General features: G+C 44.9%; 59 protein-coding genes and 4 tRNA genes (2 of these 63 cut by a window edge). 11 read left to right on the top strand and 52 right to left on the bottom strand.

Annotated features, from left to right (window positions below; all coding sequences use genetic code 11):
- The 4 genes from ACLIN2_RS14080 to ACLIN2_RS14065 form a co-directional block, all read right to left on the bottom strand.
- On the bottom strand, positions 1–792 hold the 5' portion of the coding sequence (locus tag ACLIN2_RS14080) for a helix-turn-helix transcriptional regulator (protein ID WP_328211310.1). The gene continues 3 nt to the left of window position 1, outside the view; only the first 792 of its 795 coding nucleotides appear in the window; its start codon is at positions 790–792; its stop codon lies beyond the left edge, outside the window.
- A 264-nt stretch (positions 793–1,056) separates the two neighbouring features.
- Positions 1,057–2,019: an L-threonine 3-dehydrogenase gene (locus tag ACLIN2_RS14075; protein WP_411504330.1), complete on the bottom strand. Its 963-nt coding sequence runs from the start codon at positions 2,017–2,019 to the stop codon at positions 1,057–1,059.
- Positions 2,016–3,209 (bottom strand): glycine C-acetyltransferase, encoded by a 1,194-nt coding sequence (locus tag ACLIN2_RS14070; RefSeq protein WP_411504329.1) that lies wholly within the window; start codon positions 3,207–3,209, stop codon positions 2,016–2,018. The genes ACLIN2_RS14075 and ACLIN2_RS14070 overlap by 4 nt, the downstream gene beginning before the upstream one ends.
- 302 nt (positions 3,210–3,511) lie before the next feature.
- A complete protein-coding gene (locus ACLIN2_RS14065; RefSeq protein ID WP_411504328.1) occupies positions 3,512–3,886 on the bottom strand; it encodes a (2Fe-2S) ferredoxin domain-containing protein in 375 nt (124 codons plus the stop codon).
- Between the two features lie 173 nt (positions 3,887–4,059).
- Between ACLIN2_RS14065 and xerS the strand changes: the two genes are divergently transcribed.
- Positions 4,060–5,172: a tyrosine recombinase XerS gene (gene xerS / locus ACLIN2_RS14060; protein WP_411504327.1), complete on the top strand. Its 1,113-nt coding sequence runs from the start codon at positions 4,060–4,062 to the stop codon at positions 5,170–5,172.
- 144 nt (positions 5,173–5,316) lie between these two features.
- On the opposite strand, the gene ACLIN2_RS14055 is transcribed toward xerS, so the two are convergent.
- The 6 genes from ACLIN2_RS14055 to ACLIN2_RS14030 form a co-directional block, all read right to left on the bottom strand.
- Positions 5,317–6,120, bottom strand: a complete 804-nt coding sequence (locus tag ACLIN2_RS14055) for a transglycosylase domain-containing protein (RefSeq protein ID WP_411504326.1) — start codon at positions 6,118–6,120, stop codon at positions 5,317–5,319.
- 112 nt (positions 6,121–6,232) lie between these two features.
- A complete protein-coding gene (locus ACLIN2_RS14050; protein ID WP_373863383.1) occupies positions 6,233–7,798 on the bottom strand; it encodes an acyl-CoA synthetase in 1,566 nt (521 codons plus the stop codon).
- A gap of 278 nt (positions 7,799–8,076) precedes the next feature.
- The gene (locus ACLIN2_RS14045) at positions 8,077–8,988 is read right to left on the bottom strand and encodes a C40 family peptidase (RefSeq protein ID WP_411504325.1); all 912 of its coding nucleotides are present in this window, start codon (positions 8,986–8,988) and stop codon (positions 8,077–8,079) included.
- A gap of 284 nt (positions 8,989–9,272) precedes the next feature.
- Positions 9,273–9,899 carry a fumarylacetoacetate hydrolase family protein gene (locus ACLIN2_RS14040; RefSeq protein WP_411504324.1) on the bottom strand — a complete coding sequence of 209 codons (627 nt, stop codon included), beginning with the start codon at positions 9,897–9,899 and terminating at the stop codon, positions 9,273–9,275.
- 87 nt (positions 9,900–9,986) lie between these two features.
- Positions 9,987–10,511: a hypothetical protein gene (locus ACLIN2_RS14035; RefSeq protein ID WP_411504323.1), complete on the bottom strand. Its 525-nt coding sequence runs from the start codon at positions 10,509–10,511 to the stop codon at positions 9,987–9,989.
- 179 nt (positions 10,512–10,690) lie between these two features.
- Positions 10,691–11,314 (bottom strand): VanW family protein, encoded by a 624-nt coding sequence (locus tag ACLIN2_RS14030; protein WP_411504322.1) that lies wholly within the window; start codon positions 11,312–11,314, stop codon positions 10,691–10,693.
- Positions 11,315–11,500: 186 nt separating this feature from the next.
- On the opposite strand from ACLIN2_RS14030, the gene ACLIN2_RS14025 reads away from it, so the two are divergent.
- Positions 11,501–12,858, top strand: a protein-coding gene (locus ACLIN2_RS14025) for an IS3 family transposase (protein ID WP_411504321.1) whose coding sequence is annotated in 2 segments (ribosomal slippage) — positions 11,501–11,954 and positions 11,954–12,858 — 1,359 coding nt in all. Because the reading frame shifts where the segments join, the coding sequence is not laid out codon by codon here.
- A gap of 56 nt (positions 12,859–12,914) precedes the next feature.
- On the opposite strand, the gene ACLIN2_RS14020 is transcribed toward ACLIN2_RS14025, so the two are convergent.
- From ACLIN2_RS14020 to ACLIN2_RS14000, 5 genes are all read right to left on the bottom strand, one after another.
- Positions 12,915–14,900, bottom strand: a complete 1,986-nt coding sequence (locus tag ACLIN2_RS14020) for a phosphoadenosine phosphosulfate reductase family protein (protein WP_411504320.1) — start codon at positions 14,898–14,900, stop codon at positions 12,915–12,917.
- 9 nt (positions 14,901–14,909) lie between these two features.
- Positions 14,910–15,521, bottom strand: a complete 612-nt coding sequence (locus ACLIN2_RS14015; RefSeq protein WP_411504319.1) for a hypothetical protein — start codon at positions 15,519–15,521, stop codon at positions 14,910–14,912.
- 508 nt (positions 15,522–16,029) lie between these two features.
- Positions 16,030–17,031: a TIR domain-containing protein gene (locus tag ACLIN2_RS14010; protein WP_411504318.1), complete on the bottom strand. Its 1,002-nt coding sequence runs from the start codon at positions 17,029–17,031 to the stop codon at positions 16,030–16,032.
- Positions 17,032–17,095: 64 nt separating this feature from the next.
- Entirely contained in the window at positions 17,096–17,962 is an 867-nt protein-coding gene (locus ACLIN2_RS14005) for a ThiF family adenylyltransferase (RefSeq protein ID WP_411504317.1), read from the bottom strand.
- A gap of 64 nt (positions 17,963–18,026) precedes the next feature.
- The gene (locus ACLIN2_RS14000) at positions 18,027–19,583 is read right to left on the bottom strand and encodes a helix-turn-helix domain-containing protein (RefSeq protein ID WP_411504316.1); all 1,557 of its coding nucleotides are present in this window, start codon (positions 19,581–19,583) and stop codon (positions 18,027–18,029) included.
- A gap of 145 nt (positions 19,584–19,728) precedes the next feature.
- On the opposite strand from ACLIN2_RS14000, the gene istA (ACLIN2_RS13995) reads away from it, so the two are divergent.
- Together istA (ACLIN2_RS13995) and istB (ACLIN2_RS13990) are read left to right on the top strand one after the other, a co-directional pair.
- Positions 19,729–21,237, top strand: a complete 1,509-nt coding sequence (istA, locus tag ACLIN2_RS13995; RefSeq protein WP_411502739.1) for an IS21 family transposase — start codon at positions 19,729–19,731, stop codon at positions 21,235–21,237.
- Positions 21,234–21,977, top strand: a complete 744-nt coding sequence (gene istB, locus ACLIN2_RS13990) for an IS21-like element helper ATPase IstB (protein WP_411502740.1) — start codon at positions 21,234–21,236, stop codon at positions 21,975–21,977. The genes istA (ACLIN2_RS13995) and istB (ACLIN2_RS13990) overlap by 4 nt, the downstream gene beginning before the upstream one ends.
- A gap of 151 nt (positions 21,978–22,128) precedes the next feature.
- Here istB (ACLIN2_RS13990) and ACLIN2_RS13985 read toward each other — a convergent pair whose 3' ends face one another.
- Genes ACLIN2_RS13985 through ACLIN2_RS13975 form a run of 3 tightly spaced genes read right to left on the bottom strand, consistent with a single transcriptional unit; the run spans position 22,129 to position 24,253 of the window.
- Positions 22,129–23,367 (bottom strand): hypothetical protein, encoded by a 1,239-nt coding sequence (locus ACLIN2_RS13985; protein ID WP_411504315.1) that lies wholly within the window; start codon positions 23,365–23,367, stop codon positions 22,129–22,131.
- Positions 23,351–23,899 (bottom strand): hypothetical protein, encoded by a 549-nt coding sequence (locus tag ACLIN2_RS13980; RefSeq protein WP_411504314.1) that lies wholly within the window; start codon positions 23,897–23,899, stop codon positions 23,351–23,353. The genes ACLIN2_RS13985 and ACLIN2_RS13980 overlap by 17 nt, the downstream gene beginning before the upstream one ends.
- Before the next feature lie 15 nt (positions 23,900–23,914).
- On the bottom strand, positions 23,915–24,253 hold the full coding sequence (locus tag ACLIN2_RS13975; RefSeq protein WP_411504313.1) for a hypothetical protein: 339 nt from the start codon (positions 24,251–24,253) through the stop codon (positions 23,915–23,917).
- Positions 24,254–24,772: 519 nt separating this feature from the next.
- Between ACLIN2_RS13975 and ACLIN2_RS13970 the strand changes: the two genes are divergently transcribed.
- Positions 24,773–25,990, top strand: a complete 1,218-nt coding sequence (locus tag ACLIN2_RS13970; protein ID WP_411502676.1) for an IS256 family transposase — start codon at positions 24,773–24,775, stop codon at positions 25,988–25,990.
- Positions 25,991–26,334: 344 nt separating this feature from the next.
- Here the strand turns inward: ACLIN2_RS13970 and ACLIN2_RS13965 are convergent, their stop codons facing one another.
- From ACLIN2_RS13965 to ACLIN2_RS13910, 12 genes are all read right to left on the bottom strand, one after another.
- Positions 26,335–26,793 carry a hypothetical protein gene (locus ACLIN2_RS13965; protein ID WP_411504312.1) on the bottom strand — a complete coding sequence of 153 codons (459 nt, stop codon included), beginning with the start codon at positions 26,791–26,793 and terminating at the stop codon, positions 26,335–26,337.
- A gap of 152 nt (positions 26,794–26,945) precedes the next feature.
- The gene (locus ACLIN2_RS13960; protein ID WP_411504311.1) at positions 26,946–27,686 is read right to left on the bottom strand and encodes a hypothetical protein; all 741 of its coding nucleotides are present in this window, start codon (positions 27,684–27,686) and stop codon (positions 26,946–26,948) included.
- A 36-nt stretch (positions 27,687–27,722) separates the two neighbouring features.
- Entirely contained in the window at positions 27,723–28,484 is a 762-nt protein-coding gene (locus tag ACLIN2_RS13955) for a hypothetical protein (protein ID WP_411504310.1), read from the bottom strand.
- A 361-nt stretch (positions 28,485–28,845) separates the two neighbouring features.
- Positions 28,846–29,451 (bottom strand): stalk domain-containing protein, encoded by a 606-nt coding sequence (locus ACLIN2_RS13950; protein ID WP_411504309.1) that lies wholly within the window; start codon positions 29,449–29,451, stop codon positions 28,846–28,848.
- 40 nt (positions 29,452–29,491) lie between these two features.
- Positions 29,492–30,109 carry a hypothetical protein gene (locus ACLIN2_RS13945; protein WP_411504308.1) on the bottom strand — a complete coding sequence of 206 codons (618 nt, stop codon included), beginning with the start codon at positions 30,107–30,109 and terminating at the stop codon, positions 29,492–29,494.
- A gap of 20 nt (positions 30,110–30,129) precedes the next feature.
- Positions 30,130–30,735: a hypothetical protein gene (locus tag ACLIN2_RS13940; RefSeq protein WP_411504307.1), complete on the bottom strand. Its 606-nt coding sequence runs from the start codon at positions 30,733–30,735 to the stop codon at positions 30,130–30,132.
- A gap of 77 nt (positions 30,736–30,812) precedes the next feature.
- The gene (locus ACLIN2_RS13935) at positions 30,813–31,343 is read right to left on the bottom strand and encodes a hypothetical protein (protein WP_411504306.1); all 531 of its coding nucleotides are present in this window, start codon (positions 31,341–31,343) and stop codon (positions 30,813–30,815) included.
- Between the two features lie 248 nt (positions 31,344–31,591).
- Positions 31,592–31,852, bottom strand: a complete 261-nt coding sequence (locus tag ACLIN2_RS13930) for an LPD28 domain-containing protein (RefSeq protein ID WP_411504305.1) — start codon at positions 31,850–31,852, stop codon at positions 31,592–31,594.
- Between the two features lie 408 nt (positions 31,853–32,260).
- Positions 32,261–32,440 (bottom strand): hypothetical protein, encoded by a 180-nt coding sequence (locus ACLIN2_RS13925; RefSeq protein ID WP_411504304.1) that lies wholly within the window; start codon positions 32,438–32,440, stop codon positions 32,261–32,263.
- A gap of 1 nt (position 32,441) precedes the next feature.
- A complete protein-coding gene (locus tag ACLIN2_RS13920; RefSeq protein ID WP_411504303.1) occupies positions 32,442–33,461 on the bottom strand; it encodes a GAF domain-containing protein in 1,020 nt (339 codons plus the stop codon).
- A gap of 138 nt (positions 33,462–33,599) precedes the next feature.
- Positions 33,600–33,959, bottom strand: a complete 360-nt coding sequence (locus ACLIN2_RS13915) for a hypothetical protein (protein ID WP_411504302.1) — start codon at positions 33,957–33,959, stop codon at positions 33,600–33,602.
- A gap of 44 nt (positions 33,960–34,003) precedes the next feature.
- Positions 34,004–34,330, bottom strand: coding sequence for a hypothetical protein (locus ACLIN2_RS13910; RefSeq protein WP_327992892.1), 327 nt, complete (start codon positions 34,328–34,330; stop codon positions 34,004–34,006).
- Between the two features lie 711 nt (positions 34,331–35,041).
- Here ACLIN2_RS13910 and istA (ACLIN2_RS13905) point away from each other — a divergent pair.
- Positions 35,042–36,550 (top strand): IS21 family transposase, encoded by a 1,509-nt coding sequence (istA, locus tag ACLIN2_RS13905; RefSeq protein ID WP_411502516.1) that lies wholly within the window; start codon positions 35,042–35,044, stop codon positions 36,548–36,550.
- Positions 36,550–37,272, top strand: coding sequence for an IS21-like element helper ATPase IstB (gene istB / locus ACLIN2_RS13900; RefSeq protein WP_411502515.1), 723 nt, complete (start codon positions 36,550–36,552; stop codon positions 37,270–37,272). The genes istA (ACLIN2_RS13905) and istB (ACLIN2_RS13900) overlap by 1 nt, the downstream gene beginning before the upstream one ends.
- A 26-nt stretch (positions 37,273–37,298) precedes the next feature.
- Here istB (ACLIN2_RS13900) and ACLIN2_RS13895 read toward each other — a convergent pair whose 3' ends face one another.
- Positions 37,299–37,445 (bottom strand): hypothetical protein, encoded by a 147-nt coding sequence (locus tag ACLIN2_RS13895; protein WP_411504301.1) that lies wholly within the window; start codon positions 37,443–37,445, stop codon positions 37,299–37,301.
- A 407-nt stretch (positions 37,446–37,852) separates the two neighbouring features.
- Between ACLIN2_RS13895 and ACLIN2_RS13890 the strand changes: the two genes are divergently transcribed.
- Complete coding sequence (locus ACLIN2_RS13890) at positions 37,853–38,431, top strand: hypothetical protein (protein ID WP_411504300.1); 579 nt, start codon at positions 37,853–37,855, stop codon at positions 38,429–38,431.
- A 415-nt stretch (positions 38,432–38,846) separates the two neighbouring features.
- Here the strand turns inward: ACLIN2_RS13890 and ACLIN2_RS13885 are convergent, their stop codons facing one another.
- Together ACLIN2_RS13885 and ACLIN2_RS13880 are read right to left on the bottom strand one after the other, a co-directional pair.
- A complete protein-coding gene (locus ACLIN2_RS13885; protein ID WP_411504299.1) occupies positions 38,847–39,344 on the bottom strand; it encodes a 2,4'-dihydroxyacetophenone dioxygenase family protein in 498 nt (165 codons plus the stop codon).
- Between the two features lie 201 nt (positions 39,345–39,545).
- Positions 39,546–40,535 (bottom strand): phosphotransferase enzyme family protein, encoded by a 990-nt coding sequence (locus ACLIN2_RS13880; protein ID WP_411504298.1) that lies wholly within the window; start codon positions 40,533–40,535, stop codon positions 39,546–39,548.
- A gap of 347 nt (positions 40,536–40,882) precedes the next feature.
- Between ACLIN2_RS13880 and ACLIN2_RS13875 the strand changes: the two genes are divergently transcribed.
- Both ACLIN2_RS13875 and ACLIN2_RS13870 read left to right on the top strand, forming a co-directional pair.
- Positions 40,883–41,509, top strand: a complete 627-nt coding sequence (locus ACLIN2_RS13875; protein WP_411504297.1) for a hypothetical protein — start codon at positions 40,883–40,885, stop codon at positions 41,507–41,509.
- A gap of 55 nt (positions 41,510–41,564) precedes the next feature.
- A protein-coding gene (locus tag ACLIN2_RS13870) for an IS3 family transposase (protein WP_411504296.1) occupies positions 41,565–42,922 on the top strand; the annotation gives its coding sequence in 2 pieces (ribosomal slippage) (positions 41,565–42,018 and positions 42,018–42,922; 1,359 coding nt in all).
- 70 nt (positions 42,923–42,992) lie between these two features.
- Here the strand turns inward: ACLIN2_RS13870 and ACLIN2_RS13865 are convergent.
- The 5 genes from ACLIN2_RS13865 to ACLIN2_RS13845 all read right to left on the bottom strand — a co-directional run bounded on the left by ACLIN2_RS13865 (position 42,993) and on the right by ACLIN2_RS13845 (position 44,206).
- The gene (locus ACLIN2_RS13865; protein ID WP_411504295.1) at positions 42,993–43,622 is read right to left on the bottom strand and encodes a DsbA family oxidoreductase; all 630 of its coding nucleotides are present in this window, start codon (positions 43,620–43,622) and stop codon (positions 42,993–42,995) included.
- 152 nt (positions 43,623–43,774) lie between these two features.
- A tRNA-Leu gene (locus ACLIN2_RS13860) sits at positions 43,775–43,861 on the bottom strand.
- A 43-nt stretch (positions 43,862–43,904) separates the two neighbouring features.
- A tRNA-Leu gene (locus tag ACLIN2_RS13855) sits at positions 43,905–43,991 on the bottom strand.
- Positions 43,992–44,005: 14 nt separating this feature from the next.
- Positions 44,006–44,081: transfer RNA gene (locus ACLIN2_RS13850), tRNA-Thr, on the bottom strand.
- 48 nt (positions 44,082–44,129) lie between these two features.
- A tRNA-Asp gene (locus tag ACLIN2_RS13845) sits at positions 44,130–44,206 on the bottom strand.
- A gap of 190 nt (positions 44,207–44,396) precedes the next feature.
- Between ACLIN2_RS13845 and ACLIN2_RS13840 the strand changes: the two genes are divergently transcribed.
- The gene (locus ACLIN2_RS13840; protein ID WP_400581969.1) at positions 44,397–45,332 is read left to right on the top strand and encodes a C40 family peptidase; all 936 of its coding nucleotides are present in this window, start codon (positions 44,397–44,399) and stop codon (positions 45,330–45,332) included.
- 64 nt (positions 45,333–45,396) lie between these two features.
- On the opposite strand, the gene ACLIN2_RS13835 is transcribed toward ACLIN2_RS13840, so the two are convergent.
- The 14 genes from ACLIN2_RS13835 to ACLIN2_RS13770 form a co-directional block, all read right to left on the bottom strand.
- The gene (locus ACLIN2_RS13835) at positions 45,397–45,639 is read right to left on the bottom strand and encodes a hypothetical protein (RefSeq protein WP_092272446.1); all 243 of its coding nucleotides are present in this window, start codon (positions 45,637–45,639) and stop codon (positions 45,397–45,399) included.
- Positions 45,640–45,744: 105 nt separating this feature from the next.
- Positions 45,745–47,526: a M3 family oligoendopeptidase gene (locus ACLIN2_RS13830; RefSeq protein ID WP_411504294.1), complete on the bottom strand. Its 1,782-nt coding sequence runs from the start codon at positions 47,524–47,526 to the stop codon at positions 45,745–45,747.
- 152 nt (positions 47,527–47,678) lie between these two features.
- Positions 47,679–48,896, bottom strand: a complete 1,218-nt coding sequence (locus ACLIN2_RS13825; protein WP_411504293.1) for a M20 family metallopeptidase — start codon at positions 48,894–48,896, stop codon at positions 47,679–47,681.
- A 48-nt stretch (positions 48,897–48,944) separates the two neighbouring features.
- Positions 48,945–49,904, bottom strand: coding sequence for a P1 family peptidase (locus tag ACLIN2_RS13820; protein ID WP_411504292.1), 960 nt, complete (start codon positions 49,902–49,904; stop codon positions 48,945–48,947).
- A 3-nt stretch (positions 49,905–49,907) separates the two neighbouring features.
- Positions 49,908–50,465, bottom strand: coding sequence for an ECF transporter S component (locus ACLIN2_RS13815; protein WP_092272434.1), 558 nt, complete (start codon positions 50,463–50,465; stop codon positions 49,908–49,910).
- Between the two features lie 65 nt (positions 50,466–50,530).
- Complete coding sequence (locus ACLIN2_RS13810) at positions 50,531–51,367, bottom strand: energy-coupling factor transporter transmembrane component T family protein (protein ID WP_328211317.1); 837 nt, start codon at positions 51,365–51,367, stop codon at positions 50,531–50,533.
- 11 nt (positions 51,368–51,378) lie between these two features.
- Positions 51,379–52,239 (bottom strand): energy-coupling factor transporter ATPase, encoded by an 861-nt coding sequence (locus ACLIN2_RS13805; RefSeq protein ID WP_411504291.1) that lies wholly within the window; start codon positions 52,237–52,239, stop codon positions 51,379–51,381.
- Positions 52,236–53,105, bottom strand: a complete 870-nt coding sequence (locus ACLIN2_RS13800; protein WP_411504290.1) for an energy-coupling factor transporter ATPase — start codon at positions 53,103–53,105, stop codon at positions 52,236–52,238. Before ACLIN2_RS13800 ends, ACLIN2_RS13805 begins: the two co-directional genes overlap by 4 nt.
- 247 nt (positions 53,106–53,352) lie before the next feature.
- The gene (locus ACLIN2_RS13795; RefSeq protein WP_092272423.1) at positions 53,353–53,598 is read right to left on the bottom strand and encodes a hypothetical protein; all 246 of its coding nucleotides are present in this window, start codon (positions 53,596–53,598) and stop codon (positions 53,353–53,355) included.
- A 98-nt stretch (positions 53,599–53,696) separates the two neighbouring features.
- The gene (locus ACLIN2_RS13790) at positions 53,697–54,368 is read right to left on the bottom strand and encodes a GNAT family N-acetyltransferase (RefSeq protein ID WP_092272420.1); all 672 of its coding nucleotides are present in this window, start codon (positions 54,366–54,368) and stop codon (positions 53,697–53,699) included.
- Between the two features lie 60 nt (positions 54,369–54,428).
- A complete protein-coding gene (locus ACLIN2_RS13785) occupies positions 54,429–55,094 on the bottom strand; it encodes a GNAT family N-acetyltransferase (RefSeq protein WP_092272417.1) in 666 nt (221 codons plus the stop codon).
- Between the two features lie 23 nt (positions 55,095–55,117).
- A complete protein-coding gene (locus tag ACLIN2_RS13780; RefSeq protein WP_092272414.1) occupies positions 55,118–55,975 on the bottom strand; it encodes a carbon-nitrogen hydrolase family protein in 858 nt (285 codons plus the stop codon).
- A gap of 117 nt (positions 55,976–56,092) precedes the next feature.
- Entirely contained in the window at positions 56,093–57,343 is a 1,251-nt protein-coding gene (locus ACLIN2_RS13775) for a M20 family metallo-hydrolase (RefSeq protein ID WP_411504289.1), read from the bottom strand.
- Positions 57,340–57,671, bottom strand: partial view of an amidohydrolase gene (locus ACLIN2_RS13770; RefSeq protein WP_092272408.1) — the 3' end only. The gene runs 1,291 nt beyond the window's last position; 332 of the gene's 1,623 nt are visible here — the last part of the coding sequence; the start codon falls outside the window, past its right edge; its stop codon occupies positions 57,340–57,342. The genes ACLIN2_RS13775 and ACLIN2_RS13770 overlap by 4 nt, the downstream gene beginning before the upstream one ends.

Here is a 57,671-nt window from a genome sequence, read left to right as displayed (position 1 = left end):
CTGATTGATCAGATGATGGTTGGAAATTTTTGAAAGAAAGTTATTTACCAGCAAGGGAAGAGAAATCAGGATGGGGGGATCGTCTGGTGCCGGTGGATACAGCCATGCATCTCGATGAGGGACGATGGCTCCTGAAGAGACCACAATCGGCTCTTTGGAGCGCGTACGCAGCGTCGTGTGGGGAAGTAAAATTTCTGAAGCCTGCATCTCCCAAAGAACAGATGTTGCCATGAGATAATACGTACCGGGTTTGACTCCTGTAAAACAGAAATGCCCCAGTGAAGACAGAACCGTCCCATACAGAGGGAGTCCCTCCGGTATAGGTTTTGCGAAAAGGCCGATCAATATGACACCCTCAAACGGGTAATCGCTATGTACGGTTCCAACCACTCGCCCTCGCCCCGGCGAAACAGGATGCTCCAGCTGCCATTCCCCTAGCGAGCGCAAAGCATGAAGGTTTGTATGGGTCGCCTGTACCGAGTTGCGAAATTCCGTCGGGGAAACGCCAACCTTTTCTGTAAAACGGCTAGAGAATGTCCCCAAGCTTTGCTGACCAATCTCCAACCCAATATCGCGAACGCTCATATTCGTGTGGATCAGGAGGTCTTTTGCTTTTTGGAGGCGAAGCGAAGACACGTAGTAAAGCGGTGGAAGACCCATTCTTTCCTTAAAAAGACGTGTAAAATGATAAGGACTATACGCGACATACGATGCCAATCGTGATAGAGGAAGCGGCTCATCGATATATTGGTGAATATACGCGATCAGCGCATCAATTTCAGCATTCTCCATACTTGCACCATCCTTTGCGCCAGGACTCCGGAGGGAATTTCACCATCCAGAACAATCGTTCGCATATTATTCTAGCATAGATTTTCCTCCTATGGAACAGCCAATCTACCCAGTAATTGTTAGAAAACTTGGCTGCGGCAAGCCTTTGGGCGCAGTCTTAGTTGAACTTATACTGGATAAGAATCTTATAAATTCTTACTGTAGAAAAAAGACTGCCTTCACGGAATTTTATCCGCGACGACAGTCTTTCAGTTAGGTATTCATTTATCCGACTTTTTGCAGCAGCTTCCCACGTAGCTTCGTGAGCATATCTGCCGTCATTTTTTCCAAGTCGTACTCGTACGTAAAGCCCCACTCCTCTTTCGCACAGCTCGCATTGATGGAGTTCGGCCAGCTTTCTGCGATTGCCTGACGAACAGGATCCACTTGATACGAAAGCTTGAACTCAGGGATATGCTTGCGAATCGCAGCTGCCACTTGTTCTGGCTCGATGCTCATGGCTGTCACGTTGAAGGCATTGCGATGCTTAAGCTTGGAGGCATCAGCTTCCATCAGGTTGATGATCGCGTTCAGCGCATCCGGCATATACATCATGTCCATATATGTGTCTTTCGCGATATAAGAGGTGTATGCCCCTTCTTGGATGGCTTTGTAGTAAATTTCAACGGCGTAATCTGTCGTCCCCCCACCTGGAGGTGCTACATAGGAAATCAGACCAGGAAAGCGCACTCCACGTGTATCCACGCCGAATTTCTGGTAGTAGTAATCGCACAGCAGTTCACCCGATACTTTGTTTACCCCGTACATGGTCGTAGGACGTTGGATCGTATCCTGCGGGGTGCCATTTTTCGGTGTGGAAGGACCGAATGCCCCAATAGAGCTTGGCGTGAAAAACTGGCAGTTGAGCTCTCGAGCTGCTTCCAGAGCATTCACCAGTCCACCCATGTTCAGGTTCCACGCGAGCAGTGGCTTTGCTTCCGCCGTAGCGGAAAGAAGGGCAGCCAGATGCATGATGGTGTCTACTTGATGAGTTTTTGCCAGCTCGAACATACGATTGGCATCTGTCACATCGAGAATTTCAAACGGCCCTGACTGCACCACTAGGTCTTCGTCTCGTTTTCTGATGTCTGTCGCGATTACTTGGTCATTTCCGTAAACCTCGCGCAATTTCATGACGAGCTCCGAGCCGATTTGTCCCAATGCGCCAGTAACTAGTATCTTCTTCATTTCAGGATCCCCATTTCCTTCCCAACTTTTTCGTAGATGCCAAGGGCACGATCCAGCATTTCTTTTGTATGAGCAGCAGTTGGCATATTCCGTACGCGTCCTGTTCCTTTTGCAACGGTTGGGAACACGATCGCTTTGGCATAAACGCCTTCTTCATACAGTCGCTTGCTGAATTCCTGTGTTTGTTGTTCGTCGCCAATAATGCAAGGTGTGATAGGTGTTTCGCTTGCACCAATATCGAAGCCCAGTTCTTTCAGACCCTTTTTCAGGTAATGTCCATTGTCCCATAGCTTGTCGTGCAACTCTGTGCTGCTTTGCAGGATATCGATGGCTTGAATCGATGCCGCAACATCTGCAGGAGTCAGCGCAGTCGAGAACAGGAACGGACGGCTGCGTACCTTGAGCCAGTCGATCAGCTCCTGTCTTCCCGCTACATACCCTCCAATAACCCCGATGGCTTTGGAAAGAGTCCCAATCTGGAAGTCAATCTTATCCGACAGACCGAAATGCTTTACGGTTCCTGCGCCTTTACCCAACACGCCCGAGCCGTGAGCGTCATCCACGTAAGTCATGAGGTCGTATTCTTCAGCAACCTCAACGATTTCCGGAAGCTTGGCAATATCGCCGTCCATGGAGAATACGCCGTCTGTGATGACCATGAGCTTTTTGTATTTACCGGATTCTCTAGCTTCCTTGGCCTTCGCACGCAAATCATCGATATCCGAGTGGTTCACACGAATGATTTGAGCGCGGGATAGACGGCAGCCGTCGATGATGGAAGCGTGGTTTAGCTCATCAGACAAAATTGCATCATCTTTGTCCATAACCGCAGAAATGGCGGCCATATTGCAGTTAAACCCGGACTGATACGCGATTGCCGCTTCCGTATGCTTGAAAGCTGCGAGCTTTTCCTCCAATTGAATGTGCAGCTCCATGGTTCCATTAATGGTACGGACCGCACCTGCCCCGACACCGTATTTCTGTGCAGCAGCAACTGCGGCATCGATCAGGCGATGGTCCGTTGCCAGTCCCAAATAGTTATTCGAGGAGAGGTTAATCAGCTCTTTGCCAGAGATCTTGATTACCGGACCATTCGCACTTTGCAGCGGATCGATTACGTTGTATAGTCCTTTGCTTTTCAGATCTGCCAAATTTTCATGTAAAAAAGTGGTCAAGGTTTTGCTCGCCAAGTCGAATCCCTCCATCATTTCAGTGGTAGAAGTAATTTCCACAAAAACATGTGTACTCCTGAAAAAGACATTAGTATTTGAATGAAATCGCATGATATCAGCTTTATTTGTAATAAGATTATCACTTTTCTCTTGTTGTGTCCATATGACAAAGACATTACAGAGAGCGTTTTCACTATTTTTTTCTGATCTCGTTCCTCATAATTTCTCCTGAACCCTCCATATTAGCCCTTCGAAATCTTGGCGTTTCCTGCAAAAAAAAAGCCACCCTCCAGCGGTTTAGGCTAAAGTGCGGTTTGTGGCTACTTCTTTACTTTTTCTGATTTTAAAATCCCTTGAGGTGCGTCTCCTACTCGGACAAAGCCGTCCTCAAAACGGTGCGAGACTAACGATGCTACCGGCTCGCCCTTCACAAAATGCTGCTCAACCAGTGAAGGCGCTATTTCAGGTGTAATTTGTTTGTACCAGATGCCTTCTGGATACACGATCATGACAGGCGCATCTTCACAGCGTCCATTGCAGCGCGTACGAGTCGTGTGCACACGATCATCCAGTCCTGCCTCGGCAATGGCCTCACGGATGGCGATGGTTACTTCTTCTCCGCCTTTCCGGTTGCAGCTGCTGCCGTTGCATAGCAAAACGTGATGCTTGGTTTGCGATAGGTTCCATGTTGCCATTTTCTTTCCTCCTTTAACCCAATAAAACGGAAGTACTACGGTTTATGTACATACGCCCTATCTTACCTTGCCAGAAAACCCCTGTCTATAGCGCAATTTGCAATTCCCAGACTGTTTTGTTTCTGATAGAATATATGTTCGTATACTATTCAACAAGATTGGTGGTGTTAGCATTGTCGGTGACCAAACAGCGCGACGCCCTGCAGCTTTTGCAATCCATTGGCTCTTACCCATGGTACGTCGAAAAGTTTATCGAACATAAAAAAACGAAAAAAAACTCTCCCTCCACGCTGCTCGGGTATTTGCGTGACTGCTCTTTCTTCTTTCGCTGGATGATGACAGAGGGACTGACTGCTGCAACTGACATGAAGGAGATCCCTTTGGCAGATCTCAATGAACTGAAAAAGGAATCCGTGGAAAGCTACATCCTCTACCTGCAAGAGTCCCATCTTTATGAGCGCTCTGCTCTTCTGAGCCATCCAACGAAAAGCTCGCGAAAAGAGTATAGTGACAAGACCATCAGCCGAAAGATTTCCAGTCTCAAATCCTTGTTTCATTATTTGTCGGCCATCGCTGAAGATGATCGTGGCGAATCGTATTTGACACGCAATGTACTGGCAAAAATCGAGCTGGAGACTACGGAGCTGACTCCTCTGGCCAGAGCGCATGCTATCCGGGCGAAAATCCTGATTGATGATGAGATCTACCAGTTCGTTGATTTCATTTACAATGGATACCTTGCCCACTGCCAAACCACAAAAAAGCAGCAGTACCACATGCAAAACAGAGATCGTGATACGGCTATCGTTGCCATGATTCTGTCTGGCGGCTTTCGGGTATCCGAGATTGTCAGCCTGAATCTGTCTGACATCGTACTGGAGAAAAACCAGCTGAAGATGATTCGAAAAGGGAAAAAGGAGGACGCACCTTTCTTTAGTGACTGGGGAAAAGAGTACTTGGCCAAGTATCTGCAGGTTCGAGCCAACTACCATCCGTCTGCACAGGAAGACGCCGTTTTTTTAGCTGTCTCCCCTTCCAATCCCCATGGACATCGTATCGAAGTGCGTTCTGTGCAAAAGCTGGTTAAAAAATACGCCAAAGCTTTCGGAATCCCTGATCTGTCCGTCCACAAGCTGCGCCATAGTTTTGCCACCCAGTTTTTGCGGCTGAATCCCGATCCCCATCAGTTGCAGGCACAGCTCGGCCACTCCAAGATCGAAACAACGATGCAATACGCGCATGTCCTGGAGGATGCCCTGAGTAAAGCCGTAAATCGCACTACATAATGAAGAAAGGAATGGCTGCTCTAATCATGGGCAGCTTTTTCTTCCTTAGTATAGGAATGCTTGCAGCAAAGTGGATAGAACTGTTTCGCAAAAAGAAACGGCGAAAAAGCTTCCCTGTATCCATACAGAGAAGCTTTCGGCATGCTAGATTGCCCACGCAAAGGTCACTTCTTCCTGCGCCGCTTGTTTTTGCTCTTGAGTAATCAGCCCCTGTTCCACCATCCTGCCCAGAACGACGGCTTGACGCTCCTTCGCTTTTTCCCAATGCTTAAGTGGAGAATATGCCTCTGGAGCCTTCGGTAGAGATGCCAAAATGGCTGACTCGCCGAGGCTTATCACACTCGGATCTGCTCCATTCACCCTTTTTCCAAAGTACAGCTGGCTGGCGGACTCGATCCCATACTGGCCATGGCCAAAGTAAATGACATTCAAATACATCTCCAGGAGCTCTTTTTTGCTGTATCGCTGTTCCAGTTGATAGGCAATCGCGATCTCCTTTGCCTTTCGTAGGATCGTTTTGTCCTGGGTCAAGAATAGATTGCGTGCGAGCTGCATCGTAATCGTACTGCCCCCTTGGACATAGGAACCAGCTTGTACATCTGCCCAGATTGCCCGAGCGAAGGCGATATAATCGACCCCATGGTGTTTCCAGTAGCGATGGTCTTCAATCGCCACAAAGGATTGCCACAAGTAATCCGGCATCTCATCTAGTGTCACGTAGCTGCCAGAAGCCGCTTTCTCGACCTGCTGCAGCTTCTTTTGATCGATCCATGCATTCCCAGCAAAGCTAAGCATGCTCGGAAGCGAAAAAACGCAGACGATGATCAGAATGACAGGCAACCATAAACGTTTTTTCCAGGATGCGTTTTTTCGCTTCGGTCTATCGACATTCTTTATCGTAAATAGAGGATCGTTTTCATGGGTCGCCGATACGGAAAGTTGATTCATGCTGGATTCCCCCTACCTTGCTTCTGTACTCATTGTAGGGAAAAGGCAGCGTACGTCCCATCGAATCCACTTACAGGAACCTTACATTTCCGTAAGACACAGTGAAAAAAGGTTAGCTCTGCTGCTGCTTCTCCTTTTGACGCAGCTCGATCCTTCTGATTTTACCGGAGGAGGTCTTCGGAAGCTCCTCGACAAATTCAATTTTTCGTGGATATTTATAAGGAGCCGTCAAATTCTTCACATGCTCCTGCAGCTCCGCTGTCAGCTCATCCGACGGTGTGCTTCCTTTTTTCAGAATCACAAACGCCTTGACGATATTCCCCCGCTCCGGATCCGGGCTGGCTACTGCTGCGCACTCTGCTACAGCTGGATGCTTCACCAACGCATCCTCTACCTCGAATGGTCCGATCGTATATCCGCCGGAAATGATGATATCGTCAGAGCGACCTTCGAACCAAATGTAACCGTCTTCATCCATCCGTCCTTGATCCCCGGTCACGTACCATTCTCCACGAAATGCTTTTGCCGTGCGCTCCGGATCGTCCAAATAGCCTTTAAACAGCGCTACCATGTGGCGGTCGATGGCGATGTCTCCTACTTTGCCGGTCGGCAGCTCCGCACCTTCCTCATCGACAATCGCTACCTGTACAACAGGAGACGGACGTCCCATGGAACCAGGCCTTGGCTCAACTCCGACAAAGGTACCGACGAGCAAGGTGTTTTCCGTTTGCCCATACCCATCGCGTACAGTCAGATCAAATACGCGGCGGAACGTATCGATGACCTCCCGATTGAGCGGTTCGCCTGCCGAGCAAGCAGAACGCAACGCCTGAAGCTTGTACTGATCCAGATCCGTTACTTTTGCCATCAATCGGTACTCGGTAGGTGTCGCACACAGGACAGAGACAGGGTATTTTTGCAAAAGATTCAAATAAGTCTCTGCGCCAAAGCGGCCTTTGTAAACAAATGCTGTCGCGCCCATACCTAGCGTGGAGACAAAAGGACTCCAGATCCATTTTGCCCAGCCAGGACCCGCTGTTGCCCACACCGTATCGTCTTCCCGTACGTCCAGCCACTGCTTGGCTGCTACCGCCAAATGGGCAAATGGCCAACCATGTACATGCATGACGCCTTTTGGACCGCCAGTTGTTCCCGATGTATAGGACAAAAAGGCAAGCTCATCTGCACGTGTCTGGGCACAAACAAACTCCTCATCCTGATCACCCAGTAGATCCTGCAGCCCAATCCAGCCGTCCTTTGCGTGGCCAATCGTCACAAAATGGCGGAGAGAGTCGCATTGTCCACGGGCAGGCTCCACTTCCTCCAGAATGCCTTCAAAGCCAATGACCGCTTTCGCCTTCGCATGATTGACTCGGTACTCAATATCTTTATAGCGAAGCATCTCTGAGCCTGGCATGATGACCGCACCCAGCTTCAACAACGCCAAATACAGACCGTATGCGGTTATTCCCCGCGGGACGAGCACCAATACTTTGTCTCCCTGCTCGATCCCGATGGTGCCAAGGACATTTGCAATACGGTTGGAATAACGGCGCAGCTCGTCATAGGTTAAAACAGCCTCGTTTCCTTGCTCGTCTAACTCCCAAACTGCACGCTTCTCTGGATGCTTAACCGCCCATTCATCCACCTGTGCCGCAAAATTATAAAATTCTGGCATGTTCAATTTCACCTGAAACACCCCCGTTTTTTTCAAGTATACAGTAACATAATTCGACGTTTTTGCAATTTTTCCTCTTCATAGTCGATTCGAACCAAAATAATTTACTAAGGTAATGAAACATTTGGCAACCCGTTTTTGTGAAACTATTCGCCTTCCGGTTCGTCTTACATTACAAAAGAACTACTCCGAATAGAATCAAGGCCCCCCTGCTTGTGCAAGAGAGCCTATCTCTACGATTCTTAGTCGTTTCCTATGATTCACTCGATTCCGACGAGTTAGATCACACGTTTGATTTTGACAACGCGTTTTTCCCAGTTCGTGCCGTCGAACTTGGAGTAGGTAACGCCAGGGCTGCCGTAAGTATGCAGGATTTTGCCGTTTCCTGCGTAAATCGCTACGTGCGTGATGCGATCCGAAGAGCTGTTCACTGAAGCTTTCATGAAGAGCAAATCGCCTTTTTGCAGATTCTTTTTAGAGACAGTTGTCCCGACAGTAGACTGCTGACGGGAATCACGTGGGAGCGTAATTCCTGCTTCCTTGAAGACACGCTGTGTAAACGAGGAGCAGTCAAAGCTTTTGGTCGTACTGCTGCTGGAGCCGTATTTGTACTTGGTTCCCAAATACTTCTCCCCATTCTTGATGACTTTGCTGGCGATGTCTGACGCCGGCGTACTTGGCGAATTCGACGAATTATCCGACGACGAGTCCTCTACGATTCTGCGCGCGCCAAGGAACTTCTTGCTGTAGTCAGAGAGCTTCTTGAGAACTACTTTTCCTTCGCCTTCGGAAGAATAAACATATTGACCATTACCTATGTATACCCCCATAAAAGTAGGGCTGCCGGAACCGTTCGAAGAGAAGAAGACCAGATCCCCAGCTTCCACCTTGCTGATCGAAGATACCTTGGTTCCAGTTTTGTATAAACCACTGATCGTGCTTCCGATTTTTACTCCAACCTGTTTGTAAGCATATGTTGCTAACTCAGCTGATCCAAATTCTTTTGGTCCAGAAGCTTTGTAGCTGTAAGGCTTCCCGACCATGGATTTGGCGATAGAGGCTACCTCACTGGTTTGTTGTTCATAGTTCGTACTAGCGGCCGCTGCTTGTCCAACTTGACCACCCATTAACAGGGACGTACTCAGGATGACTGCTACAGTTGACTTCATTACCCAATCTCGTTTCGTCACTTGTCTTTTCCTCCTTGTCATGTTGTGGCACCCTTCGTGGGTACAACGTCAGATTACCTCAGGAGGAAACTGGAGGATAAGACCGTAAAATTTACCAATACGGAAATTGGTAGCATTGAACTAGATGGAAATCGAGTGGAAAACTGTGCGGTTGCAACCCTTTAGTTCTATGGAACCACACGCATTGAGAATCACTATCAACTAGGGCTTTCGCCATAGAAAAAGCCAGCTTCTCCCTGATCCTGTCAGAAGCTGGCTTTTTTATCGTCTGCTTTTCTTGTTTCTTAGCGCAAACGCGCCGTAAATTCTCCCCATTTTTGGTCGCCCCACAGGAAAGTGAGTTCATCCCCATCTGCTACCGGTCCCACACCTTCAGGCGTTCCGGTATAGATGATATCTCCTTTTTCCAGCCCAAAATGCTCAGAGATATATTGGATCAATGTCATTAAATCAAAAATGACATTGCGAATATTCCCGCGCTGAGCCTGCTCTCCATTTTTCAGCAGGGTAAAGTCCGTCTTCAGGCATTCATCCAGCCCCGGGAACGCATGAAAAGGCGTCAAGATCGCTGAATTTTTAAACCCTTTGGCGAGCAGCCACGGATGTCCTTTTTTCTTCAATTCGCTTTGTACATCGCGCAACGTAAAATCAATGCCCAATGCGATCTCGTCTACCATTTCATCCAGTGTCACTCCAGGCTCATAGGAACGGGCGATGTGAATGATAAGTTCAGTCTCATAATGAAGCTCTCCGCGAGTTCCTGGCAGTACGATCTCCCCACCAGCTGTCTCTGCCAGCGCATGAGTCGGCTTGCCAAAAATCATTGGCTTCGTCGGCACATCATTGCCCAGCTCTTCCGCATGCAGTTTGTAATTACGTCCAACGCAATAAATATTTCCGATTTTCTTCATAGTCTCTCTCTCCTTTTACACGGACAACTGGTTGTGAATTCCTTTTAACTATATCACGGTGCGTCGTACGTGCAAAAGCTTTCCTGCCTAACCAAAGGAAGGACCCTTTCGCGGCCACAAATTTGCATTTCCCCTCGCTTCGATTTCACATACGGTGTCGCAGATCGCCTCAAGCGCCGACTCCAAATCCGTAGGCTCTGTTCGCTCCCACTCAAATTCATAGTGAATGACGGATATTTGCTCCCCTGCCTCATACCCGATCTGAACGAAGCCAGATTGTTCCTCCAGTGCTTGTTTGCGAGCTTGCAGCGTTGCTTCCAAGGGGAAAAACCCATCCCACTCGCTTTGGACATAGGTAGAAGTGACCCGAATCCACAAAGACTGCTCCTTGTGTCCGCGCTGAAACACTACCCGGTCCTCGGGATAAAACCCGTAGCCAGAAGGGAGAGAGCCATCGAGTGTAAAGCATACTTCCATCGGGAGGTCCTGAGGTTTTAGTGCTTTCACAAGCCTGCCAGGCAGCTTGTAGGGACCACTCGGCTGACCAGCCAGAGGTTCCCCCATCACAATGACCGACAGATTGTCACGCTCTCCTGTCACTTGTACGTACATGATGATCCACCTCCCTTTTTCAACCAGTATGGTCTTGCACCATTACATTTATGAGGGAGCGCACAACAGTTTTCCATAGATTCGGCCCAATTCGTCCCTTTTTCCAGCAGAAAAAAGCAGGAAAGGCCATATCCCACTAGGGGAGCCTTCCCTGCTTTGAAGATGGTTCTACCTATTCATTAGTCTCGAACGATGGCGATTACGACATGTTCGTCATCAAACGTTTTCGCTTTGATTTTCACCTTCTCATCAAACGGATTCGCAAATTGAAAATCGAGATAGCCGTATGCGACTGTCGCATCCATACCAGCTGGTACATAGCCGACAGTCTTGCTGTGCCCATGTCGCTCTACCATCGTCATACCCGCTTCATTTGCCGCGTTAAACAGCGTGCTGGACACCTGGCAGATGCCACCACCGTAGTCTTCTACCAATTGCCCATTGACGATTGCACCTGCTTTTTGCCAGCCGTCCTCGGAAATGTTGGCATTGCCCACTGTTCCATTGTAGGAGAAGGTTTCATTCTGCTTTAGTTTTTGCCCGTTGATTCGCTTAATTGCCTTCTTGATGTTGTGCTTGCGAGCATCCGTGCTTCCGTTCATAGACGTATGGTAAAAGCCCAGGACATCCTTTGACTTTAGATCCATCTTGTCCAAATATTTCTCTCGTAGTTCAGCTTGTGTCGGTTGAATAGTCTCTTCGGCTGTACCATTGGCTGCATAAACCGGTACGTCCGGAGACAGCGCTGCAAACAGGAGTGCAGAAGCAAGCACAGGAGCCGTCCATATATAGGATTTTTTCATCGTTCATTCCCTCGCTTATTCGTAGCTGTATGCAATGATTCGATCCTCGTCAGTTCCTACTCTACACACGAAGCAAGCTGGCAACAACCTGCAAATGTTGGACATCTATCAACGAAAAAAACCGCCGATTATGAACTGCACCCCAATTGTTAGACACATCTAACGATTGGGGGTGCAGTTTTTTCTATGGCTAAATTTTCTCCGGAAGATAAAATAACAGCGGTTCTCCGCTATTTAAACGGTAACGAAAACTTTGCTTCCATTAGCTCGTCAATGGGTATTGCGAAATCTGAGGTGGTTAAATGGGTTCAACATTACCAGCACCACGGTACCGAAGCGTTTATGAAACTCTATACAGGTTACACGGTTCAGTTTAAACTAGACGTACTCAATTATATGAACGGTCAAGGGACGTCTATCAGGGAAACAGCTGCACGGTTTAACATCTCGCATTCGTTGCTGATTCAATGGAAAAAGCAGCTGGAATTGCAAGGATTGGATGCCCTTGAATCAAAGAAGAAGGGGCGTCCATCTATGCAAAAGAAAAACTCCAGTTCAATGAAAAATCAAGTACCAGCAGAAGGATCACTAGAGGCATTGAAGGCGGAAAATGAACGTTTGCGTATGGAGAATGCTTATTTAAAAAAGTTGAATGCCTTAGTTCAAAACAAGGAAAAATCACCAGGCAAGACAAAGCACAAGTAGTCTATGAACTAAGGCATGAATTTCCGGTGAAAGCACTTCTTCAACTCGCAGATATTCCTAGAAGTACGTATTATTTTTGCGTGAAAAACTTTGGTCGTCCAGATTTGGATGGGGAGTTAAAAGTGTTGATTCAAGCCATTTATGACGAACATGAAGGACGCTTTGGCTACCGTCGTATCCGTGATGAACTTCGAAATCGTGGGCATATAGTCAATCACAAAAAAGTCCAGCGAATCATGAAGGAATTGGGGCTAAAATGTCTTGTCCGCATGAAAAAATATCGCTCTTATAAAGGAAAAGTCGGTACGATTGCTCCAAATATTTTGGACCGTAACTTCAAAGCTGAAAAACCAAATGAGAAGTGGGTAACAGATATTACAGAGTTTAAATTATTTGGTGAAAAGCTCTATTTCTCACCGATATTGGATTTGTTTAACGGCGAAATTATCACCTATACAATCGGTTCAAGACCAACCTATTCCTTAGTTTCAACCATGTTAGAACAAGCTTTTGAACAATTGACAGATGACCATACTCTTATGATTCATTCTGATCAGGGCTGGCACTACCAAATGAAACAATATCATCATGCCCTTCATGAGCGAGGCATCACACAGAGTATGTCCCGAAAAGGGAACTGCTACGATAATGCAGTGATGGAAAATTTCTTTGGTATTATGAAATCAGAACTTCTATATCTAAAAGAATTTCACAGCGTGGAGCACTTTAAGACAGAACTAGCCAAATATATTGAATCCTATAATTCCAAACGAATTAAGGCAAAATTAAAAGGCCTGAGTCCGGTGCAATACCGAATTCAAGCCCTAGAGGCTGCCTAATAAATTAATCTGTCTAACTTTTCGGGGTCACTTCAATAGACGCCGGTTTTTAAGTATTAAATAGCTTCCTCAAGTCTCTGTTCTTTTTCCTCCATCATAATACGCTCAATGGCAGCCCTATCTTCTTCAGTAAAACGATCTACACCGCTCCCCCATGGATCCCAAATAGGATGATACATGCTTCCTACCACACCTGGATGAACCGGCAGCATGGCAAAGAGTGCTTCCCTAAAGCGGGAGCTAATCGCTATTCCTTCCGAAATCTCACGTTCTAACACTATTTGATAGGAAAGTAGCGCTTCCTTCTCCTTCCACTTGATCCCCAAAGCGTGCATATGCTCGAGGATGAGAGTACGTGCATCCAACGTAAGATCACCGATTCCGCCACTAAACCTTCCTCTTCCCTTTCTCTGGTAGCCAGTATAGCCGCCATATCGAATATCTTGAGAGGCTTTGAGAACAGCACGCATCTCAACATACCGATGAAGCTCAGGGTAATCGAAGGCCATGTTTCGCAACGAATCGTCATTCTTCACTACGGTGCAGGTTACACATCCCATTCGGGCACCGGACGAGCTTCCACATGCTTTTACAGCATCGTTTTCATTTATAATGGCTGCTGCAGTAGGACACTCGCTCCAACCACCCGCGGCGGATCCGTACAAGTGAAGAAGATGATGATTCGAGTATCCTTCCCATGGCGCCTTCTCATGCACGAGGTACGTAACCACTTCAGCAGCGGTCCAGGACCGGATCGGAGCGGCTGTCTTTATACCCGGTATCGAATGAGTTCCATAGAATTCCTCTCCAAAAATTTTTGAGTTACTCCTTGCCCTCGTAGAACTTTCCATATCTCTTGACCCGAGGATGAGACATATTTCCTCTTCAGGCATTAGCAGCTGCTCAAGTATTTTTTGAGCAGGCTCTAATTTAAGCCGGCGAACGCACCATTTAAAAAGGGAGCTTGGAGGACTATACCCCTTCCCAATGACACATGTGTAAAACGAATCTTCCTCTTCTGGTTCCACGATATAGAAAGGGATGGAGAGTGGCAGAGATTCCACCCTCTCTTTCACACGGAGGATATGTTCTTTAAGCACCATGTTTTCTACACCGGTGTCTGAGCTCACAACGATGACTTCCGTTTGGCAATCTGGATTAACTAGCAAGTAATGGAGAACGAGCAGCAGGCACGCATGGCTGTCCTTTCCTCCGGAGTACGCTAGGCATACCCTGCGTGACTCAGTCATGATTTTAGCAATCGCCATTCTCGCAATATCTAATGCATTGCTAGGCATTTCCTCCAATATGGTTAAAGCCTCGCCATTCGCCGCTCTCACTAAAGCAGTAACTTGAACTTCCTCGATACCAAACATCTCACTCCATTCCAACGATGATGCATACTCATATTCATAGGTGAGATCTGGCCAATCCAAAGCCCCGCTTACTCCATAAGGTGCCATCTCTTTGGCGGGGAATACTTCAATCAGCAGCGTGGTGTCATCCTTTTCAAACCACACCATCAGCTTGTTTTTAGGTGACTCTAAATGCCAATCCCACTCATGAGGCAGCAGCAAACTATGAATAAAGGCATCGATGAACACTTGCTCTGGGATCATATGTGTAAAATCCTCTTGCTCCAAAAAGACAAACAAATTCCCAAGTGTGGTATCCGCCGAAATGATATCACGCCAAACCAAGTCACTGTCTATCCCTTGCATTTGTTTCTTTGGTTTATCGTGAGTAAAATGATGAATCACAATGAATCCATTTCCTTTAGAAAATACACCGCTATGATCTCGTACAACTCCATGAAAATCAAAGTCATTATTCTGTAAGTAGGACCACACGGAACGTACGGTATTATTCCACTTTTTCAAGCTCTGGGAGACTGATACTCGCTGCTCCCCTTCAGTAAATTGATATCTTTCGTCCATACATTTCGCCTTAACTGCATGAAAAAAGAGTAGGCTTTTGCCTACTCTGGAATAACACGCAGCCAGAGGGCATTCGCCTCCTCTTTTTAATTTCTCGTCATTCACTTCGATATGTCATTCTCCGTGAAGTGTAATCTCGTCATCTTTAACATTATCCGGATCCGCGTTATTCGTGAACAATTTCTCAGCAACACTAATAAGTTCCTCTACCGATAATCCCATCGAAGACGCCATCTGCTGTTTTAGCTCGTCAGTCATTTCCTCCATGACCTCCCAGAGAGTATTAAAAGCAAAGTACGCCATTTTGTATTCTGGGCTTTCCCAAGCATACGCCTTGCTCAAGGGACCATGCTCAAATTGATCTACCTCTTTAGGAGAAGCGGGGCTAGGCACGTGTTTAAGTACATGATTCAGATCGTTATCGTTCAAATAGATCGTATCAACTTCGTTACAATCCTCATGAAACATGATGAGGCTGTAAACCTCCCCTGCTTGCATGATTGCCCCTACTGACTCGTCATCTGACTCCCACTTTTCAAGCAACTGAAAGCCTATCTTCTCCTGGCTGGCAATCATACTTTCCAACTTCTCTCCTGCCTCGTCTCCGATTGAATCGCAAATCTTGCACTCTCCAATGCTCTGATTTGCTTGACTCTCACTCACTACCGGTAGATAGCTACTTGTTTGTTCGATCGAAACGTTAAATGGTAAGAAATTCTTCTTCATCACTCATGTCTCCTTCAATTCGATTGTTGGTAGTTTTAGGGATAAAAAAACACCCTATGCCAACGATAGACAATGCTCAAAAAGAGCAATTCATACTGTCTATCACTCGCATAGAGTGTATTCGGTCAGTTATTCATTCCCGGCGCCTGCCAGAAACAGATTAAAAAAAACATGTTGATACGATCATTTTACCACAAAATTCTACTCGAAGTCATTCCTGGCTATACAACATATCGAGTCAAATTGCCCTCCAACTTCTAGAAATTGAGAAGTTATTTACAAAAAAGGAAGCGGAAGTATCCGCTCCCCAGTAAATTATTTAATAAAGCTCGGAACACCGTAATGTACTTTACCGTTTCCAGAGGCGATGAGTGTAAAGCCTTCATCCGATCGGAGTACAGATGGCCCGAAGAACTTTACATTTTTTGAGGACATTACCTTTTTTGGTTTAGCCTTCCACGTTACACTTCCGTGAGTTAGAGGACCGCGAGCTGCAACAAGAACACGTCTATTCGCCATCTATAACCTCTCCTTTCAAGAACACATGAAACGAATCAAAGATGTCCTTGTTTAGATTATATATAACGGCATCAAACTGTTCAACCTCATCCTCTGCTAAGGTTTGGTCTGTGAGAAAATGAATGGAAATAACGAAGTTATCTGCGATTCTTCTCGTGTACAGATACTCCGTTTCACCTAATCGTTTCCCTTTCTGAAACAATCCCCAGCCATTTTCGAAAGCATGGACAACAAAACTTGGCTCATCCGGGTTACTTTTATTATGTTCTAGCGTAAACGATAGAGGCTCACTGTTCACTACACCAGAACTACCAATTTGAGTAAGGCATGCCTTTTCGTTTTCCAAACGAAATAGAGTGGTGCCTTTTTTACTGAACATTGGAGTCGTTTCCAGCTCAGCCAGGAAAGCGGATAGAATTTGGGAATAACTATGCTTCGTATGTTTACTGTACCGGACCAGATAGTACATGAATCGCGAAAACGACTCAAGTTTTTTAAATTTTTGGTACAGATCAACTGAAGCGATTGGCCCTAATTCCTGTACCTTCTTTCTGACTTGATTGCAAAAAGGACCCAATGCTGCTTTTAACCTACCGTCCATCCGATCATCCTGATATGAACCGATCGTTATTCCGGCAAGATCCGTGGCGATTCGAAGTGGAAGATCTCCTGTTTTGCCCCGCGGCTTTACAAGGAACACCCGCTCCATACCAAGCCTACCAATGAACAGCCCTGATTCGAATATCACATTATCTCGAACGACCATCGTCTCATGACTTCTAATGTTGGCATAATCATCTGGATGGAATACAAAAATAGCAAAGTCACTATGATTGATTTCATCGATGAGATCATGCATGGCTGTACTGGATAGATCAAAGACGCCTTGATCCCAAACTGTCACTTCAGCGATATACTCCAGGTTTTCCTGTATGGCATAGGCTACATCAAGTCCCTCAATAGAAGAACCAATAAATATCTTTGGTTTCATCTCGTTTTCCCCCTAAAATAATTTACTAAGAGGAAGAGGAAAAAGGATCCTCTCCACCAATACGCTAGTTCTCATGGACATTGTCTGGGATAAACGTAACTCCCGCTCCCCCGTACATGGCACTAAAATTGATGTAGTGCGCCCAGATGCTACGTGAATGAAGCAGATTATTAAAGAACACAGTGGCCATTTCTGCAGCCATCCGATTCGTTACCAACCGCTGAGGGTTATTAATGATCAGGGATCCGCAGCTCTCACCAGGAAATGCCGTCTCCTCATCCTCTAACACATTTGGATAGACTCGAGTTACCGGATCCAGGATAACTCTTCCATTCTTCTTAACACCGCAAACAACCTGCCCGCCGAAGCCAGAAGTCGCTATAAAATCCTTCTCTTCATCGGTTAGCTCCCTATTCGTCACATCCAGGACTTCTACTCCTTCAACACCGGCGTCGATCCAAATGAGGTCTTTGACATCATCTGAATGGAAAAAGGCATCAAAAAGCTGACGCGAGCGGTTATTATCGACCATACCTACCAATATCGGTACGATCTGCGTATTCTCATTAACCTCAGGCACCGTAAATAGCCGGCGCATCATGTCGATGTCCTTTACGAATTCAATAACTCGTCTGATGCTAAGATCATAGACATCTCCGTACCGGTCCGCTAAAGCTTCCACTTTGAACTGAGAAATATCTTCCTGATCAAATAACTGATTGGATAGGTTTTTATGCTCGACCAAATCTGCATCGACAATGGTTAGCTCAACGGAAAAGGGAACCTTTTCGCTTCTGAATGCATTCGCGTGCGTGCGAATGAGCTGCGTTAGTCCGCGAAAGAAGTGGCTACCATTGGCACCGGCTCCAATCTGAACAATTTGCCAATACGGTCGTTTTGTTGGTTCCACGATGGTTAATTGTCTAGGCATTTTTTATCTCTCCTTTTCAATAAAAAAAGAGGAAGCGGGTAAATACCCGACTTCCTTTTCTATTCTACAAAATTGTAACGCGTTGATCCCATGTAACCGGATACGTTACTTCCCGATCATTTAAGATAGGGAGATTGAAATACCTTTCGATCGGGAGGTTATTGATATACGATCCATTGCAACCTACCCGTAATGAGACTGCCGGTATCTCCTGATCCAGTTGCCCGACAACCATATAGAGCATATAACTGAGCTCATTTTGGTTGTCTAACGGTGAAAAGTTGGCTTTCATCATGTTGTGACTATGGATGTGCATGACCGGAATAAACCGACTTGAATTCCGTCCGATGTATTTCTCATCGAATTGGGCATCAATGCGAACTTTCGATACCTCTTGGTATGGGCATTCTAGGATATACTTTTGCTCAAGGATATCCCAATAAATGAGAGTCATTACTTCATTTTGCTGCCACTTTGAGCAATATGCCCGAAAAAAGGATAGTGTTTGGCTCAGCAGTCTTCCTGGAATCTTCGGTAAGCTAAACCTGAATCCCGCATTCACTTCATCCAAAGAAGGAACAAATGCAGCAGGAACGACGAGTCTACCCAAATGGCTTTCTCGTGCTTCATATAACCGGCCATCCCGACTGGTGATATAGCTATGAGGGACCGCAGCAGCTTCCGCTACCTCTTTTAAGTATTCGTCCACCTTTAGGTACAGCTTACCCAACCCTAGCTTTACGGATTTTATCTCTTTCATTCCAGAAATCAAAAAATCCGTAGTGACTCGGTACAATTCTGCAAGCTGTCCAATCGTAAAAACATCAGGTGTACGCTCTCCGCTTTCGTATCTTGAAATTGTACTCTTATCAATGCCAAGGAAGGCAGCAACCTCAAGTTGATCCATACCAACTGACTGTCTCGCTCTCTTTAATCGAGCTCCGATTTCAGTATTAAAATCAGCACCTTTGGAGGTTGCAAATACGTCCGGATACAACCGTTTCTCCTCTTTGTCGTAATCCCATTTCACGCGAGAACGTGTGAATTGAAAAAAGCTTTCCTCCATCTTCTGACGAACTTCCTCGAGTGTTTTTTCTTCGGTGTCAGTCATGTCCGGGAACAGGTCGCCAATACGGATGGATAAGGTAGAGTAATGAAGGGTCCATTCCGCTGTCACCTTCAGCTCTTCTTTCGGCTTTACTGGAGCTGAAGGAGCTTTGGTATCCTTTTTACCCGTTTTCTTGCTACCCGACGTCTTAGGAGCTGGGGTTGCCTTGCACCCATTCTCTTCGTCTTCGCCATTTCCGCTAAGCACGATAAGGTCATCTTCTCCAAATAGGCTATACTGACCGTCTTTTGAAAGAGTGACCGAAATTTCCGAGGTATTATCTAAAGCGGGCTTTTCTCCCTCAGTAGATCCCACAATCGGATCATTAGGTTGATCATCCGCTTGCTCCTCAGCCTGGGGTACTTCCATCTCATCGGAGTTTGCTGCCGGCTCGTCCAAAAATTCGTCTACAGCCACTTGGTTCTCAATGACTTCTGTAGGGACATCCACCAGATCATCCCCAGCTGATTGTTGTTGCTCCTCATTATCAAAGTTATTGTAGATATCACCCATTAGCTTATCAAACGATCCCATTTGTGAATGCTAATCTAATTCTTGACCACCTAGTGGTACATCGCTCATAAAAAAGTTGACCACCTGAGCTCCTCTTTCCTGTATCTTGAAGTTGCTGAGACATCAAGGTATAGGAGGAAAGGAAATGCTTCAGATGGCTAATTATGAGTTTATCAGGAAACAACACATTCTGCTAGGGAAGCCGATTCGGCAAATTTCTCGCGAAACCGGATATTCCCGTCAAGTCATACGAAAAGCCTTGAAATCAACGGAGATCCCTGTATACCAGCTTTCGCAACCAAAACCGAAACCAGTCATTGATTCTGTGCAACCCATCATCATGGAATGGCTTCGTCAAGATGAACAGGCTCCCCCTAAGCAGCGTCATACTGCCACCCGTATCTATCAGAGACTTGTCGACGAATACGGATTCACCGGTGGTGAATCTACAGTTCGACGTTACGTCAGACAACTACGCGTTTCTCTTCCAAAAGCGTTCGTCCCCCTCGACTTCCCGCCAGGGAAATTTGCCCAATTTGACTGGGGCGAGGTTACTGTTCTTTTACAGGGTAAGCAGGTAAAAGTTCAAGTCTTTTGTATGCGTTGCACCTTCAGCAGAAAGATTTTTGTCAAAACTTTCTTTCATCAAAAGCAAGAAGCTCTTCTTCAAGGACATGTCGATGCCTTTGAATTTTTCGGTGCTGTTCCTCAGACTGTTACGTACGACAATCTGACAACAGCCGTAAAGAAGGTGCTGGAAGGTAAGAACCGCGAGGAACAGGAGCGATTTGTCCAGCTTCGTTCTCACTACCTGTTCGAAAGTCATTTCTGCGATCCGGGAAAAGGGCATCAAAAAGGCCAAGTAGAAAATCTCGTAAAGTTCATCCAAAAGCAGTTTTTTACCCCGGTTCCAAGTGTCTCTTCTCTAGAGGAATTAAATCATTTCCTTCTTGAGAAATGTATCTCTTACGAGACAACTACCGTTCCTAGGTCATCTTTAACCGTTGGAGAAGCCTTTGTACAAGAGCAGCACGTTATGCTCCCCTTGCCTCCACAACCACTGGATTGTTGCCGTATCGTGTCTGTGAAAAGCAATACCTTGTCTATGCTTCACTTTGAGAAAAATGCCTATTCTGTTCCTGTTTCACACGCATCTACCGAGCTTACTTGCAAGGTGTTTGCCGAACGGATTGAAGTGTACCATGGTAGCAAATTGATTGCTCAGCATGAGAGATGCTTAGAAAGTGGCAAAGAGCTTTTGCAATACGATCACTACCTGGATTTGCTTCTGACTCGACCAGGTGCCGTTTTGTATGCCAGACCTTTGCATCAGGCGGGGCTACCCCCAATTTACCAACAGTTCTTAGACAAGTGCCGCCATCGACCAGGTGGAATGAAGGAGTTTGTTCGACTCCTGTTATTACATCGTGAATTCGATACTATTCTTGTGGAGGAATCATTAGAGGAAGCTTGCCAAAAGGGGATGTTTCAGTATGATGCCGTAAGGCAATTGTTGTTTCATCGTACGTTACCAGAGCATCGTATGCCTCAACTCTCGTTGACTGAAGATAGTTCTGTTCCGCGTATTCAAGTAAAAACTCCCGATCTTAACCAATACAATCGTCTGTTACAAAAGAGGTGTGTGGTGCATTGAGTACAACTTTCTTGCTTGAAACCTATGCTAAACGGCTTCGATTACCGGCTATTAAACGTTTCTATAAGGAAATGGCCAATGATGCTGCCGAACGACAAGTCCCTTATGAGGAATTCCTTCTCGCTCTTTTGGAACAAGAAGTGCAGCAAAGGGATGCAAATCAAATCGCCAGTCGGATCAAGCATGCCAAATTCCCTTCAACGAAAACACTCGATCAATATGAATTTTCTATGATTCCGTCTCTTAATAAACCGAAATTGTTACAACTTGCTCGTTGTGATTACATCGAGAAGGCAGAAAACATCATGTTTATCGGAAACTCCGGTACGGGTAAGACACATCTCTCGATTGCTCTTGGGAAGGAGGCTTGTCACCATGGTTATTCCGTACAATTTTGGACAGCTGCGAAAATATGCAACGAGCTCATGGAAGCCCAGTCCCAAAAGCGAATCCTTCAGTTGGAGAAACAATGGCTCAAAACCGATTTGATCATTCTAGATGAAGTCGGATTTGTTCCCCTAAGCAAAACAGGGGCGGAATTATTATTTCAATTTTGTGCAGCTCGCTATGAAAAAGGGAGCATCATCATCACCAGTAACCTTGAATTTGCGGATTGGACGCAAATTTTTAAAGATGAACAAATGACAGCAGCTTTAGTTGATAGGCTTACACATCGTGCCCATATCTTTGCCATGAATGGGGACAGCTATCGCTTTAAGCAAAGCATCCAAAGATCGTGATCATGAAAAAGTTACCCACCCGTAGGGTGGATTGATTTTTGCCATGGTGGTCAATTTTTTGATGAGCACGGTGGTCAACTTTTTGATTGACATTCACACCCATTTTTCATTTCTCCTTTTGTCATAGTCATTTTTCACTCTTCGCGAATAATTACTCAGTATCGAAATCTTCGAACTCGTTAACTTCATCAAGCTCGTCCATTTCGATATCATCTTCATCATCGGTTATTCGATCATCTGGCTCTGGTTTTGCCTCTGGTCCTATCCCAAAATAGGTACCAAAAGTAAGGCCCGTTCGCTCCAGTAAGCTGTTATCAAAATCTTTGTTCTCTAAAGCAGCAAAGACTTCTTTCAGCTCTCTTCCCCGATACAAATGATCGTTAGATGGAGATTCAAGAAAAAACAGCGGGAGTGTCTCCAATTGAGCTATCTCTTTCAATTGAAATGAATTGAGATCCGGCCAGCACGCAGAAAAGTTATCGTTCACATTGGAAAACGGAAAACGATACAATTCCGTCTCCTTACTCAGTCGTAAATCTTTGACCGCATAGACTTTGCAGTTCGTAATATTCTCACCAGAGACTGAAAAGACAAAAAGCATCTTTGGATGTCCCACAGATGCAAACTTTTCTTTACGATAAATCGTATTAATCCTCTGACGCTCGACCTCCAAACAAACGATATGCGTTCCATCCAGCTGCTGCTGGTAGAACACCGTGTTCTTAGGGAGAATCGGAGTTACTATTACTTTTTGTTTGCTCACATGTGGCGCCAGCACTTTTTGAATCCAATGAGGTCGAGCTTTTGCCGCTAATACCTCAAACATGGATTCTACCGTCTCCACATCCTGCTCCGTCAATGCCTTCGTGAGGAGTTCTTTCAGTACTCTCGAGACGAGCGTATGAGAAGCCAACGCGATCTGTACTTTCTTAAGCAGCTCTATAAAGAGTTCTTGATAAGCCCCATTCACCGCTGCGTCATCCACCCTGCCAATACGATGCAGCATTAACTCCATTATCTTTGCCATACTCTGGGGATCAACTTTGCTCATATCAAACTTCTCGACGATCGCCTTAAAAAGGCTCGCAACAAGTTGCATATCCTCTTCCCGATTGACCCTGTTTATATAGATAGAGAGAGCCGTAGCGGGGGCAAGGCCGGTATACTCGTCGATGATTTTCTCCATGCCTTCTTCAAGGAAACCGTTTCGGCCAAGCAACTCCACGACATCCTGCGTCTCAACCATATCCAGGAGATTAACTACGATATTCTCGATACTCACTTTTTTGGACATTACTCGCAGTCCATTATCCCAAGCCTCAACGGTTGCAACTTCTGTATCATCTCGAAATCGCACAACTGTCTCTTGCTCATTAACTTGCTCTGACATCTCGCTTATCCTCCAAATTGTCATTGTAATGACTCCATTCTTCGACCGCTCTTTCCAATCGCGACTTCATGGCAGCGTAATTTTTAAATATCCGATTGAAGCACCCAGGAAAACCTAAGACTTTGATTCGTAATCCCCCCGGGATAAACGTTCCTTCAACGACCATATCTCCATCGTCGCAATACAATTCCGCTATTGCTGTTTCTAACCCGCTTCGTTGCTCCTGAAATGCAGGATGAGCACCATGAAGTTCGGAGAGCTCATCCCACCGTTTAACCAGCGGGGAAAGAAATTCGAAGACATATTCTTCATCTTCATTGGTCACAGCGGTACTTGCCGGACTTCCAAATAAAAAAGAGACTCCCTTTTCAAACAAGGAATCTCCACCCATAAATGCGTAATTCTCAATGAAGTTAGTAGCTTCTGGAGATAACGATCCGCACTCCAGCAATCGCTTGGCAATAAGAAGATTGTCAATGGCTTCAATGATCTCCGATTTCGTATCATAGGTTAAAAACAGACTTCTTGACACTCTTACTCCTCCTAACTAAATAAGGCGCTTCTTCCTCTGGTTATGAGGCTTTACTTTTTTGAGAATGTTTTTGAAACCAGCATGCCGATTTAATAGAGTGATTGGGCTTGAATAATTAATACCCTCATCTTCTCCATAATCATCTGACTCATAAAATAACATCTCATTTAGTGCACGCTCTGCATGCTCATACGTAAATGACGATAAGTCGACTTCTCCTAGTCGAGCGAAGGAAGAATAGTAAGCCAGGTTTATAACACGCATGGCTCCCTCAAGTACTTCTGCCCCTTCATCCGACATTGCATCTACTGTGAGCAAGCTAAAAAAACTCTCCTTTTTCAAGCGTAATGTCATTGGTTTCCCTCCTTTCATAAAAGTGATTGTTGGTTGGTTTTGGGCAAAAAAAAGACCACGCCCAAATCAACGACCAAAAACCCATAATGGGTATGACTACAATCACTTGTAGTTTTGGTCACTCATTTGAGAGTGGATTCATGAGTTAGACTTCCGTAGACGCGTGTCAGGAAGTGAAATATGATACAAAATTAGATGGAAAATATATGTATAGTTTAACACTTTCAGATGAAAGTGAAAAGCCCTGAAGATCTGGGCTTCTTGTTGACTAGAAAATCCAGGCAACCTTTATTACATTGTGGAAGGATTTATAAATCACCTCCTATTAGAAATATCCTGGATCAAAAATAAAAAGATATGTGCGAAGAATCGCACACTCACAGTAACTTCATATGATCCTCCTGCAGCACAGAACATAGAAAAGAAAGAAAAAAGATAGCTTTTTCTTAGCCGAGTTAGTCGAGAGCGTAAAAAGTTTTGTGTAAATGGTTAAACTTGCCATTAAGGAGATGATCATTTATGCAAGACAAAAGGGATCTTACGATCAAAGAATTAGCAAAGGATTGCCGCACCATCGAGGATGTCCATGTGATGCTGAAGGACCTGTTTCGTGACACAATCCAGCAGTTGTTTGAAGCTGAAATGGATGATCACTTAGGCTACAACAAGCATAGTTCCGACGGCGACCATACTGGCAATAGTCGAAATGGCTACAGCAAAAAGACGGTGAAAACGAAGTTTGGCAACACCGAACTTCGTGTGCCTCGTGATCGCAACGGCGAATTTGAACCTCATATTGTGAAAAAACACGAGACTACCGTAAATGGTTTAGAAGAGCAAATCATTGCTCTCTATGCGAAAGGAATGTCTACGCGAGACATCGAGGAGCACATGAAGGATTTATATGGGATCGAGGTGTCAGCGGCGATGGTCAGTAAAGTAACGGATAAGATCATGCCAATGGTAGCGGAATGGCAATGCAGACCGCTTGACCGCGTTTACCCCATTGTATTTCTTGATGCTATCCACTTTAAAGTTCGCCAAGATAATCGGATCATCAATAAAGCAGCATACAGCGTTCTAGGTATTACCATGTCTGGACATAAGGACATTTTGGGTATATGGATTGGTGAGCACGAGAGTGCTAGCTTTTGGCTAAATGTGTGTACGGAGTTGAAAAGTCGCGGGGTAGAAGATATCCTGATTGCTTGTAAGGACGGACTTTCAGGGTTTTCAGAGGCAATTCATGCTGCATTCCCGAGAACTCAGATTCAGCTATGCGTCATCCACCAGATACGGAATTCCATGAAATATGTCCCCTTCAAAGAAGAAAAGCTAGTCTTGGCAGACTTAAAGAAAGTCTATCAAGCTCTTACATTAGAAGAAGCCGAGGTTGCCTTCTCTACTTTTAAAGACAGATGGGAGAAGAAGTATCCTATTATTATACGTTCCTGGGAAAATAACTGGATTGAGTTGACCGCTTATTTTAACTATCCTCCAGAGATTCGCAAGATGATCTACACCACGAATGTTATTGAGGGATATCACCGTCAACTCCGCAAGGTAACAAAAACGAAAACTGCCTATCCATCTGACGATGCCCTACGAAAGATCATCTATCTTGCAACTATTGAGGCTTCGAAGAAGTGGACTATGCCAGTCAGGAGTTGGAAAGAATGTATATCGCAGCTTGCCATCCATTTTGGAGACCGATTGCAAGCGGAGCTGTCCGCCTAATCCAACTGTTGAGCCGGCTTGACATGGAGCCTCTGCGGGCATGAGATCTTGCGATCGGGCGATTCTTGTAAAGACATGCATCGCACGGCGAACCAGCCTATCATGCCCGCCCCTCCATGTAAAGCCTTTGATGTAGCTATTCATTTCTTAAAAACCCATTTACACAAAATAATTTACATTCCCAGTTAGTCTAAGGGAAAGCTATCTTATTCTTTGTCTTTTCCTAAGTTGCCCTTATTTAAGATAGTGCAAACAGTAATTCGAAGTTCCCTGAGCAGCAGTTGAGAACTAAGGAAATTCAATGTTTATTCTTGTTGAATTAATGCATTTACTACGAAATAATATTAAGTTGGTTCTACAAATTTCAACTGAATGGTTTCACTATGTACGACTCCCTGCTCATCTATCCAGGTAATCTTATAAACAGGATAATCTCCGAAGAACCGTTTTATTTCGTCTTCCGTTACGCCATTTTTAAATTCCTTTTTTGCACTTTCTGTATTTGGTAGATCCTGAAACAAAATAATAAACCCATTGTTAAAAATAGGATTCTCAATTTTCCCTTCCAATTGGCTTGTATTTGTCATTGTAGCCTCATACTGAATCAGCTTGATTTTTTCTTCTGATAAATGATCAATCTTACCTATGAATCGTGCTCCATTTTCACTATCTGGAATAATATCAGCTACTACTTTCCAGTTTTCAGACTTGCCTTCGTAGCGATATGACCAATCGTTTGAGGAACATGCTACAACAAGAAGAAACAGGACAAACACGAAAGACACTTTTATCGCTTTGTTCAATAGATCTGCCTCCGTTTCATTTTTAAATTTATGTATACCCTTTGAAAATATGCTTATTTAAATAGCATAAAGCCCCAACATTAAGACTAAATGCTTAATCGAAAAAATTAAACAATGAACGGTCTTCATAGGACCGTTCATTGCTCTGTTTTTTAAAATGAAATACTGCCTACAGAAACAGTACTATATAATGTACCGCTGGAAGTTCTTGCGGTATAAGGGGTCTTTAGTCGAGCCCCAAACCCACCAAGTTGGTTATCAATTTGAACATAATCCCAAGACGGAGTTTTTATATATTGTTGCCCCCAAGAAGGAGGATAGTATGGTTTCGGATCGCTATAATTCACATTTTTTCCAGTGGATTTGCTAATCCCATTCGCTTTGGCAGTGAATTCTCCTGACTGTATAGTCAAGCCGTTTGCGTCGTGTAAATCCCACCTTGCTTCGTATCGAGTCGCTTTGCCCCATTTATCAATGTTGTTTTCTTTTATGATGCTAGTCCACATCCAAACTGTCTGGGTAAAGTTAGACGCAGGATTTGAGTCGTTATCCATTCCGTTGTAACCAGTGGGATCAGAGACTGCATAAATTACAAAGTCACTAATTACCTGTTCACCCACCTGTGTTTCTTTCAGCTTTTGGACTGTGTAATGGCTATATTGACTTAAATCCTTGACAACCTTTCCTGTTTCATCTTTAAATTGAATTTTTAGATTCTTAAATTCCCTCTCTTTATTACCTGATAAGGCATCCTTCCGGAGTTCTTTTTCAGACTTCATCTCAGCTTTGTAAAGAATCTTTTCTTGCTTCGCTGCTGCAAAACCATGCCCGGAAGCAAATGTTGTTACAGCTAGGATTAATGCTAAAGCTGCACTTGATAGGATTTTTTTCATTCTAATACCTCCTAATTTTAGACTTGTTCACTATGACTAAGGTTGTTTAGGAACCCATGGTTCAAAAGGAAGACTTCCGCTACCAACAACTACGGTGCTGTACAAAGTAGAGCTTGAACTTCTAGCGGTGTAAGCAGTAGCTACCCTGGCTCCGAAAGCCCCGTATTGGTCGTCAATTCGTATATAATCCCAAGTTGGGAGCTTTACATAAGTTCTTCCCCAAGATGGTGGATAGTATGGTGTTGGATCGGTTGACATTATTGTTTTACCAGTAGATTTACTTCTCCCATTTGCACTCGCGTTGAATTCTCCGCCTTTAATCGTTAAACCGTTGCCATCATTTAATTCCCACTTGGCTTCGTATCGAGTTGCTTTCCCCCATACGTCAATATTGTTCTCTTTAAGAATGCTTGTCCACATCCAAACAGTCTGAGTAAAGTTAATTCCCGGGTTAGAATCTTGGTCTCTTGCATCATAATCAGCAAGAGCATATACAACATAATCACTAAGTACTTGTTCACCTACTTTCGTTTCTTTCAATTTTTGGACTGTGTAGTGAGTGCTTTCGCTCAAATCTTTGACAATATTACCATCCTCATCAGTTAATTGAACTTTTAGATTTTTGAAATCGTAATCTTTTTTTCCAGATAAAGCATCCTTTCGAAGTTCCTTTTCCGATTTCATTTCAGCTTTGTATAGAATTTTTTCTTCCTCTGGTGCAGCAAGACCATGTCCAGATGTGAAACTTGACACTGCTAGAACAAGTGCTATGGCAAAGCTTGATAGAATTTTCTTCATCCATAAACCTCCATATATTGTATTTACCGTTAACTATAAATTATATTAATCCATTTATTTCCAAATTTCAATCTTTTAATTATTCTATTAGCGTAGTATATACATGACTGATTTACCAAAAGACAATATGTCAAGCCAGGCCGCTTGATATCTTTCACTTTAAAGACGATCTTTATTATGCATTAGTTTCAGTTTTAAGGTATTTTTTATAAATATTTCCTTTTTAAAAATCATAATCCATGTGTCCTTGGTTCCTCGGCATGAGCCGCAACACAAAAAAGATCAAAGGCTTATGCATTTGATCTTAATGTAAACGCTGCTGATCTAAATAACCAACAAGTGTGCTTTTGCCAATTTTAGTTCATTCCTTAGGGGATAACAGATGCGCAGTAGCTGTTTGCAATTTCTTATCTAATTGTAATTCCTTTTTAAACGGAACATAAAATATTAATGCATTTCCAGCCTCATAGATAAATGGAACATTCATATCTGTTTTTGACTGAATCACTTCAAACTCCATGCGTCCTCTGACCCGATCTTCATAAGACTTATAAACATAAATGTGAACGTGTTCCATTTCTCCTATCTGATAGCTTACTGGCTCAATCTTGTTAAGTGTGTAATATGATAGTTTATGGTCATTTAATGGTAACCCTTGTGCTTTTATTGCTTGTTTAACCATGTCTACTGTCACTAACGAAACCATTTTTGCTATATTAATCTCAACAGATTGATCTTCAGCGTTCCACTTTGCCTCATATCCCAAACTCTCTGCAATTGCTCTAACAGGAACATAGGTTATGCCATTATAATTGATGGGTCTATTTGCTAGCGGCAGACTATTTCCATTCACTACAATATCTTTAACGTTAAATCTTACTGCTATTTGATATAAAGGTTCAGCAAATGCATTCATTGATCCAAAAAGAAATCCACCGATAAGAAAACCGCATACAAATTTTTTCACAAGCTTTTATCCTCCCTTTTCTAAAGGGTAATAACCTAACTTATTCCCAACTATGCTTCTTGAGAACTTGTTTTTTTAACTTATTAAAATGTCTGACGTTCTCACCAAATACCTCTTCGCCTTCTACTTCATCAAAAGTGACAACCTGGTTATCATCCTTTTTTGATTCTTTGGTTATTGAATGATCATATTTTCCTTGATACATTCCGACAATTTGATACGTATCTTTCAGTGGAGTTGCTCTTAAAAACAAAGTATATTTACCCTTTCTATCTAATAGGTTATAGCCTTCTGTAGTGACAAAAGCATTTTTCTTATTATCTAGCGCAGCAGGTTCTAACACTATTATTTCATCTTTCTCTTTTAGATCGCCTTTAATAACACTCTTTACATTAACCTTTGTTTTTGAGTATGGTAAAAAATCACCAATATCCTTTGGTAGAACTGTTTCTCGTTCACCTGAATACTTTACTTGCACAATTATTGGTGAATGACTCTCCAAGTCCTTATAATCATCAAACATTTTGTAATCTGCTTGGATTGAATAAACTTTTGGTCCGTCAGATTTAGCAAAGATTATGTCTGTTTTAGTTGTTATTCCAATCGTCAGTGCAGCTATAAGCAGTGTAGAAATAATTCCAGCTGTCTTTTTTTTCATGCTCCTGTTCCTCCCTTTTATTAATATTTCCATTGAATATTTTGAATATCAACTGTTTGAAGATCAGGGTAACTAATTTGCCCGGAAACCATCACTGATTTCACCCCATCATATTGATGGTCCATAGCAAATACGTGACCGATCTCATGAATAACAGTCTTATTTTTCTGTTCTGGTGTAAATTTATATTGATTCATAACCCAGTCATTTATCCAAACTTTGGTTTTATCCCAAGTCTCATAATTTGAAGCATCTACATAAGCAGTAGTTTTAGGATCAATTTTCCATGGTGACATATACCCAAACGCATCTCGAGCATACTCACTCCCATTGTCTTCATCTACAACAATTTGCATCCAAGAATCACTACCTGTACTCTTCACGAAGCCAATATCCGCATTAGATATGGAATCAAATTCCTTAATAGCATCATTTACGTAGGTTATGTAGCCTAAATCTGTTACGTCTTTAGAAGTATAGTATTTTAAGTTAGCATACTTACTATAACCCAACCCTCCTCCAGGCCAAAAAGCATTTGCATTTGTTTTCGCGTCAACTCCGTACACTGTTGTGGTCAGTAAGCAAAACGAAATCAACGATAATAATGAAATAGTTGTTTTTCTCATTAATTGTTTTTCCTCCCTGTAATTCTATAATTTACCAATTTACAATACCATGATCAAATTTTGATAACAATCGTTTTCTATTTACATAATTCGACATGTTGCTTTGGTTGTGCCCTTGTATATCCTAGGAAATTACAATCTGAATGCTTGTTATTTATACCACTCTTTTCAAGAACCAGGGCGATATGCCCTGGTTCTAAATAGCATGATCGCAATACGATCAAATCGATCAATTTTAGCAGGACATCAGTAGGCGTTGGCAAATTAAGCAACTTCTTCAGTTCATAGGTTTCAATATAGGAATCACCGTCATTTGTAACCATTATCGTCTTATCAATACTACCTGGACGATAATATCTGATTTCAGGTTTTGTTTCACCGCTGCCCGAAGAACTTCGATCAAATGGGATTTGTGCTTCCACCAGCTTCTCCTCTAAGTTATGGAAGTAGCCGTGGCAAGCATGCTCATGTTCAAAGAATGTTACCCCATCCTCTTCTGTTGCGTTATCAAAATTCCAGATATTAATTTCTTCTACGATCCAATCTTTCACTTCACCGTTAATAAAACGAGTCGGAATAGAAATGCTTGCATAATGGTAAGGTGACATTTTTCTCAACCTTTCATTGAGTAATTTTCTTACTTAAAAGCAAGAATCAATATGATATCCTTCAAAAAAAGAAACGGAACCGTTCCTTATTAAGCGGCCACATCGATGACAATATACCCGCTTATCTCTTCGTGAATATGATCGTTCTGCCTCTACTTGCTCATCTTGTAGGGCACTCCACAATTCAGCCTTTTCAGCTTGACTCATTTCGTTCCAAACGTCTGGAAGTTTAGTCATCATGTCCCTCCTTAATAGGAAAATAGCTGCTGCTCAGCCTTATTTAGCCGTATGCAACTATTAGGTCCTAATTGAAGAGGAAGTTTGGAAATCAGAATTCCAAAAAAATTCACAACAACGGCTTCTTCAATCGTAACTGGATTTCCCCAATCCGAATCACTATGACGAATTTCATAATAGTAAAGGTCTGGATCTCGACTCTCCTTCTTAATGCGAGCTTCACAAACATTTACTTCCTGGCCTCTGAACGCAACAGCTCTCCATTCTGTCATGTTCACACCTACTTATTTCAGCTTGATTGACCCAACAACTGTTAAGCTTTTCAGTTGTTGAAGTCTCTGAATTTTACTTAGTGCGATTGCTACCTCACGTTTACTCATTACAATCTCTCCTTAAAAGTAATGTTGGTTGTTTTTGGGCATAAAAAAACCGCACCCACAGCAGAAACCAAACCAATCTCTCGGGAACGAGAAAATGACTACAAAATGTAGTTTGGTCGCTCTTGTAGAAGCGGATTTTATAAATTAATTGATATCAGACGCTTGTCCGATACAAGAAATTGAATTAAATATGTTGATAGTAGTGAAATTATATCATCTTTACCGATTTATTGAAATATCTATGTATGAAAATTTCATAATAAAAGGAACAGAGAACTTGGTCCCTGTTCCTTTGTATATTTATTTGGAAGATAATTTGGCTATCTTGTACTTCTTAATTGTCATAGATGGCAAGGGTTTTGTATGCTTGGACAGGTGCTCATCAATCTGCTGGTCAAGCTCAACAAACTCTTTCTGCAGTGCGTCTGCCTCTTTAAGGAGTTTATCAACTGATGGCCAACCAGTGGTTTTTACCGCCATATTAGCTCCCCCTTCCTTCTAAGCTCAGTTTATCATATAACAGAATTAGCGAGCAACAATTGGCGTAAAATGTGACCGCTCGTAAATCTTCCTGGGTAAATCCATTTTCCCTCTCACATTGTAAACACAAAACACCAAGCACGTCATCTCCAATTGAGATTGGTAAGCCCAGTATCGATTTAAACCCATGTTTAGGTCTAAGGATGCCTTGAAAGCGAGAGTCGTTCTCTACATCAATAGAAAGCTCGATCGTTGGCTCATTTGACTCCCAGACACTACCTGCAAAGCCTTCACCTTTCGTAAACTTTCTCGTGGCAGCTGACTCGGCACTGATGCGACTGTAGCTACGCATAGCAAGGTGTTCCCCATCAACTTGATACAATGCGATGGATTTATCATTATAATCTCTCTGGAGAATCGTTGTGCATTCATTTAGAACGGAGTGCAACATCGAATCTACAAATCGGTCTCTTTCACCATTCTTGAGCAAGAATGAAGCAGAGCCAAGTAACCGGTTTGCATTATCATGATGTCGAATAAAAACGTGCAAGCTTTCTTGGATCTCAAACAATTTTTCATGAGTGGCTTTACCATTCCGAATAACTCTTTGTAAGTATAATTGTGTCTTCATATACTCACGTCGCAAGTGCTGATATTTACGTTGCAACGCATATGTACCTGGCTCAAAATCCGGATCGTAGAATGGGTTCGAGAAGTCAGTTACCCCCGCTTTTATATCATCCTCACTTGCTCTCCACTTATTACCAAGATAAACGGTGAAAAGAATAACAAGCGTACCGAATCCCACCCATTGATAGAACGTAAACCAACTCCATTCCTGGTCTCCAGAATAGCCCATTAGAAAATTAATCCCTGCGGCAGCGGGAGATCCGATCGCATACATAACAAATAAACCGAACGCAGCTGCCAGCAGATAACACAAAAATAATCTCAGCTTTGAGATGCCCTTTTGGTCAGTGTCTTTCGTTTCAGCATCTTCTACTTCATTCTTTTCCCTCATAAAATACTCCCCCTCTATGGAAAAGAAGGTGACAACCGTCACCTTCTTTTGCTTCGAATTGTTATTGAAAGAAGACTAGTAAATCCTTCATCCAATAGAATAGCTACGTTGATGAAAGACACTATACAATTTATGGGTTCACGACTGATCATCCACGTCTAAAAGAAGTGGTATTAACATCGTGCCACATCCACAAATTGCCTCCTGATCTTTGGCCCGGTTATGAATGAGGAGGCACGCTGAACAATACAGCTCAACAAGCTCCTCATCCTCATTGTAAAAGTAGACCTCCTCACAATGCTGATTAAAGATTCTCGCATCATCATCCATCTCTCCATGAAAACCCAATGCAAGATTCTTTTTCATCTCCCGCCAAAGAAAGAGAAGGTCATTACTTATTTCAATCGCGCTAATTCTTCCCCCAAAGCAGTAAACTGCTACAAAGAAGGGCACATTAACACGCTCAACTGATATCGTTTCTCCATTTTTTCGAGCCATTGATTTTTCTCCTTGTTGTAAGTGATTGTTCGTCTCTGTCCTGATTAAGCGACAGTAATTTCCCTTTCTGGATATCCACTCAGCAGCAGATTCATGGCATTTTCCGAAAGGTAATAGGGGCGCCGAATGTCACGGATTAACTCCGTCAAATCCGCTTCCTTCAAGTAACGCAATTGCTGCATAAGCTGGTCTGGAGATGTTTTGGAAAGCTCAAGGTATGAAACCTTCACATACCTCCCCAAATGCTTCTTGTAGGCAAGATACGCACTTTCTGATTGAAGCAGCAGATCCTTCATCAACACCATTTCATGGTCTACTCTGACCATAACCGGAGCTGTCTCGCATGAATACAAATCATTCAAATGGATCATCGTAATACTCACCCTCCATGTAAAAAGACCAGTTACCCATTCTCATGGGCCACACAGTACACCATGGCAATTCTCCGATACGGCACGATGAATCACATTGACCAAGATATACAGCAACAATTTGGAGACCGGATTCACCTCATTACCTGGAGAGACGTCTTTCCGGATCGCCCTCTCGGAGAAACTATTCTTCATGCATGGTTGGGAGAGCGGGAATACATTCCATTTCAAATCAAATCTGACTTACATTGCAGCTTTATCAGAAAGAACCATATCGCCATTGTTTTCCCTGATCTTCCCATCAGAAAGTATGCAAAGATTCATGCATGGTTTAGGGGAGCGGGACATACTTTTCCTACTAGCTTGTGATTTCTAAGCTCAACATTATTAAGACTTTCATGTTGAAAAGCTCTCTCATTTGGTAGTGCAGCCACTTTGGTAGACAATTCACTTACTGAAGTGGCCACTTGCAAATGCCCTTCAATTGCTGCCGGTATTTGTCTCTCAATAGAAAGATCGTCTCCATTTACATAAAAGACGACGTTACCGTCCTCTGTAGTGTTTATGGCAGACTAAAAATGTAGGTTATGGCAGTTAATTTATGCAGACCCGTAGGGGCTGCATAAATTAAAAAAACCACTTGCCAACGTCCCCTTCTCAAAATACACTCCCAGTTGGGCAAACTGACGACGGGAGGTATAAAGTTAGGAGATGTTAGCAGTGGCAGAAATTAATTATATCAGGCATGAGGCAAACAAAAAAGGACGAGCTTATAGCAAGATTGCAAAACAAATGAATCGGGATTCGAGGACGGTTCAGAAGTATGCAGAAATGGATGATTTCAATCTTCAAGAAAAGCCCAAGCAAATTCGAAAAGCAAGGGTCATGGAACCAGTAAAACCGATTCTTGATCAGTGGATCAAAGAGGACTTGAAAAAGAAAAAGAAGTTCCGAAGAACAGCACAACGCTTGTATACACAATTAGTGGAAGAACACCAATTTACAGGATCATCTCGCTCTGTCAGACAATATGTTTCTCAACGAAAACACCAGTTAGTAGAGACAAGTGATGCTGCGGCATTGCCATTGGAGACGAAACCTGGATCAGCACAGGTTGATTTCGGAGAAGCACCATTTAAATATCTGGGGGAAAGTGTTACCTTGCCATTTCTCGTTCTCTCATTTCCTCATAGCAATACGTTTTACTTCCAAGTTTTTCAGTCTCAGAACCGAGAATGTTTTCTGGAGGGGCTAAAACGTATCTTTCACTACATAGGTGGCGTACCTAAGGTGATTCGTTTTGATAACTTATCACCAGCGGTGAAAAGAATCATGCCGAACGGTCAGCGGGAGTTGACAGAGGAATTCCAAAACTTCGTTTTTCACTATGATTTTGAATACGAGTTTTGTAATCCCGGTAGTGGTAATGAAAAAGGTCATGTGGAGGCGATGGTAAAGTACATTCGCAACAACTTTCTTCTGCCAGAGCTACAGATACACAGTCTTGATCAGCTAAACGAAACCCTGTGGAAAAAAGCCGAGAAAGATCGGGAGCGACCTCATTATGTAAAAGAAACGATGCTTTCCGAATTATATTTGGCAGACAAGGAACACCTTCTTCAATTACCTGCCAAAGAATTTGATTGTATCCGATATGAACGAGTAAAAGCTGATAAATACGGATATATCCGAGTCGAAAATAAACTCTACTCAACGTCTCCTCGTTTTGCCAAATGTACGGTTTTGGCAAAGATCTTATTTGATCGAGTGGATATTTTAACGGAAGAATATGAGCTGATTGTGCAGCATGCTAGGCTGTATGGCAAAGAGCCAAAATCAGTGATTTGGCAGCCATATTTGACATTGATGGCAAAACGGCCAACTGCCATTAAATACACAAGTTTTTATGAACAATTGCCCATCGAATGGCAAACCTATCTCTCGAATTGTACAGTCCCAGAGAAGCAAGAAGCTCTCCAGCTGCTATCCGTCATTCTAAAGGACGATGATATGAAAATACCTACGCAAGCTTTGCAGCTTGCCTCCGAGAATGGCCACCCATCCGTTGATTCTATTAAGCAGATCTATTATCAACTCATCAATGGTCGTGGACAAAGGGATACCATTCAACCGAAAGGTTTTGTTCCTGCCGTTCCAACTGCCACTAGAGGATTAGCCCATTATAATGAATTTTTTAAAGGAACGGGAGGTCATCACTAGTGGAAGCATTGATAAAGGAATATGCAAAGCGTCTCAAGTTGAGTTGGGTTCGGCAACATTACCTGGAGATAGAAGCGAAAACAAATGAAGAGTACTTACTCAGAATCTTAGAAAGAGAGCTACAACAACGAGAAGAACGAAAAATCAATCTGCTTTTCAAGCAGTCTTCCCTGCCAAGAATAACAGGAAAGCCATTTGAATGGGGCCATATTCAGATGGGACAAGGTCTCACGCAGGACCATATTCTTCATGGTGGATTCATAGAGGAGAAAGAAAATTTGATCTTTTATGGCGGTGTGGGAACGGGAAAAACGTACTTATCAACTCTCATTGGCTTACATGCCATTCAGAAGCAGGGAAAAAAGATTAAGTTCTTCACTGTCGCTGGATTAGTCAATCGGCTGTTAGACGCTCACGAGACCGGCTCGTTGAGCCGATTCTTCAACCAGATTGAGAAGTTAGATCTGTTAATACTCGACGAGCTGGGGTATATTCCCTTACACAAACAGGGAGCAGAATTGCTTTTCCAGATTATCTCCATGTGCTACGAAAGAAAGAGCATTATTATCACGACCAATCTACAGTTTGGCCAATGGAATCATATATTTGGAGATCCTATTTTGACAGAGGCAGTAATCGATCGCTTGATTCATCACTCTCATTTGATCGTCTTTAATGGAGAAAGCCATCGGTATAAAGAATCGCTACTACACGGCAAATAATTTAGGGGTTGGCAAGTGGTGCATTTTTAATTGCCATTTGCTACATTTCTTACTTGCCAAAAACACTCTGTAGTAGTAATGAAAACAGACTTCTCTCCAAGTTTGCTTTTCCTCGTACCTTTTGCCAATTGACTAACAGTACCTTTTAAAACCTCACTCGCCATTTTGAACATAATCCTTCTCTCCCTTTGGTTGTGGTAATTTTCAGTTGACGTAAATAAAAAATTTGCGCCCGCTTTCTCGATTACACCTCGCTTTTTGAGAACGCAAAAAAGCCCTCTGCAGCGACAAGAGCAATTTCACCAGAAAATATAGTGAAAGCTTTAGTCGCCACAAAGGGCTCAAGTTATCTGTTATCGATAAAACTATCCTATCTCAAAGAGATAGCAATCCGATCTAAGCGATCATTGAATCACGCGCGAGACGCATGTCCAGCGGGTCAAAAAGAAATTAGGATAGTTATATGGAACTAGTGTACTTCATAAAAAGCTACATGTAAATATTGGGTTCCCTTTAAACTCCCATTTTTGCCCTATCTACAAAAAAGTCATACACTTCATTTGGAAAGGACGTGATCATAATGATTCAGATAATGCTAGAAGAATCTGCTGCCTTTGGCCCTTGGGTTGTTACCAATAAGGGAGACATCGCGTGCCTCACGCTTGCTGATAAACACTACTCTCGCCAAACAGTTGGCGCCAGCCAATTTTGCCGTCCTGGAAAAAATCTTGTTCTCCGCACAGCTGCAGGAGACGCTGTAATCGTCTTCTGGTCCGGTATAAGAGACGATGGACTTGATGCATATGAAATTACATTGTTCCGTAATGAATCCCAGTTTTTGAGTAGTGACCTGATCAAATGGGGACTAGCTGCAGTCACCAAACTTTGGGGTCATCCCCCAACCGATCAAATTATTACATACGTCAATCCAGATCGGATTCAGAGTCATAATCCAGGGTACTGTATTAAAAAAGCTGGCTTTTATATAGCGGGAACAAGTAAGCGTGGGCTATTAAGGATGCGCATTGATAAACATATTCGCCTTCTAAACATTTACGAAATTGAAGGGATACAAAAATATTGGAATACGAAAGAAGCGGCACTTAAAGCATTTGAGGAGAGGAAATACATTAAGACGAACTCCTTATCAAGCAGTTGATGAGTACAGAGCGGAATCTTAAACGCATACAGTCAAAATTAACCGGTATGGGGTATAATTGCTGCACGTCTTTCATGCCGATCATCACTGATGAAGCACTTGAGTCTGCGGGAATCTCGACTTAATGTTCTGTTGTCCGATGAAAATAATGTTTTAGACTGGAAGGCTTGATATTACGGGCTTTGAAAAAGGGAAAATCGTCAGCTTGCTGTTTAATGATAATAAAGTATTAGACCGGATCCCCTTACAGCACAAGGAGTCCCGGTCTTTTAAATCATCAGGTATTTTAAAATTAGTTTTAGACTATACGTCAGAATGAAGCAGTCTATGGATCTAAACCTGAATAATAAAGTCTTAGACTGCCTCATTGAACTATCGAACCCGATTAGCTGAACAAAACTAATTTACCTAAGACTTAATAAATAAGGTCATCTCTAGTTTGAATATCATGTAATTCGCAAAAAACTCTATATTTATTTAGGACGGTATATACGTCGTCTTGTCCGATGATGTGATCGTTCTCATCAAAATACTGAAGAGAGCCGCCCAATATGAAAAGAGTTATTACTTCTTCGTCTTCTGTAATCAAGGTATGAATGTCGCCTGGCGGTTCAAATATAAAGGTACCCGGAACAGCTACCCATTCGCGGCCTTCATATCTCCATTTCCCCTGAATATTATAGCCAATTACCGATCCGCCAGTGTGTCTGTGTCTTCCCAAAACCTGATTGCTCTTAATTTTAAATAAGTAAATCCATGTTCCGGTGTTTAGATCAAAGCGTAAAGGCTTGAAATAGCAAGAATGATTATCAGTAAACGGGATCCAAGGCAATTCTTCAATGTTAACTAGACGTTCTGGCAACTGAAATTTTTCTGCGAGTTTTATTACTGATTCTTCAATAAGAGAATTCATGGGGAGCACCTTCAATTGTAGTTAGGTTATAATTATCATTCGATATCCTTCCTATTTTTCCTTTTATTTCATCCCCTGTCACCACGTTAAGCTACCCTTCATCACAACAAAGCTGCCAATCATCGCGGCAGCATTGTTGTGGAGTGTTTTTTTAGCGTTAACATTACATTGGATAGCCCACCAACATATGTCTAATGGATGTTAGTTTTGCCAAGGAGTTTGAAATCTAAGTCTTGTTTCGTCAATTACGCGTTTGAATTTAATCTTCAAACCTCCATACCATTCTGGAGCATTGTCAATTTCACTATTCTCTATAGACACCAATAGTCTAGTGAAGACGTAAAGCTGATCGAATCTATAGAAATTCGGAAATAACCTCACCATTTCATCATCCAGTGGCAAAATGGAACGGTAACCTCTCAAGAAGGATTGGGTTCTTTTGTCTTTATTCAGTTCTTTACTATGAAACAAGTCCTTGAGTGATGTAACAATATCCATAGCAAACCAATGATACATAGAGTCATCAAAGTCGATGACGTTAAACTCATGTTTATTTTCATCCCAGAATACGTTGTCAAGTTGGAAATCATAGTGAACTAGTCCGAAATTATCGTTAGATATGTTCAATGAATTGAGCCAAGACGTTATTCTGTGTAGTTCGTTTTTAGCTTCTTGTTCCAGCGGATATCTCTGTAATATCGTCTCTACTGATTCTAATATATTTTGCCAACTCTTACGTTTCACATCAACAGATGAATATGTCTTTGCGAACGAGTGAAGTGTGGCAAGTGATTTACCCCATTGCTCATACTGCTTGTCAGTCATTGTTTCAATGTCAAGACAAGATCCTCTTGCTTCGCTGAAAACTACACCAACATACAATCCATCATTTGTACTAACGGTTTCAACCAATGTTCCATTTTTAGAAGGAATAGGAACTGCACAAGGATAACCATTACGAACAAGGTGCTGCATGAAATCAAGTTCTGCACGAATTTGCTCAATCGAGCAATCTCGTTCAAAGGAAAATCGTAAGAAAAACCTTTGCTGATTTTTCTTAAAAGCATAAACGAAATTAGAACTAGCTCGCCAGAGCTTTAACGAGCCTTCGTCATGTTCCCAGAACTCAATAAACTTCTTTCCAATCAAATCAGATTTTAAACCGTTAAACATGTTTTTTAAATTCATCATATCGTTTCTTCCTCCCGCCACACGAGAGGACCATGTTCAGTAACGAAGCGAGTCCTCTCCTAGGTATGCAAATTTGAATTCACCTTTCTCCAATTTGCTCACTCCTTTCTTGAGGCTAAGATATAGACTGATGCCTCTTACTCACATTACCATAAAATCACATCTTTGGATGCCTGTAAAATTGCCCCGTTAGTTTAATGGCCCCAGTCTAAAACTTTATTATCCAGTCTAGTACTTTATTAATCAGTCTAAAACTTTATTATCTTTGTACAGTAAAGCGGAGCAAAAGATGCGGATACACCCGAAGAGTTATATAATTTATTCAATTCCAATAGCCGAGGTGTCTTATGCCAACCCTGATAATTCTTAAGTTTATTGCTGTGGTTATCGCTCTATGGTCAGGCTACCAAATTGTAAGTGGCTTTGCTTTTAGACCATCAAGGAGAACCCTACAAAAATTAGATAACATTTACGTGGTTAGGTATACTTCCCGTGATGTAATATCTAGTGGAAACACCATATATATTGCACCCACAGTCGAACGAAAGGGGAATTCTAGTACTCTTTATAAACCGGCAATTTGGTTCTTTTTAGATGAACCATCTGGTAAAGATATATGGAAAAACAACATCCAGAAATCCGAGATCAAGATAAAGATTCCAATTACAGCTTTGGAGGAAGACAAGATATTAATCCGGAAATCTGACAACGCACTCGCTTATCTTGCTCCTTATAAAGGGGAAGCCATCATTCAAGAGAGCGATTTCCCAATTGACACTTCTTTTAATTTACGTAGGTTTTACTACTCGAATATCCATGGCTTAGTGCTACTAGGTGCCCTATTCGGCTCAACTTTCTTGGTCAGTCTCTATCTTGCACTAACACTCGTCATCATGTATCTGATATTTATGGTCATTGATTTATCTTTTTGGATACTTGATATTGGTAAACGAAAGCAAAAAACCGGCGCATAGTGAACTGCACCCCAATTGTTAGACACATCTAACGATTGGGGGTGCAGTTTTTTCTATGGCTAAATTTTCTCCGGAAGATAAAATAACAGCGGTTCTCCGCTATTTAAACGGTAACGAAAGCTTTGCTTCCATTAGCTCGTCAATGGGTATTGCGAAATCTGAGGTGGTTAAATGGGTTCAACATTACCAGCACCACGGTACCGAAGCGTTTATGAAACTCTATACAGGTTACACGGTTCAGTTTAAACTAGACGTACTCAATTATATGAACGGTCAAGGGACGTCTATCAGGGAAACAGCTGCACGGTTTAACATCTCGCATTCGTTGCTGATTCAATGGAAAAAGCAGCTGGAATTGCAAGGATTGGATGCCCTTGAATCAAAGAAGAAGGGGCGTCCATCTATGCAAAAGAAAAACTCCAGTTCAATGAAAAATCAAGTACCAGCAGAAGGATCACTAGAGGCATTGAAGGCGGAAAATGAACGTTTGCGTATGGAGAATGCTTATTTAAAAAAGTTGAATGCCTTAGTTCAAAACAAGGAAAAATCACCAGGCAAGACAAAGCACAAGTAGTCTATGAACTAAGGCATGAATTTCCGGTGAAAGCACTTCTTCAACTCGCAGATATTCCTAGAAGTACGTATTATTTTTGCGTGAAAAACTTTGGTCGTCCAGATTTGGATGGGGAGTTAAAAGTGTTGATTCAAGCCATTTATGACGAACATGAAGGACGCTTTGGCTACCGTCGTATCCGTGATGAACTTCGAAATCGTGGGCATATAGTCAATCACAAAAAAGTCCAGCGAATCATGAAGGAATTGGGGCTAAAATGTCTTGTCCGCATGAAAAAATATCGCTCTTATAAAGGAAAAGTCGGTACGATTGCTCCAAATATTTTGGACCGTAACTTCAAAGCTGAAAAACCAAATGAGAAGTGGGTAACAGATATTACAGAGTTTAAATTATTTGGTGAAAAGCTCTATTTCTCACCGATATTGGATTTGTTTAACGGCGAAATTATCACCTATACAATCGGTTCAAGACCAACCTATTCCTTAGTTTCAACCATGTTAGAACAAGCTTTTGAACAATTGACAGATGACCATACTCTTATGATTCATTCTGATCAGGGCTGGCACTACCAAATGAAACAATATCATCATGCCCTTCATGAGCGAGGCATCACACAGAGTATGTCCCGAAAAGGGAACTGCTACGATAATGCAGTGATGGAAAATTTCTTTGGTATTATGAAATCAGAACTTCTATATCTAAAAGAATTTCACAGCGTGGAGCACTTTAAGACAGAACTAGCCAAATATATTGAATCCTATAATTCCAAACGAATTAAGGCAAAATTAAAAGGCCTGAGTCCGGTGCAATACCGAATTCAAGCCCTAGAGGCTGCCTAATAAATTAATCTGTCTAACTTTTCGGGGTCACTTCATTATTGGCGGTTCTCACTCTTTTTGGCAAGCAAAACTAATTCGTTGTCTCGATCGCCTGTTGAAATGCCTTCAGGAAGTTTTCCGGTGGGTGTGCACCAGATAGCGCCAGCTTGTTATCGATCACGAAGAACGGCACTCCCGTAATTTGTAATTCCCTTGCAAACGCAATGTCTTCGTCGATTTGAGCTTGCATGGCGTCCGTTTCGATAGCCTGGCGTACCTGCTCTTGATCTAAGCCGAGCTCTTTTGCAATCGCAAGAAGGACATCGATGTCGCCAATGTCTTTTCCCTCTTCAAAGTACGCTTTGTAAACCGCATCAACAGCCTCTGTTTGTTTGTCATCCGAAGCAAGCTTGATGAGTGTGTGGGAGGCGATTGTATTTGGCCACTGAGTTACTTTTTGAAAGTCAAAGGGAATGCCCGCCGCTTCTCCTGCGCGAGCCGCATGCTGCACCATTTGCTCTACAGCTGCTCTGCCGCCTTTATTGGCCGCCATCGTTTCCCAAAACGGCAAACCGTTTTTTGGTGTATGTGGATCAAGCTGATAAGCACGATAGTGAATTTCAATAGGCTCACCCTGCCACTGGCGCATCGCTTCAAACAGATGCTTTTTACCAATACGGCACCATGGGCAAATCGTGTCTTGAAAAATCTCGATGATCATGGACGAGAACTCTCCCCTTTCTTCCTACGTTGTCATTGTACAGGATGCCCCAAATAATTGTAAGGCCATTATTTTTTGTAAGTGTATGTATATTCCTTAAAAATAAAAAAAGCCCGAACCAATTCGGGCAAATCCACAGAGAATGCGAAAGTTGGTGCGGTCGAGAGGACTTGAACCTCCACGGTGTTGCCACCACTAGAACCTGAATCTAGCGCGTCTGCCAATTCCGCCACGACCGCATAAAACGAAAAAAATCCAATTTTCAAAACCAATCCATCTACATGGTGCGGTCAAGAGGACTTGAACCTCCACGGTGTTGCCACCACTAGAACCTGAATCTAGCGCGTCTGCCAATTCCGCCATGACCGCATGTATAGATAAAATGGTGCCGGCAATAGGACTTGAACCCACAACCCCCTGATTACAAGTCAGGTGCTCTACCAATTGAGCTATACCGGCATATTCTTTCAAAATCGCCTATTATCTGTCCAATATTGGAAGATAAAATGGCGGAGCTGACGGGACTCGAACCCGCGACCTCCGGTGTGACAGACCGGCGTGAACTCCAACTTCACCACAGCTCCAGGCTTGTTTAATCGCGCCGTTTCGCGTTTTGCTCGCAACGACTTCTGTAATATAGCATGATTCGATTTTAAAATGCAATAGTTTTTAAAAACTTTTTCGTTTTTATATTTTTTCATAGATTTACCAACGAAATTCCGCTAGAATTTTATCTAGATATGCAGAATTTAGTAGATTGGTGGAGACGATGACATGAAACATACTTCGAGGCTGATCACCTTCCTCGCCCTCTTCACTCTGCTGCCTACTGCTGCCCACGCAGCTTCGCCCCTTTACGTGGTATCAGCAGGTGATACGTTGAGCAAAATCGCACGTGAGCATCAAACCACGGTGAGCCAGCTCATGCAAGTGAATCAATTGAATTCGGACCGTTTGGCAATTGGCCAACAATTGCTCTTGGCGGGAGACAACCTCCCGGATGGCTCATCTTCTGCGCCACCGGACTTGGCTTCTTCCCCTGACAATTCCGACAAAGATCAGCCGAAAGCTTCTGCCCCATCCGATGCCAAACCAGATGTTCTGGAAGGCAAGGCTCGGGTAACAGGCGATAACGTGAACGTGCGCCGAGACCCATCCATGGATGGCAGAATCATTGGCAAGCTTCGTCTGGGCAGCACGGTGGAAGTAGTCGAGCCTGGCCACGAGTGGACGCGAATCAAATACGAGGATCGAAAGGAAGCCTATGTATCCTCCAAGTTTTTGAGCACTTCTGTACTCGCTGATGACCTAGAATTTACGGGTGAGCTTGATACAGCTAGTGTACGACGTCTGGACAGAATCATTGAGCCTCTGTTGAATACCCCGTATGTTCTAGGGGGAACAACAACGAACGGCTTTGATTGCAGCGGCTTTACTTCTTACGTTTTTGACAAGCTTGGGGTTACACTCCCCCGCACTTCCGAAGAACAATTCGGCAGCGGCAAGCCCATTTCAATGGATCAGGCTCAGCCAGGGGATCTCTTGTTCTATGATGCACTAGGCAAGGGCCGCGTATCCCACGTAGCGATCTACATGGGTAACGGCGTCATTGTTCATGCAAATGGTGAGGATGTTCGCTACGGCAAGGTCGAGTACATGGACAAGCTCTATCCATTCTACGGCGCCAAACGTTACATTGATTTTCAGTAAGCCCAGCAAATGAAAATGCAGCTGACGAATCTGATTGCAGAGATTCCTCAGCTGCATTTTTTACTTACTGAGTGCCTTGTGCATGGTTGGACTGAGAGGCGCTTTGAGCGGTGTTAATTTCCAGGGCCCCCAGTGCCTGTTTCATTTTATCCAATTGGAGCTGATAGTCCCTGACAACCACTGTCAGAACGCTCACCGTCTCCTTGAAATCCGGTTCGCTGCTCACCTTGTCGATGGCTCTATGTAAATGCAGCATTTTATTCTCTGTCTCCCGAAGCAGATCCAACAACTGCAATCCGTTCACCACGTAATCACCTCATTTGTTTTTCTTACTTTCTCCCTGCAAGTAACATGCTATGCGCAAAAAAACGTCCAGAAGTTGATTGGACGTTTTTTTGTCTTCTGTATGGGTTTACCTGGAGGCAGCCAGTTCAACAAACTTCTCGATGTCTTTGCCGATGAGGGATAAGGAATTCCGCCAGAAATCAACGGAGCGCACATCCACATCCATGATGGCAGCTACATCGGCAATGCTCATTTTACCGGTGACGGCGAGCAGTTGATCGTACTGCTCGACAAACGCCTCCCCACGCTCGAGGTAGACTGCGTACAGTCCTTTTGCAAACAAAAGCCCGAATGCGTATGGGAAGTTGTAATAGTTGTAATCAGCACTGTAATAATGCGGCTTGCAAACCCACATATACGGGTGCAGCTTTTCTGGATCCAAGCCGTTGCCATAGGCCTCTTTTTGAGCCTGCAGCATCAATTCCTTTAATTCATTCACAGACAACGAACCATTTTCGCGTTTTTCGATCAAGGCTGATTCGAAAAGGAAGCGGCTGTAAATATCGACAATCACTTGGCCTGCACCAGAAATGTCATTCTCCAAAATAGCGAACGCTTCGTTCGGAGTTGCTTGCTGCAGGGCGGCATTTGCAATGATGGTCTCACACAGGATAGACGCCGTTTCCGCGATCGGCATCGGATAATCGCTGTTGAAGAAGGCTTCCTTCACCAAGCAATCTCCATGGTATCCGTGTCCAAGCTCGTGTGCAAGCGTGCTGACATCATTGTAGCTGCCCGTGTAGTTCGCCATGATACGGCTTTCCCCGACCACGTGCAGATTGGCGCAAAACGCTCCGCCCCGCTTCCCTTCCCGCGTCTCGGCATCAATCCAACGATTGTCAAAAGCACGAGCTGCATAGTTGGCCAGCTTCTCACTGAAGCTTCCGAAATGCTTGACGATAAAGTCACGGGCTTCCTCATACGTGAACCGCATATCCGCATCGCCTACAGGGGCAAACATATCGTAGAAAGGCAGCTTGCCAGATGCATGACCCAAGAGCTCTGCTTTTTTGCTGTAGTATTTATGGAAGGTTGGCAGGCTTTCCCGAATCGCTGTCCACATCGCATCCAGCGTTTCCTGATCCATACGCGCGTCTTTCAACGTCTTATCCAAAACGGACTCATAGCCGCGCAGCTTGGCTACGGTAATCACTTCGCCTTTGATTCCATTGAGGCTTGCAGCCGAAGACTCCTCGATCTTTTTGTAAGCAGCCAGCTCTGCTTCATACGCTTGCTTGCGCACTTCCGGATCTTTCTCATACGCCATATTGCGCACGACAGGAAGCGGCAGCTGCTGCTTTTCGCCGTTCACGGTGACTTCCACGAGCAAGGTCGAAGTCAGCATTTCCTGAAGCTTGGTCCAAGCGTTGGATCCGGTATTTTTCATTTTGGCGATAATGATTTCTTCTTTTTCACTCAGCATATACTTGCTTTTTTCAGCCATTTCCTTCAGCATGAAGCGGTGCGTTTCCAGCAAGGCAGACTCCCCGATCTGCCCATCTAGATCGTCAACAGCACCCAGCCATTTTTGAAACTGGACATTAGGCTCTACCAGTTCCACGGATTGATTTTGAATTCGCTCCACCATTTGCAGTGCCTTTTCGTTTTTGGCATCCACACTCGCTGTCAGCTCCGCAAAGCTGTACAAGCGGTTTTGCTTTTGCAGGATCGAAGTCATTTTGGTTATGTACGCTTCCATTTTAACTACGGCATTTTCTTGGTTGCCAAGCTGTTCCCTTGCCCAGCTTTTGACTTCTTCCGTCTCGCGGCACAGCTGTTCCCAATCTTGCTCGCATTCAGGTGAATCAAATGACGTGTACAATACATCCAAATCCCAGCGCATATTCATGACGAGGGCCTCCTCTGTCTGGTTCCTGTATATTTTACGTGCGAATGAGGATAACAAGAATCTTCTGCTAGTATAAAAAAATTTGGATGAATGAAGCAAGTTTTCTGGAAAAAAAAGACCCCGCTGGCTTTCCGGCAGGGCGATTCACTCTATTAGGCACGTACGGGCTGCGTCAAAAACGTCAGCGCTGATAAAGCAAAAAGCTGGGTGGACTCTACCAATTGGTCAATATCCACATATTCATCCGCATGGTGCGGAATATGACGGTCACCCGCTCCGGTCGTCAGGATCGGGATGCCAGCTTTATGCAAAAACGTCCCGTCCGTCGCTCCCGGCACTCCATTGTACACTGGCTCCTTGCGCGTAATTTCCCGATAGGAGCTTGCCACTGCCTTGACGACCTCTTCTTCCATGGCAGTCAGCGTCCAAGGTCGCTCTTCAATGATTTCCAGCGTCGCTTTGAACTTGTCGTCCTCTCTAGCCAAAACTTCAAGAATCGCAGACATTTCCCCATGCAGCACTTCATGATCCTGTCCTGGAACGGTGCGGATATCAAGGGTCGTCATGCATTGATCCGGCACCACGTTGATCTGAGCGTCACCCTTGACAGGCGCTTGTAATATCGTCGGCGTAATGCTTGGCCAGCCTAGCATCGGATGCTGACCCAAGCGCGCCATTTCCTTGCGCTCCAGCTCTTCCAAGGCCACAATCGCTCGCGCCATTCGCGTATTTGGATTGATACCGGTCAGTGGCATTGCGCCATGCGCCATTTTTCCATACGTCCGCAATATCGCCCTCATCGCACCTTTTTGCGTGATGCACAGCTGATTTTCCTCGGGCTCACATATAATCGCAGCATCGACGTTGTTGGCCCATCCGCGGCGAATGAAATCCTTGATCCCAATCATCATGCCTTCCTCGTCACATGGGATGCACAAAAGGATCTTGCCCGAGAACTCCTGCTTAGAGCGTTGGATCGCCTTGACCGCGCAGATGGCAGCTGCCAGATTGCCTTTGGTGTCGCAGGAGCCCCGGCCGTAAATGCGTCCGCCCGAAATCGTCGCCCCAAACGGGTCATAGCTCCAGGCATCCCGGTCTCCTTCCGTCACCACATCTGTATGCGCCTCAAACAACAGCGTTTTTCCCGGCCTGCCTGAATCATAGATCCCGATGACATTGGGGCGACCTGGAACGACCTCTTCATAGTAGACCTCAAGTCCCATTTTCCGCAAATAATCTGCGACAAAAAGGGCTACTCTCTCCTCGTTCGCGCCTGCCTGCTCGGGTCGGAAAACACTGTCAATTCGGACGAGATCCTGGGTCAATCGGACGACTTCCTGCTCATCAACAAAGGAAATTACTTGGTTCATCTGACAATCACTCCTCTGCATCGATTTGTGTGAAAGGTAGGGGATATGTTACTTGGAAAGACTGCTGTGTGAAGGAAGTCCCCCAGCTGCTTTTGCCTGCTTCACTGCCTGTAATACAGCCGCAGCCAGCACATCAGCCGAGAGAGAACCTATCAGATCGACGCTGCACTTCACATCACCGGTGGCAACGGAAAAAATGGTATCTCCATCATTCATCGTGTGAATCGGACGAATCGTTCTCGCCAGTCCATCGTGTGCCATTTGGGCGACTTTTTTCGCTTCGGACTTGGTGAGTACAGCATTGCTCGCAACAACTGCTATCGTCGTGTTCGTACCCGGTGGAATCGGAGAAAACGAGTAGCGCTTCATCACCTCTACGCTGTCTACCATCGTTCCTTGCTCATCGCGTGGACCTGCCAGGATACGATCCGTTTGCGGGTCAAAGACGTGACCGACCGCATTGACCGCTACGATCGCCCCGACGACCAGGCCGTTTTCAAGCGTGATCGATGCTGAGCCTAGCCCGCTCTTCATCGCATTGGAAAAGCCGTTGAGCTTTCCGACCGTCGCACCAGTGCCTGCTCCTACATTTCCTTGCTGTACCGGATCTTTGCTCGCGTTGACAGCAGCCTCATACCCCATCTGGCGGTCTGGACGAATTCTATGATCGCCGACTGCCAGATCGAACAGGACTGCACCTGGAACAATCGGTACAACACCAAACCCTACTTCGAGACCGATGCCATATTCTTCGAGATACTGCATGACTCCTGCAGCCGCATCCAGCCCGTATGCACTACCACCGGACAGGCAAATGGCATGCACGACACTCACCATGTTCATCGGGTCCAACAGGTCCGTCTCGCGGGTGCCCGGGGCTGAACCCCGGACATCCACGCCGCATACGGACGGCTTCTCCATCAAAATCACACTACATCCAGTCAAGGCATCTGTGTTTTGCGCGTGCCCGATTTTGATGCCAGGCACATCCGTGATGGTTCCATTCATCTTTTACAAGTCTCCAGAAATTTTCGATTTTTGTTTTCCTGAGGTGCCCAGCTTCTTCCATGCAGCTACGACTGCCAGCGTCACGATGACGGATACGATCGCTTCAGGCAAACCGCTTGTAATCGCGACAGTAGCAGCAACTCCTGCTGCCATATAGCCACGAATGACGGCCATGCCGAGCACGAGCAGAGTGTTCGTCATCGAGCCTACAAAGCCTGCAACCCCGATCGCGACATACTGGTTGACATTTTTCAGTCCGACATAGGTCAAATAAGCCGTTACCCCGATGAAGAGACGAGGCAAAATGGCAACGAGCGGGTCTTTAAACAAGGGAACGGTGGCGTTTAAGAAAGAGGAGACTCCAAAAATGAGACCGATGATCATGCCAACGCCCCAGCCTTCCATGATACCGCCAATGACTGCCGGGATGTGCAGAATCGTGGCATTCCCCGCTGCCGTCGGAACCGGTATGTAGCCCAGACGCGTGACCCCGAGCAAGATCGCAATCGCTCCCAATACCCCTGCAATAACAATCCTGCGTACTGTCAAGCCTTTCTCCATGCATATTCCTCCTTTTTTTACTGGTTCTCTATGGAAATCCCGTATAGGGAGACTTCCCGGACTTACTACCACGGTATTCCCAGCATCACGGCAGAAATGACTACACTCAGGACAATGGCGACATAATCTTTGCCTGCAGCCTTGTAATGAGCGAATCTCGTACGTGCCGCTCCCGGAATGTAGCAACGTGCTTCCATAGCCAGGATCAAGTCCTCTGCGCGCGCCAGAGCCACGTTAAACAGCGGGATAATGATAGGAAACATGTCTTTGGTACGCTGCACGATGCGCCACCACTCCCCTGTACCGAAATCGGCACCACGGGAAGCTTGCGCCTTCATCATCTTTTCCATCTCCATCGCAAAGGTAGGAACAAAGCGTATGGCGATCGTGATGATCAATGCAAAGGCATGAACCGGAAATTTTATCTTTTCCAAGGGACCTAGCAATCTCTCCATCCCATGTGTCAGCTCGGTAGTGGAAGTACTTAGAGTAAGGACACTGGAGAGGAAGATAACCTCGACGAAGCGCATAGCAGAAACGAGAACCAGCCGAATGCTCTCACTCGTGATTTTGATGAAGCCGTACTCGAAATAAACGGCTCCGCCATTGGCAATTCCTCCGTAGAAGAGAAGCTGCAAAATCGCGAGGATGATGATGAAAGGAATAGCTGGCTTGATTCCGGAAATCCCGTAATGAATGGGAATTTTGGATATCTGAAACAGCCATACGCACATGATGATCGCAAAGATATTTCCGATGTAGGTGTTGCATACGGCGATCGCTAAAATCAGGATCACAAAGGCTGCCAGCTTAAATCGCGGGTCCAACCGGTGAATGATGGAGCCAGTCGGCAAATATTGTCCAATCGTGATATTTCGGGTTAATTCAAATTCTGCTGACATCTTGTTCCCCCCTAACGTTTCAAAATTTTCAGAATTTCGTAGGCGGCTTCCTCGGGAAGATACGATTCTGGGTTAATCAAATACCCTTCCGTACGCAGCCTGTACAAAATGTCCACCGATTCCGGTGTTCCAATATGATGCTGACGCAAAAGCTCTTCGTTCCCAAAAATTTGCCGTGGAGATCCGTCACAGACTGCCTTTCCATTTGCCATGACGTACACACGATCCGCCAGCTGAGCGACCTCCTCCATGTTGTGAGAGACGAAGATGACGGTCAGATTTTCTTCCCGATTGAGATGGCGAATGCGCTCCAGCAGTTCTTTGCGTGAAAGGGGGTCGAGTCCTGCTGTCGGCTCATCTAAAACGAGCACCTTGGGCTGTAGGGCCAGCACACCAGCCAATGCCACTTTTCGCTTTTGTCCACCGCTCAAGGCGAAAGTAGGTCGATCCTTCATTTCCTGGAAGGACAAGCCTACCAGCTCCATCGCCCAGTGAACGCGGCGCCGAACCTCTTCTAGGGGAAGCCCCATCTTAAAAGGGCCATAGGCCACATCGTCACCTACCAGCTTTTCAAACAGCTGGTCCTCCGGATTTTGAAAAACCAGGCCGACCTGGCGACGCAAGCTCTTGATATCAACTTTGGGCTGGGAAACATCCAGTCCGTTGATAATCACCGTACCCGATTGCGGACGGATCAAGCCGTTTAAATGCTGGATCAATGTCGATTTTCCCGAGCCGGTATGTCCGATGACCGCCATGCATTCGCCCTCGGCTACTTGCAGTGTCACATCATCGAGTGCACGGTGCTCCAGCGGTGTGCCTTGCATGTAAATATGAGATAGATTTCGGATGTCTACGATCGGTTCTGTCATGATCCGCTCGCCTCCACTTCTCTGATCTGGACGCGAGTGACTTCCGCGACGACTTCTTCGTTGTGTATCAGATTGGGATTGAAGGCGGGGTACTCGGAATGAACCAGCGCTGCTATGCGACTGGCATCCGGAACATCGAGGTGGAGCTCCTTCAGCTTTTCCTGATGGGCAAACACTTCCCGAGGCGTTCCCTGCAGTACGACTTTGCCGCCTTCCATGACGACGACCCGATCCGCTTCTGCTACCTCTGACATGTGGTGCGTCACCGTCACGATCGTCATGCCCTCTCTGTGCAGCTTACGGACGACAGCCAAAATATCTTGACGACCGTAGCTGTCCAGCATGCTCGTCGCTTCATCCAAGACAAGGCATTGCGGTTTCATAGCCAAGATCCCAGCAATCGCGATCCGCTGTTTTTGTCCACCAGAGAGATGATGGGGCGGTCGATGGCGAAAAGCGCTCATGCCCACTGCGTCTAGGGCAAAATCGATGCGATCTTTCATTTCCTCCGCAGATACTCCGATATTTTCTAATCCGAATGCGACATCGTCCTCCACGATCGTTGCCACGATCTGATTGTCAGGATGCTGGAAGACCATACCTACTCGGCTTCTCACTTCATGAATACGTCCTTTGTCCCGCGTATTGATCCCATTTACCAGCACGTTTCCTTCTAACGGTGTGAGGATGCCATTGAGGTGTTTGGAAAGTGTCGACTTGCCGGAGCCATTGTGACCGATAATCGCCAAATACTCTCCGGGATATACTTCGAGGGAGACGTTCTGGAGCACGGGTATTTGTTGATCCTGGTTTACCTGATAGGCAAACGAGACGTTCTCGACACATATAATGGGTTGGTTCGACATGCGCTCCCCTCACTTTGTGTAATTTTGTCGCAGCAGTAAACTTCTGTAGCAACTCCCATGCCAAATCAGTATGTTTCAAATTTTCTGTTAATTAATCGTGATTTTGTTAAACACAGTTGTTGCAAACTGTGGCAGCAGCGTTGCGATTGCAACACAACACCCCCGCCACCTCTATACCCACAATGTTCGCCGCTTCCCCTGCTTTTCCCTTTGCAATTTCCAATCCTTTCCTGAAATCAGACAGCTTTCAATTTCCGGTGTCCCCTCCCTCTGCCCGCTCCAGCATGGCCGTTACTTCCGCTGGAGGTTTTCGCGGTCGGCGTTTCGTTTTCCGCTTCTTTTTCCGCAAGACGAAGATAGCAGTCAAGAGCAGACCGAGAGTCGCCAATTGAATGGGTTGTGCCATTGTAGCGACTACCCAGCCACTCATACCTAACAGATGAAAAATGACAGCCAGATACAGTAGGATCGTCGCCAAATTTTGTGCATTCACTTGCGTCCTCCTCCCCTCTTCTTTTGATAAAAGATGAAAAAAACTCCTATGAAGCAGATAGAATCGCTCCACAGGAGTTCGCATTCGGTGAGATACCCTTAGATCGGCAGTAGTTCCACCGTTTCTTTGCCAGACAAGCTGTCCACCATGTCCAGCCAAGCCTGTGGCTTTTGCGGCAATACAGAATAATAACGCGTGAGGAAGGAGACGATCAGGTCGGCCTCCAAAGTCGTTTGCTCTTCGTTAGCCGGCATAAAGCCCAAGTCCAAACCGGTTACGGCTTCCCCGTCATTTTGCCAGGATGGGTGAACATACGCGATGTTGGTGCGCTTGTAGCCCAGATGAGACAGCACTTCTCGACGTACAAACGGGTCCATCGGCTTGATTCCGCCAAACGCATGCTCTTCTACGCGGTATGGATCGTAGATTTCTGCAAACATGCCGTACAGTTCTTTGCCGTTTGCCCTCGCGAGCGCTTCCAGATCCTTTTGTCGCTCTCTCACCAGAAAACGACCGACCCCAAGACCCTCGCGGCCAACGATGGTGAAATCCGTCATTGCCACGTTCAAATCGGTATAGTAACGATATTCGGTGGTCCCCACTACTTCTCCTTCGTGGACTGCGACAAATACACGAATGTCTGGATCTTCAAGCGGCTCTCTCCACAGCTCGTAATCGAGCACTTCTTCTGGCGGAAATACTTCCTGCATCAAACGGTGCATTTTTGCGAACAACGGGTTGTCAATATGCTGAATACGTACGAATTCCATAGATGAAATATCCTCCTAGTACTCTCATGAGAATAAAATGATGGCCGCTGACGGCTTTCGCTACGAAAGAAACGGATTTTTCCATTCCATCAAAGTAGCGTAATTCCTTGATTCTTCGTCCTCCAGGTAGTTGGGGACCACTTGTACAGGTGTGCGTCCGCAACGCATGAGAAAGGTAAGAACCGGGTCCTTCACCTCTCCGGCTACGACTCGTTCCACGTACTCTTGCGGTGTCCACTCACTCGCATGCCGGCCGTATCCAGGCATTCTTCCACCGCCGAGCAAACGTTGCAAACCACGCTGAACGACGAGCTCATACATCGCCTGCATCATCAACTGTCCAAGACCGAGCTTGCGATGACTGGGACGAATGCAAATATCGACGATGTACAACGTATCGCCGTGCGGATCGTGGTTTCGGATGTAGCCATTATCCGTGATCTCTTCCCATTTATGCTCCGGGTGAGCAGGATCAAATTTTACAAGCAGCCCGGTCATTGAGCCTGCCAAGACCCCATCCACCTCGACACAAATGGCGCCTTCCGGAAATAGCGTGACGTGGTTCGTCAGCTGCTCTCGATTCCACCACAGCTCAGATGGGAATGGCGGGGGAAAGCTCTCTGCCTGTATCTGAATCAGCTCGGCAAAGTCCTGCTCGCTATAGTTGCGAACAACGGCCGCATGAGGCTTGTCTTTTTCGAAGACATACAGTTCTTTTCGATACATCCGCTACCTCCTGCTGGCGATCATCAATTCCAATCGGTATAGAGGTCCGTACGGCGATCCCGCCAAGTCGTGACTGAGCCTTTTTCGCGAACATCATAAAGCAGTTGAATATCCAAATCAGCCGTGACGAGCATGTCGTTGTTGATTTCGCCTTCCGCGAGAATGCCGCGTGGCGGGAAAGGCACATCATTTGGTGTCAAAATAGCTGCCTGACCAAAGTTGGCGCGCATGAAATCCACTGTCGGCAAGGAACCGACTGTACCTGTCAGCACGACGTAAACCTGGTTTTCGATCGTGCGGGCATGGCTGGTATAGCGAACGCGGTGGAACGCGTGACGATCGTCTGTGCAGGAAGGGCAGAAAATGACGTCTGCTCCCCGGGCCTTCGCAATACGGACCCACTCGGGAAACTCGATGTCGTAGCAAATGATCATCGCGACTTTGCCTTTGTCCGTTTCGAAAATTTGCAGGGAATCCCCCGCTCCCATATTCCAGCCTTTCACTTCCCAAGGCGTGATATGAATCTTCTTCTGTTGACCTACGCGGCCATCGGGATAAAAGAGGAAAGCGGTGTTGTACAGCTTGCCGTTTTCTTCGATAATATGGGTTCCCCCGATGAGGTACATCTCATATTTCGCCGCTAGCGAACGAAACAGGCTCACATACTGCTCGGTAAAGGAAGGCAGGGCTGTGATCGGCAGGGCGTTCCCTTGTTCATCGCCAATGGACATCAATTGTGTCGTGAACAGCTCAGGAAACAGCAGGAATTCGGTATCGTACTCCTGTGCGTTTTTCACGTAGTGCTCGACCTGATGGGCAAATTCGTCGAAGCTATGTATGGTATGCAGATGATACTGCACAGCGGAAACACGCATTTTCATGCCACTACACTCCTTCTTTTTCTACATGACTAAAATATAGCAAAAAGCTACCATAATGTCTCGCTTATGAGTGTACAAAAAAATCGCCCACCTCGGATTAAGATGGGCAAGAAGCTCTCAAATTATTCGCAATACCGTTTTGTACAGCAGCTCGGTGCCAAGAGCGATATCCTCATAGGTGGAAAACTCCTGAGGATTATGGCTGATGCCGTCTTTGCAGCGCACGAAGATCATGCCGTAGTCACATACGTAAGAAAGGGCCAGCGCGTCATGGAAAGGTCCGCTCATCAGCTCACGCGGCTCAATCCCCATCGCTTTGCTTTCCTCGCGTATGATGTCTTTGATCCAGCTCGCACAATAGCGCGGATCACTGTTTGTATCTTCAGTGATCGTGTACTTCAGCCCCCCCTCCATCGCAGCCAGCTCGATCACCTCCCGCAATGCTTGTTCCCGCTCGTTTCGACGCTCCAGGTCGATGTCCCGCAGATCGACTGTGAAACGCACCCGTTCCGGAATGATATTGCGCGAGTCCGGGAACACCTCGAGATGACCAACGGTACCGACTGTCGGTGCAGCAGGGTCCAGCCTAGCCAGTTCATTGACCGCAACGATGACCTTGGCGGCACCAAGCAGTGCATCCTGCCGCATATTCATCGGCACGGAGCCCGCGTGACCTGCAAAGCCTGTCAATTCTACCGTCCACCACAGCGGACCCGAAATGGCAGACACGATTCCCACCGCTTCATCCGCGCGATCAAGGATCGGGCCTTGCTCAATGTGCAGCTCCAAGAAAGCGCCAATGCTGCCTTCCGGGTAAACAGAGCCCTCCAAAGCATCAGGGTCACAACCAAATTCGATCAGAGCTTGCCTGCGGGTCACGCCGTTTTTGTCGGTTCGCTCAAGCTCACCAGGCTCAAGCCGGTTCAAAATGCCGCGAGAGCCGAACAGTCCTTTCTGGAAGCGGCAGCCTTCCTCATCGCAAAACGCGATCACCTCAATGCTCTGTTCCGGGACGAGAGACTGCTCCCGCATGGTCTGTACCACTTCCAATGCTCCCAGCACACCTATGACTCCATCATATTGCCCACCGTACGGCTGAGAGTCGATATGTGAGCCGATCATCAGGAGCGGAGCGTCTGAGTTGCGCCCATTTACCCGCCCGATCAAATTACCAAAGTCATCGATGCGTGTCTGCATTCCTGCTTCGTCCATCCAGCTCCGAACCAGGTCTACCCCAGCGCGATCTTCCGGAGACAGCGCCAGACGGCAAATACCCGTTTCGCCTATTTTCCCAATTTGGGCTAATTCCTGAATCCGTTTTTGCAGCCGATCCTGATTTATGGTGAGAGTCCTCGCTTTTACGTTCAAGACCGCATGACCTCCTCGTCTTGCTTTTGATAAACAAGCTCTCCGTCAATCATGGTCATTTCCACGCGTAAGTCCTTGATCTTCTCATTCGGCGTATCGAGAATGCAATCATCCAGCACGATCAGATCCGCTAATTTTCCTGCTTCAACGCTTCCTTTCACCCCCTCTTCAAAGCTGGCGTACGCTCCGTTCCAGGTAAACATCCGGATCGCTTCCATCACACTGACCCGTTGATTGACACCGACCTCTTGCCCCGTTTTGCTCAAACGGTTGACGGCCGCATGAATACCGATTAACGGATGAAAATTCGTTACCGGACTGTCAGATG

This window comes from Brevibacillus centrosporus, from assembly GCF_046622605.1.
Lineage (GTDB): Bacteria > Bacillota > Bacilli > Brevibacillales > Brevibacillaceae > Brevibacillus > Brevibacillus centrosporus.
The sequence above is the reverse complement of the archived record's forward strand: the minus strand, read 5'-3'. Positions and strand labels throughout refer to the sequence as shown.

Coding starts and splice junctions, on each gene's coding strand:
- ACLIN2_RS13930 (WP_411504305.1), bottom strand. CDS start 31,852: ATGACAGAATGGAGAGCTGTTGCGTTCAGAGGCCAGGAAGTAAATGTT.
- ACLIN2_RS13935 (WP_411504306.1), bottom strand. CDS start 31,343: ATGTCACCTTACCATTATGCAAGCATTTCTATTCCGACTCGTTTTATT.
- istA (WP_411502739.1), top strand. CDS start 19,729: ATGCTTCAGATGGCTAATTATGAGTTTATCAGGAAACAACACATTCTG.
- ACLIN2_RS13960 (WP_411504311.1), bottom strand. CDS start 27,686: ATGAAAAAAATCCTATCAAGTGCAGCTTTAGCATTAATCCTAGCTGTA.
- ACLIN2_RS13815 (WP_092272434.1), bottom strand. CDS start 50,465: ATGGAGAAAGGCTTGACAGTACGCAGGATTGTTATTGCAGGGGTATTG.
- ACLIN2_RS13785 (WP_092272417.1), bottom strand. CDS start 55,094: ATGTATCGAAAAGAACTGTATGTCTTCGAAAAAGACAAGCCTCATGCG.
- ACLIN2_RS14075 (WP_411504330.1), bottom strand. CDS start 2,019: ATGAAGAAGATACTAGTTACTGGCGCATTGGGACAAATCGGCTCGGAG.
- ACLIN2_RS13945 (WP_411504308.1), bottom strand. CDS start 30,109: ATGAAAAAAAAGACAGCTGGAATTATTTCTACACTGCTTATAGCTGCA.
- ACLIN2_RS13955 (WP_411504310.1), bottom strand. CDS start 28,484: ATGAAGAAAATTCTATCAAGCTTTGCCATAGCACTTGTTCTAGCAGTG.
- ACLIN2_RS13840 (WP_400581969.1), top strand. CDS start 44,397: ATGAAACATACTTCGAGGCTGATCACCTTCCTCGCCCTCTTCACTCTG.
- ACLIN2_RS14035 (WP_411504323.1), bottom strand. CDS start 10,511: ATGTACGTACAAGTGACAGGAGAGCGTGACAATCTGTCGGTCATTGTG.
- ACLIN2_RS14050 (WP_373863383.1), bottom strand. CDS start 7,798: ATGCCAGAATTTTATAATTTTGCGGCACAGGTGGATGAATGGGCGGTT.
- ACLIN2_RS13895 (WP_411504301.1), bottom strand. CDS start 37,445: ATGTTCAAAATGGCGAGTGAGGTTTTAAAAGGTACTGTTAGTCAATTG.
- ACLIN2_RS13910 (WP_327992892.1), bottom strand. CDS start 34,330: ATGATCCATTTGAATGATTTGTATTCATGCGAGACAGCTCCGGTTATG.
- ACLIN2_RS13985 (WP_411504315.1), bottom strand. CDS start 23,367: ATGTCAGAGCAAGTTAATGAGCAAGAGACAGTTGTGCGATTTCGAGAT.
- ACLIN2_RS13805 (WP_411504291.1), bottom strand. CDS start 52,239: ATGACAGAACCGATCGTAGACATCCGAAATCTATCTCATATTTACATG.
- ACLIN2_RS14010 (WP_411504318.1), bottom strand. CDS start 17,031: ATGAAACCAAAGATATTTATTGGTTCTTCTATTGAGGGACTTGATGTA.
- ACLIN2_RS13920 (WP_411504303.1), bottom strand. CDS start 33,461: ATGAGGGAAAAGAATGAAGTAGAAGATGCTGAAACGAAAGACACTGAC.
- ACLIN2_RS13885 (WP_411504299.1), bottom strand. CDS start 39,344: ATGAATTCTCTTATTGAAGAATCAGTAATAAAACTCGCAGAAAAATTT.
- istA (WP_411502516.1), top strand. CDS start 35,042: ATGTTAGCAGTGGCAGAAATTAATTATATCAGGCATGAGGCAAACAAA.
- ACLIN2_RS14000 (WP_411504316.1), bottom strand. CDS start 19,583: ATGGGTGATATCTACAATAACTTTGATAATGAGGAGCAACAACAATCA.
- ACLIN2_RS13790 (WP_092272420.1), bottom strand. CDS start 54,368: ATGGAATTCGTACGTATTCAGCATATTGACAACCCGTTGTTCGCAAAA.
- ACLIN2_RS14005 (WP_411504317.1), bottom strand. CDS start 17,962: ATGCCTAGACAATTAACCATCGTGGAACCAACAAAACGACCGTATTGG.
- ACLIN2_RS13865 (WP_411504295.1), bottom strand. CDS start 43,622: ATGATCATCGAGATTTTTCAAGACACGATTTGCCCATGGTGCCGTATT.
- ACLIN2_RS13820 (WP_411504292.1), bottom strand. CDS start 49,904: ATGAATGGAACCATCACGGATGTGCCTGGCATCAAAATCGGGCACGCG.
- ACLIN2_RS14030 (WP_411504322.1), bottom strand. CDS start 11,314: ATGAAAAAATCCTATATATGGACGGCTCCTGTGCTTGCTTCTGCACTC.
- ACLIN2_RS13940 (WP_411504307.1), bottom strand. CDS start 30,735: ATGAGAAAAACAACTATTTCATTATTATCGTTGATTTCGTTTTGCTTA.
- ACLIN2_RS13875 (WP_411504297.1), top strand. CDS start 40,883: ATGCCAACCCTGATAATTCTTAAGTTTATTGCTGTGGTTATCGCTCTA.
- ACLIN2_RS13925 (WP_411504304.1), bottom strand. CDS start 32,440: ATGGCGGTAAAAACCACTGGTTGGCCATCAGTTGATAAACTCCTTAAA.
- ACLIN2_RS13890 (WP_411504300.1), top strand. CDS start 37,853: ATGATTCAGATAATGCTAGAAGAATCTGCTGCCTTTGGCCCTTGGGTT.
- ACLIN2_RS14065 (WP_411504328.1), bottom strand. CDS start 3,886: ATGGCAACATGGAACCTATCGCAAACCAAGCATCACGTTTTGCTATGC.
- ACLIN2_RS13800 (WP_411504290.1), bottom strand. CDS start 53,105: ATGTCGAACCAACCCATTATATGTGTCGAGAACGTCTCGTTTGCCTAT.
- ACLIN2_RS13830 (WP_411504294.1), bottom strand. CDS start 47,526: ATGAATATGCGCTGGGATTTGGATGTATTGTACACGTCATTTGATTCA.
- ACLIN2_RS14040 (WP_411504324.1), bottom strand. CDS start 9,899: ATGAAGAAAATCGGAAATATTTATTGCGTTGGACGTAATTACAAACTG.
- ACLIN2_RS13810 (WP_328211317.1), bottom strand. CDS start 51,367: ATGTCAGCAGAATTTGAATTAACCCGAAATATCACGATTGGACAATAT.
- ACLIN2_RS13970 (WP_411502676.1), top strand. CDS start 24,773: ATGCAAGACAAAAGGGATCTTACGATCAAAGAATTAGCAAAGGATTGC.
- ACLIN2_RS13880 (WP_411504298.1), bottom strand. CDS start 40,535: ATGATGAATTTAAAAAACATGTTTAACGGTTTAAAATCTGATTTGATT.
- ACLIN2_RS14015 (WP_411504319.1), bottom strand. CDS start 15,521: ATGAAGAAGAATTTCTTACCATTTAACGTTTCGATCGAACAAACAAGT.
- ACLIN2_RS13975 (WP_411504313.1), bottom strand. CDS start 24,253: ATGACATTACGCTTGAAAAAGGAGAGTTTTTTTAGCTTGCTCACAGTA.
- ACLIN2_RS13915 (WP_411504302.1), bottom strand. CDS start 33,959: ATGGCTCGAAAAAATGGAGAAACGATATCAGTTGAGCGTGTTAATGTG.
- ACLIN2_RS14055 (WP_411504326.1), bottom strand. CDS start 6,120: ATGAATCAACTTTCCGTATCGGCGACCCATGAAAACGATCCTCTATTT.
- ACLIN2_RS13780 (WP_092272414.1), bottom strand. CDS start 55,975: ATGAAAATGCGTGTTTCCGCTGTGCAGTATCATCTGCATACCATACAT.
- ACLIN2_RS13825 (WP_411504293.1), bottom strand. CDS start 48,896: ATGAACCAAGTAATTTCCTTTGTTGATGAGCAGGAAGTCGTCCGATTG.